The following is a 57,671-nucleotide window of genomic DNA, read 5'->3' as shown; positions in this document are numbered from 1 at the left end:
CCTGCGTGGGCAGAACCTTGACGCTGTGATTTCTTTAGCGGCATCCAAGGAATCACTAGGCGTGCCTTCTGAAGTTCCTCTGATTCAGGTGACAGATTCATCCTTCCGCGCAATGCTAGAGGGCTACTTTAAGGGCAAGAAAATCTCATTCTTAACCCGTATTCAGGGCCAGATTCTCGATAGGCTGGTAGGCAAGCGGTCAGATCACTACTGCCTTGCTAGTAACTGGTCTGCTGAGCAGCTGATAAAAGATATAGGCCTTCCAGTTTCTGCCGTAACAGTTGCCCCTTTTGGACCGGGCATTGCCCCCCTAGGCCAGCTTGCACCGAGCGAAGAGAAGCAGGAGGTCAAGGTACTCTTTATCGCCTCAAACTGGAAACGGAAGGGAGGTGCACGGGCCCTGGAGAGCTTCACCCTTGCTCAAGCAACCCGGCCCTCCCTTAGCTTGACTGTTGTAGGTGCTCCGCAAGAAATTCCTACCCCCGGTGTCGCTTACCTCCCCCGTCAATCTCAAGAAGAGCTATCGGCCCTCTACTTGTCCCATGATGTTCTGCTAGAGCCCACAGAGGCCAGTGCCGGGGGAGTGGTGGTGACTGATGCCCTGAATCACGGCCTACCCGTTATCTCGACCAGGGTAGGTGGGATTCCTACCCTGGTTCGAGAGAGGGAAACAGGTTGGCTGGTCTCACCTGATCGAGCAGTGGAGGAAATCGTATCCCTCCTTATAGGTCTCACTCGTGATGAGCTGGAGCGGGCATCGATAGCTGCCTGTCAGGACGCCCGCACCCGGCTTAGCTGGGACAGCTGGGGTCAGGCGGTCTTTGAAGTCTGCCAGCAAGTAGTGGCGAAGAATAAAAACCTCAAGTAGTTCTGAGCTCACTTTGGGGTTCTGGTATAGGGATATACTCTTGTCTGTAGAGTAAACAGAAAGAGCTTACATGCCGCACCTGTCAGTTTTGATCCCCTTCTACGGGGACCCCGCTGATACCCTAAATCTTATTGAGCAGTTAAGAGCGCAGGCTACAGGTTTGTCTGTAGAGATTGTGGTTTCTGATGATGCTTCACCGGTTCCCTTCCCTCCTGTAGAAGGGGTGAATCTAGTAAGGCGCGAGACCAACGGAGGTTTTGGGGCTAACGTCAACACCGGGGTGGCTGCTACTCAGGGACAATGGGTGCTGATCCTCAACAGCGACCTCACCCTTCCCGCTCATTTCCTGGCCGATATGCTGGAAGCGGCAGAGGAAGAGAGCCTCAAGGCTGGGCAGGGTGTTATGCTTAGCCCACACATCACTGGCCACAAGGGCGAGTCACAGTGGGTGGGTAGGAGCTTCCCTCAGACCCGTCACCATGCTTGGGAATGGTTCACGCCTGCCGCCCGTTTTCGCTCCACCCCTTTCTGGCACTCAATGGTTGGCCATGATTTGGCCTGCACTACAGGTAGTCGGGCGGAACCTGATTGGCTCATGGGCGCCTGTATGATGCTTCGTAAGGAGGACTTCGAGGCAGTTGGGGGCATGGATGAGCGTTTCTTTATGAACAGTGAAGAAACTGATCTGCAACGTCGTCTAGCTGCCTACGGCATTAAGCGAATCTTTCGCGGTGACATAGTGGTAGAGCATGTGGGGGGCGGCTCATCAGGGGCTTCAGCCCAGCGCCGTCAGTGGGTGCTAGACTCCCGTTTTATCTATAACGCAAAATGGGGCGAGGGTAGGCATCTAGCTAGGGCCTTGAGGGGCGTAACCTTAGCTAATTTCCTTTTCAATGCCATCAGAGCGGTTCGTAACCGGGCTGTCACTCCTTACGCTACCCTCCGCGAGGAGCTGGCCTACATTAAGAAAGCAGAGAGCAAACGATAAATGGCAGAAAAACTTCTCATCATTAGCCCCGCTTTCCACGGCTACTGTTACTCCATTGCAGATGGCTTTGCCCAGCTGGGCTATGAGGTGACAGTCCATCGCTACGATGCTTTTGACACCGTCAAAGATAAGGTCCGTAATAAGGCCCTCTATGAGCTACCGTCAAAGATTGGCTTTGATGGGCAGAGGGCAGCAGAGAGAGCAGCTACCACCAAGGCCCTTCAGGTTCTTGGTGAGGTAAACCCTGATAAGCTCATTGTTATTAAGGCAGATACCTTGGGTGATGACTTCTGGCAGGCTGTCACCGCTTGCAAGATTCCCTATATTCTTTGGCTCTACGATGATCTCAAACGCCACCGCTACACCAGGGACTTCCTCCGTAGCCTGCCTACAGTAGTTAGCTATGCCCGCTCTGAGGCTGAGGAGTTTGCTGCAGAAGGCATCAATGCCCACTTCGTAGCCAATGGCTATGACCCTAAGCTGGCAGACTTCCCCACTACCCGCGTCCCCGAAATTGTTTTTGTGGGCTCCCGCTACGAGAATCGGGAGCAGATGATGCTGGCCCTTAAGGGTGCTGGTGTGCCGGTACGTGTTTATGGGCGGGCCTGGTCCCACCACCCCTTTGACCGGCTACGCACCTGGGAGCTTAAACGCCCAGACCTGCCCGCTGAACGAGATATCCCCCTGGCAGAGGCCTACAGGGTGCAGGCAGCTGCAGCTGCCTGCCTCAACGTACACGGTTTACAGGCGGGTTTGGCCATGCGCACCTTCGAGGTTCCCGGTATGAACGGGCTCCAGCTCATTGACCGCCCCGATGTAGAAGAGTTTTATGAGGTTGGTTCTGAGGTGCTTCTCTACCAGAGCACTGAGGAACTGATTGAGCTGTGCCAGCGTATTATCGCTGACCCCAGCTGGAGTGACTCAATCCGGGAGGCAGGCCTCAAACGCAGTCAGGCTGAACATACTTTCTTCCACCGCGCACAGAAGATGGATACCCTATGGGCCTAATCTACCCCGAAGATCTGGAAGCCTGGAGCAGGTGGCAGGCTAATACCCACCTACTGCGCCGGGGCAAAAATGCCCTTAAGGACGCGGCAGCGCGAGTTCGCGGTCATAAGGTGGCTAGTGGTGCACCGGCTTCTGTCACCGGCTTCTTGCACCTACCTGCCGGAAGCGATCTGCAAACCCTTATCGCTTTAGATTCGACCTCGCCTACCTCTTTGGGCTCTTTGATCCGACCGGCTAAGTGGCTGGCGTATGGATCCTATGCGGTGTGGGCTCCGGAGGAAGTTACTGAACATCTTCCAGATGGAGAGTGGGAAGTTACATCCCTAGCGGAGACCGACCTTGACTCTTCCTTAGGGAATTTACGCCATGTTCTTGCCCTGGGGCACTACATGGCCTGGGGAGCTGCTGCCTACCGTCTAGCTCAGCGCACCGGCGCTCGCTTTGTGACCGTCCAACACGGGCTGCATACCCCCTATGCCCCGCCCCTAGCTCCTGGAACTCACCTGCTTGCCTTTAGCCAGGCTGATGCAGAGTTTTGGATTTCAGGGCGTAAGGATGTGACCTACCATGTGGTCGGTTCCCAGCTTTTTTGGGAGGCCGCCCAGAAACCTAAGGTAGACCCTGCCCAGGTCTCAGAGACCCCGATTTTTCTGGGGCAGATGCACGGGGCCGAACTTCCCAGGGCTTCTTTTGCTTACGCGAGTCTGCGGTTTGTGCGTCAGCATCGGGCAATCTACCGACCCCACCCTAGTGAGAAAGATAAACTTTCCCGCTTAACCCACTCTCTTATGGGTAGACTAGGCACTACCATTGATTCGTCAAGGCGACCTCTCAATCAGGTTGATAGCCCGGTTGTGTCAATATTTTCAACAGGTGTCTTAGAAGCAGCCCTCCGTGGGGTACCTGCCTGGGTCTATCACCCCCACCCGCCAGTCTGGTTGAAGGAATTTTGGGATCGCTACGGCATGAACCAGTGGGGGAGCGAACCCACACCTGCGCCGCAGCTTCCTGACAGGGAGCCAGCCCAGCAAATAGCTGAATATCTCACTCAATCATTGGAGAGCTAATAGAACCATGCGTATTCTCTGCGTGATACCCGTTCGCGGCGGGTCCAAGGGAATCCCCCGTAAGAACCTGAAGCCCATTGCGGGTAAGCCCCTGGTTGCCTGGACCATCGAGCAGGCCCTTGCGGCAAAGGCCGAGCTGGAAGGCGAGCACCTGGTTGACGTGCTGGTCTCAACCGATGACGCTGAGCTAGCTGATATTGCCCGCCAGTACGGGGCAGAGGTGCCCTTCACGCGCCCGGCTCATCTGGCAGAAGACACCACTGCCACAGAGCCGGTGATTGAGCACGCTATTGAGTTCTACACAGCTGCGGGCAAGCGTCCGGACGCCGTCATGCTCCTGCAGGCGACCTCACCCGTCCGCTTGCCCGGCACCCTGGCTCGCGCTATTCGCCAGTTTGCTGCCTCTGCATCAGATTCTATGGTGGGTGTTATCCCCATCGGCCCCTTTATCTGGGCTGCCACCGAGCCGCCAACCGCCCAGTACGAGGTCATGGCCCGACCCCGCCGTCAGGAACTCACCCGTGAGACTTTCCGTTACCGCGAAAACGGCTCCATGTACATTACCAAGACCGAGCTCTACGAAACCCTGCACAATCGTCTTGGCGGCGATATCGAACTCTTCATGCTCGATGAGGTCGAAGGTGTAGACATTGACGCCCCCATCGACTTCTCCGTCGCAGAACATCAACTGCTCACCACACTCGCATCAGAAGAAAATGAAGGCTAAAAACCATGATTATCGAACGCAATATCACTCCCTACATCGTTTTCTCTGAGGACCCGGTACTTACCGCTCTGCAGAAAATTTCTGCTAACGGGCAGCGCATTATCTTCCTGGTCAACGAATCAGGTGTGCTTAAGGGGGCCCTATCAGACGGCGACTTCCGCCGCTGGCTCATCGCTAACCCCACCGCGTCCCTCGAAACTAGTGCCCTCGAGGTAGCTAATCGGGGTGTCAAGACCGCCCCTATCGGTTCAGAACCGGCAGATCTCCAGGGCGAGTTCGCCAAGGGCATTAGCCACCTTCCCCTGGTCGACGAACGCGGCCACCTGGTTGCTATCGCCATGGACGAGCAGAACGTGCTGCGTATCGGTCGCACTGAAATCACCGAAGACTCACCCTCCTTCATCATCGCCGAAATCGGCAACAACCACCAGGGCGACGTTGACCTGGCTAAGCGCCTGGTTGACCTGGCAGTTGATACCGGTGCAGACGCCGTTAAGTTCCAGCTCCGTGACATGGACGCCCTCTACCGCCAGAAGGGCTCAAAGTCAGCCGGCGAAGACCTGGGCGTTCAGTATACCCTCGATCTGCTCTCCCGTTTCTCCCTGACCGTAGACCAGATGTACGAGGTCTTTGACCACGTCAAACAGCACGATATGGACATCATGTGCACCCCCTGGGACGGCCCCTCGGTGCAGGCCCTGGTCGACTACGGTATTCAGGGTCTCAAGGTCGCCTCAGCTGACCTGACCAACCATGAACTGCTCCGCGACATGGCATCCCGCGGTCTGCCCATGCTGGTCTCCACCGGTATGAGCCGCGAAGAAGAGATCCGCGAGTCGGTTAACCTGCTGCGCTCCCTGGGCGCCTCCTACGCCCTGCTGCAGTGCCAGTCCACCTACCCCGCGCCCTTCAAGGACGTCAACCTGGCCTACATGGATCGCCTGGCTGACATCGGCCAGTGCCTGGTGGGCTACTCGGGCCACGAACGTGGCTACCACGTGCCCATCGCGGCCGTTGCCCGCGGTGCCAAGATTATTGAAAAGCACTTCACCATCGATAAGACCCTCGAAGGTAACGACCACACCGTCTCCCTGCTGCCTGACGAGTTCAAGGCTATGGTGCAGCAGATTCGTGAGGTAGAGGAATCTATCGGTACCTCAGCCCCCCGCGAGGTCTCAACCGGCGAGCTCATGAACCGCGTGAACCTGGCTAAGTCTCTGGTTGCTACCCGCACCATCGCAAAGGGTGAGGTGGTGACCGAGGCGGACGTCGAGGTCAAGTCACCCGGCCGTGGCCTGCAGCCCAACTACCTGCCCCAGCTGCTGGGCCGCACCATGCAGCGTGAAGTCGAAGCAGGCTCCTTCTTCTTCGAGGGTGATCTGAAGGACGACCTGGTGACCCGCCGCGACTTCAAGTTTGACCGCCCCTGGGGCCTGCCCGTCCGCTACCACGACTACAAGCCCCTGATTGAGGACGCCGAACCTGACTTCCTGGAGTTCCACTTCTCCTACAAGGACCTAGAAGTCAACATCGACGAGGTCTTCGACCGCAAGCTCGACATGTCCTTTACCACCCATTTGCCCGACCTCTTCGCCGGTGACTTCCTGGTAGACCTGGCTTCCCGGGACCAGGAAACCTGGGAACGCTCTATTGCAGAGGTCCAGCGCACCATCGACATCACCCGCGATTTGACCCGATACTTCACCGTGGACGACGACCCGGTCATGGTCGTCACCATGGGCGGCTTCACCAAGGACGGCCACATCGCACCGTCCGCCCGCGCCGATAAGTATGAGCGCATCGGCGAGGCCCTGACCAAGCTCGATACCTCGGGCGTGCGTATCGCGGCCCAGACCCTGCCTCCCTACCCCTGGCTCATGGGTGGTCAGCAGTACCACAACCTCTTCCTTGACCCCAAGGACACCGCTGAATTCTCCGACACCTACAACACCGCCCTCTGCCTGGATATCTCCCATACCATGCTGGCGGCTAACTTCCTCAAGATTCCGCTTTCCGAGGCCGTCGAGCTGCTGGCTCCTCGCTCCATCCACCTGCACCTGGTAGACGGCATCGGCGTGGACGGCGAAGGCGTTCAGGTCGGTGAAGGCGACGTGGACTGGGCAGCCCTCGGCAAGCAGCTGCGGGAACTGACCCCTAACTCATCCTTCATTCCCGAAATCTGGCAGGGGCACGTCAACAACGGCGAAGGCTTCTTCACCGCTCTGGATAGGCTCGAAAAGTGGCTGTAAATTCCAGCCTGCCGATAGCGCTGCACTGCGTACCGGTACCCGAATTTGGCGGGGTAGCCCGGCATATCAGCGACATCGCTGAGGCCGGGCTACCCGGCTACCATCTCGTAATTCTCTGCCCCGCCGGCACCCTTTCCGCGCGTCTCAAAGAGCTGGGGGCGGACGTCCGCGAAGCCAATTTTGGTACAGGCGCTGGATTTGGGGCCTCCTTACGCACCCTCAATACCCTGATCGACGAACTAAAACCTGCCATCGTCCACTCGCACCTGGCCTATGCCGACGTAGTGGCAGCAGCAACTGTCAACCTGCGGAAAGCCCGAAAACTAGTACGCCGCGGAACCTACGTGCCAACGCTGTTCACCACAGAGCACGGTATAGCAGGGGACGATACGGTCTACCATGGTGCCTCCTGGCGGTCACGTCTGATGGAAACCGTTCACCGGGTACGGCTCTGGGGCACTGACGGCAAAATCGCTGTATCGCGCTCAACTGCTGACCAGATGAAGCGGAAGTGGGGCGCTCGGGGTGTCGACGTGGTCTATAACGGGATTAATGCAGCCGAAACCCAGCAAGCTGTTGCTGGCCACCGGGTAGAAGCCTGGGAGGGGGCTCTTCGTGTGCTTTCCCTATCGCGTCTAGCACCTGAAAAAGGCCTGGATATTCTGGTCGAGGCCTTTGCACAGGTGCGTCAAGAAGTGCCAGGAGCAAGCCTAGAAATCGCTGGAACCGGTGAGCTACAAGAGTCCCTGACACAGCAGGCAGCCGAGCTAGGGCTTGAAGAATCGGTAACCTTCCCCGGTTTTGTTAACCCCATCGAGGCTATGGGCCGGGCTGATGTGCTGGTTCAACTCTCGGTCTGGGAGAATTGCTCCTACACCCTGCTGGACGCTAAGGCAGCCAGGCTAGCTGTTGTTGCGACTGCTGTGGGCGGTAACCCAGAAATTCTTGACGGGTCTGAGCTGGTACCAGCCCTGAACCAGATGAAACGAGAAGTTGCTGCAGCTACTGTAGCCCAGAAGATTCTAACCTCCCGGCAAGATAGATCTGAGCCCATGAACTGGATCAGTAAGGCTGGCATGGGGCAGGCAATAGCTAATCTCTACCGGAAGGTAGGCTGAATATGTCGCTGATTGGTGTATCAGACCAGGGCAAGCTCACTATGGGCGACCGCACCCTAGGGGAGCTAGCCCGTGAAGCCGGTGATAGGGCCAAGATCCAGGCATCACAAATCCGTCTGCCGGAGTTCCTGCTCTTTGCTTCACTGATTTATGGGCAGCATGTACCGGGACTCGGTTTACCTTTTAACCAGCTCATGATTTTTATCATCCTTGGCTACGCTCTGACCCGCAAAGCGGTCTTTGAGCTGGGTAAGTGGTCCAAGGTTTTTGCCTTCCTTGCCCTTTTACTTGCTTACGTTGCGGTGGTATCAGCCTTTGCTGACCCCAGTGAGTATGCAGCTGACTGGACAAGACGCCTGCTACGTCTTCTTGCCACTACTGTACTTATCTACGTGATAGCTGTAGGGCAGATTCACTTAAGATCAGCTATCTTGGGTTACTCGGCTGCCCTTCTCGTTAATGCTGGATTATTTTTTGCAGGCCTTGCACCTGACAGCTATGGGGGGTATCTGACCGGCTATCTGCTGGATAAAAACTATGCGGGCCTGGTTCATGCACTTTTTGCCCTCCTGGTCATGGCTGCTCTAGTTAAGCGGTGGCAGCAGGTAGTGGTGCTGGTTATAGCCTGCTTCTTGCTTTGGGAGACTGGATCTCGGACCTCGCTGGCTGCCTTGCTTTTTGCCTATCTCTGGATTCTGCTTGCCCCGCGCCTAGTCCCCCTGGGTAAAGTTGCCCTGCTGGGAATCTTTTGGTGGGCCATCGGCTTTATCACGGAGGACTTCGCTGATGCTTCAGTATTTGGTGATCGAACCGGCACAGATGCTCTACGAGCCCGTATTGACGAAATGTCTTGGGCTAAGGTGCAGCAAACAGGTTTCTTTGGTCAAGGGCTGGGTGAGGCCTACGTCTACGATGGTATTCAGGAACGTATCTGGTTCTTTCATAACTCCTACTGGGCGGCCTTCGTCGAGGGGGGCTGGATTTGGGCCTTGGGCCTGGTTGCTGTAACCCTGTTTGTCGCTGTTCAGCCCCTGACCAAGGGAAAGAACCAGACCATCTACCAGGTGATTGGCCAGGGATTGGGGATTGCCCTCCTGATATGCTCCCTACGTCTCGGGGAGGTCTTTTACACTACCCCCTGGGCTATCTGTATGGGGTATGTCATAAGAAGCTGGGTTGTGACGCGTTACGAGAACCAATCCATCAGGCTCTTTGGGTACGACAAAGAATTAGCTGAGCGGAAAATATAAGACAGATGGAACTTTACATCGCCTCCAACAATGGGGAAATCGGTGGGGGAGAGGTTATGCTTCTCCACCTAGCCCGCGCTGCCAGGTCACTGGGTCATCAGATCACCGTTATTGGCCCTGCCCAGCCAGCAGAGCTGATAGAAGCTGCCCGGGATGAGGGTTTTTCAACCATCACTATTCCTGCCCAGAACCGTAAGGCCTACATGGCAGGACTAGGCCTTTGGCGTACCCGGAACAGGGAGAAACTGCTCTGGTGTAATGGCCTCCTGCCGTCCCTAGCTACCGCAGGAGATAAAAATAGGATAGTGCATCTCCACCAGCTCCCTAGCGGCTTACAAAGTTATGCACTGAGGCTTGCACGGCGGGGGGCCGCCAAGGTTCTCGTGCCAAGCCACTATGTGGCTGCCCGGGTTAAAGACAGCCTTGCCTTTGAGAATTGGGTTGCTGAGCTTCCTCGGGCTGCTCGGCTTCAAACCGATCAGAAGCAGATTAGGCTAGGTTTTCTAGGCCGCCCCTCCCTCATTAAGGGAACCCACACGCTTGCCCGCGCCGTAGAGACACTCAACAACAGAGGCGGATATCGGGTTCAGCTGGTCATTGGCGGGGAGGCAAAATTTATTGACCAGAAGAGTTCTCACCAGCTTGAGGAATCCCTGAGCAAACTGGGCAAGGACGTTACCCTCCTAGGCTGGGTTGAACCTGAAGAACTCTTTGCACAAACCGATATTCTGGTGGTTCCATCAGAGGCCGAGGAATCCTTTGGATTGGTTGCTGCTGAAGCTATGAGTGCCCAGCAGCCCCTCATTATTTCACATGCCGGTGCCCTACCTGAAGTACTAGGGGAAGATTACCCCTGGGTATTCTCCCCAGGCAATGTTGAAGAACTTGTTCAGAAGATAACAGAGCTTCTTGACCACCGGAGAAATAATGTAGAAGCCTTCGAAGCTCAACTCTCATCTGCCTATTGGCGTTGGTATGAGAACTACTCCCCAGAAGCCGGTCGGGAACGTCTCCGTCTGCTATTAGAACCGTTTGAAAGAAGTCAGGCATAATATGAGCACCTATTCGGCAGCCGTTATTATCCCCACCAGGGGCGGGGCCGCTAAACTGCACTACCCCCTCGATGCCCTAGAGCAGCAAACTGAAAAGGACTTTCAGGTCATCGTCGTGATTGACGGCGATATTGATAACTCTCGGGCTCTAGTTCAGTCCTACATTGACCGTGGCATGCTAAACCTCTCAATGATTGTCTTTGAAGAAAATCAGGGTCGGGTGGCTGCCCTCAACGCCGGGCACAGGGCTGCTGATGCTCGTGTGCTCATAAGATGCGACGATGATTTAGAGCCAGCCCCCAATTATGTTCAGCAACACCTGAGCCACCACGGGGAGGGGAAGAAAACCGGCGTTATCGGTATTTATAAGAACGTTTTTCCTGATACTACCTATGCTCGGGTCTACGGCCGTTTTCGCGATAATAAGTTTAGGGGGGACGCCTACAAAACCCCTCGTGATAAACAGTGGATCTACTGGGCAGGTAACGTTTCTCTAAGCAAAGACCTTTACCAAGAGCTAGGTGGCTACGATGACAGCTACAGGCTCTATGGATGGGAAGATGTAGATATGGGGTACATGGTACATAAGGCTGGCGCCGAAATTATCGTGGACCCTGAATTGGCAACCTTCCACTATGTTGCGGCAACTACCACCGCTATGCGAGCTAAAAGGGCTCTTTACTCGGGGGCTGCCCGAAATATCTTCACTCAAAAGCACGGTGCCCACAGCCTTCCCTCTCCCCGGCCTTCGGGAGTCTGGGGCCTCGCCGTCCGATCTCTAGCTCAGGTGAGCACAGAAACTAACCTAAAATTTATGGGTAATGCTGTTGATTTAGTAGCGGAAAGAATTCCTGCTTCTGGAGCAGAAAAACTGATTTCTTTAATCGTAGAGGCAGCAAGCTACGCGGGTATCACCCACCCCGAACGCGCACAGAAAACCTTCTAGCCGAAAGAGCTGACGTCATGACTTCCACCGCTACCAGCTCAGAGCGAACAGAATCAACTACCGTCCCTCTCGCTATTGCCCACGACTACCTCACCCAGCGAGGGGGCGCCGAACGTGTGGTCCTTGCCCTGCACAAGGCCTTCCCCAACGCACCTATCTATACCACCCTCTACGATCCAGAGGGAACCTACCCAGAATTTAAAAACTGCAGGGTCATTACTTCACCCCTCAACAGGGTTCCCCTCTTCCGTAAAGACCACCGCCTGGCCCTGCCCTTCCTGCCCTATTTTTCGGGCAAGCTTAAGGTAAAAGCTGAAAAGGCTCTTGTATCCACCACCGGCTGGGCACACGGCTTTGACCTGCCCCAAGAGAGCCTAATCTACTGTCACTCACCGGCTCGCTGGGTTTACCTCACCGACCAGTACATCGGGAACCGCATTAACAGAAATATTGCCAGGGTCTTCAAAATGATGCGGCCCTTCCTCCGCCGCTGGGACCGCGCCGCTGCTAGCCGTCACCCCCACTATGTAGCTAATTCCTCTACTATTCAGCAGCGCATCTTCGATGTCTACGGTAAACGGGTCAATATCATCTTCCCTCCCTACTCAATCAGCGAGCAGGGAACACAGGAGAATATCCCCGGCCTGGAAACCTTTATAGAAGAGGGCTACTTCCTGATCGTATCCCGCCTACTGCCTTACAAGAATGTGCAGTATGCGGTTGAGGCCTTTGCCGGTCTTAGCCAGAAACTATTGGTGATCGGGGCAGGTCCCATGAAAGAAGAGCTAGAAGCTCTAGCTAGCGACAATGTAGCTTTTGCTTCAAACCTCTCAGATGAGCAAATGCAGTATGCCTACGCCCATGCCAAAGCCCTGCTCGCTGTTTCCCACGAAGATTTCGGTATCACTCCGCTTGAGGGCGGTGCCTTCGGTAAACCTACTATTGCCCTCCAAGCCGGGGGGTTTCTGGACACTATTGTCGATGGCGTCACCGGAATCTTTATCAAGACTCCCAGTGCCAGTGATATCAGAACAGCTGTAGAGAACTTTGACGCAGAGCTGTTCTCAGCACAAAGGATCAGGGAACACGTTCAGCAGTTCAACGAAGAGCGCTTTATCCAAGAGATCAAAGATCAGATTCAGAAGCTCTAAAACACCTGAATCAGAGCGGCGGGGCAGGGGAGCTAACTACTAGCTTTCTTGCCCCGCCGATTCCTTTACCTCTACAAGTCCCTGAGCTTCAAGTGAGCTGAGAAAGCCGATGACGCTTGCTGCCACAGTATCGTGGGAGACCTGGTAGATATCGGTAATCTCAGCAATCAGGTCTTCTGAGTTAATAGGGGTCTCAAGAATCTCCCAAATGACGGCGCTAGGGCCCTGCAGAACCGCAATCTCTGAGGTTTTAAGGTTAGCCACATACGAAGCATCATCGGGTGATACCGTGCTATCGACTCCCATGATAAAGGCTGTGTGGGGGGCTCGTCTGTATTCAATACTCATGACTTTTTCTCCCAATCTTGGTGAGGAGCTGGCTGAAACGGCTGAAGAATTTCTCCCGAACTTCAGCCTTGCTGGGGGCATGCCCTAGCTCCATAGCAAGGTGGTCTTTATTAACCAGGAGGATGCTCAAAGCGACCTTGACCTTTGCCCCCAGGCCCTGTGCATGTTTAAAGCGGGCTCGCCAGCGTAGATGGTTTGGAGTATCTTCTGAGACCGATTTCCATAAGAGATAGTCGGGGTGGTGGGAAAATTCTTCGAGTTTTCCTAGGGCAGCTGCATAGGCCAGGTCTGCCTGTAGTTCAGGAACCCTTGCCTGCATGACTTCCCAGTCTTGGGGGGAGAGGGTTTCTTTCAGGTAGGCAATATCTGAATTGCGCTCTGCAATAGATCGGGCTCCGTGCACGACAACGGTGATACGGGAATCGGTGAGGGAGGGGAGATTGCAGGGGTAGTTGGCGATGAGCTTTGTTCTGCGCTCTTTCCAGAGAGTGTCGAAGGCTGAGCCATCTGCTGGCCCTAGGCCGGGGAAGTAGCGGTGTATATCAACTAGCCCCCAGGCCCCGTGGTAGAGGGTCATGGCGTGTTCAAAGATTGAGCCGGTTTCAAAGTGGGCTAGGATTTCCCAGCCGTCGGCGAGGGCAAGTTCAACCAGCTGATCGACCTGGCTTGGGCGAACAAGCAGGTCTACGTCGGTGCTGGTACGGCCTGGCCGGTAGATTTCTTGGGCAAAGGCGTAGCCCTTAACGTGGAGAATATCTAGATGGTGGGTTAGCGCCAGATGCTGGAAGTAGGCATGAGACAGCTGGATTCTAAGAGCAAGAGGAATATCTTGGGGTTGTGAAACTGAAGCGGTCATAGTGCCTATCGAGGGGTGTAGGGGTAAAAGATAAGGTATGCCAGCCCTGCCTCAAAGGCTGAGCCGGCATACATTATATAGAGGTCCTTGTGCTTTACTCTGTGACAGCCTTGGGCTTTTTCTTCTTTTTCTTGGAGCCCTTGCTCTTTTCTTCGCCCTGGCCGTAGTAGCTGGTGTAGGCGCCGGTGGAGCTGTAGGCGAAACCGTAGTAGGAGTTGCCTAGGCCGGTACGGGGGGCCCGGTTGATGACGACACCTAGCAGGTTAGCCTTGACCTTACGCAGGTTTGAGGCGGCTTCTGCCAGGTTTTCCTTGCGGGTCTTACCTACAGTGCCTACCAGTACTACACCGTCAACGGCGGTAGAGAGTAGGGGAGCATCGGTCACGGGCAGGACCGGGGGGACGTCCACGATAACGGTGAACTCGCTGGCAAGTTCAGCAATGAGCTGGCGCATCTTGTCTGAGCCCAGAAGCTCTGAGGGGTTAGGGGGGATTCGCCCTGCTGGCAGGATAAAGAGCTGGGTATCTTCAAACTGACGGACAGCATCGGCTAGTTCCACCTGACCGGCAAGTACCTGGGTTAGGCCTACCTTGGAGTCAATCTTGAACTTCTTAGCGATAGTAGGACGGCGCAGGTCAGCATCGATAATAATGACAGGTTCACCGGCATCGGCCAGGGCACGAGCGATGGAGGTAGAAACCGTTGATTTACCTTCGCCGGGCTCTGCTGAGGTGACGATGAGGGACTTGGGCGGGTGATCGACGTTGACAAAGCGCAGGTTGGTGCGCATCTGGCGGATAGATTCCTGGGCTACGTGGTCGCTGTTGGAGCGAAGAATGTTCTCTTCAGTCAGTTCTTCAGAGACAGGCAGTACACCCAAGATACCGGCCTCGGTAGCCTTAGTGGCGTCATCGCGGGTACGGAGCTTGGTATCGACTGTCTTGCGGAGCAAGATAGCGGCCAGTACCAGGCCCAGGCCCGCTGCGGCACCAAGGCCTACCAGTTTGGTGATATTGGGGCTAATGGGAGAAGGGCTAAGGGTGGCATCTTCCAGAGGGATAACTCGTACAGTACTGGTTCCCTCAAGATCGTTAGCTACCTTGGCTACAGCCTGCAGGGAGCTGTTGGCCAGGGCCTGGGCAGTCTGGGGGCTGTTACCGGTTGCTGATACGCGGATAAGAGCTGAGTTAGCATCGACCGTTGCACTGAGGCTGCCCTGCACCTGGCCACGGGTCAGGTTCAGGTCGGGGTTGGTTGCGATGATTTCGTCTGCAACGGGGCCACTGTTGACAAAGGCAAGGTAGGCTGCTGCCTTTTCCTTGGCAGCTGCTGAGCCTGAGATGACGTCGCCAATACCGGTGCCTTCGCCAACTGTCACATAGCCGGTTGCTGTGGAGGCATAGACTTTGGGCTGGAGCAGGGAATAGGCGAAGCCCAAGAGCGCTCCGATAAGGAGCCCTGCCAGAAGAAGTTTGAGGTTTACGCGCAACATGCGCACTACATCGAGTATGGTCATGGATTACCTAAGGATGGGAGTGAAAGTAGCCAGGCAAATCGTTGTGTCAGCCCAGCACCGGATATGCCCGGGCTGCTGTGTCTAGAGTGGACTTAGGGGAAGGGGATTAGGAAATAAGGCCCAGCAGGTAGGCACCGTAGCCACTCTTGACAAGGGGCTGGGCTAGCTCCTCTAAGCGGGCGTCATCAATCCAGCCCATGCGCCAGCCAATTTCTTCGGGGGAGCCGATGGAGAGCCCCTGGCGAGCTTGCACGGTACGAATAAAGCTGGTTGCATCTGCCAGTGAGTCGAAGGTTCCGGTATCTAGCCAGGCTGTACCTCGGGGCAGAATTTCAACCTGGAGCTTACCTTCCTCTAGGTAGATGCGGTTGAGGTCGGTAATTTCAAGCTCACCGCGGGGTGAGGGCGTGATGCTCTTGGCGTATTCCACGACCTTATTGTCGTAGAAGTAGAGGCCGGGAATAGCGTAATCGCTCTTGGGCTGGGTTGGCTTCTCTTCGATGGAAAGAGCCTTGAAGTTTTCGTCAAACTCGACAACACCGTAGGCGGTGGGGTCTGCTACCCGGTAGCCAAAGACGGCCGCCCCATCGAGGTCGTTGTACTTGCGTAGCTGGGTACCCAGGCCGGGGCCGTAGAAGATGTTGTCACCCAGCACCAAGGCTGCTGAGTCCTCGCCGATGTGCTCTTCCCCCAGAATAAAGGCCTGGGCTAGACCATCGGGGGAGGGCTGAACCTTGTAGGTGAAGTTAACGCCGAACTGTGAACCGTCACCCAGAAGACGCTGGAACTGCTCTTGGTCCTGGGGGGTGGTGATAATTAGGATGTCCTGGATCCCGGCCAGCATGAGGGTAGAGATGGGGTAGTAGATCATCGGTTTGTCATAAACCGGGGTGAGCTGCTTGCTGATGCCGAGTGTAATGGGGTGGAGGCGTGAGCCAGTGCCACCTGCGAGTAGAATTCCCTTCATACCCCTATTCTGGCACGAACACCACATTTTTAGGCATTATCAGAAACCCAAAAAAGGGTGATTTGCCACTAATGTTAAGGCCATGGGAAAAATTCTTGTTACCGGCGGTGCCGGCTTCATCGGTTCTAACTTCGTTCACTACCTGGTAGATAAGACCGACCACCAGGTTACGGTGCTCGATAAGATGACCTATGCCGCTAATGAAATGTCACTGGCAGGCCTGCCCTCTGACCGGTTTGAGTTGGTCAAGGGCGATATTGCTGACATGGACCTTGTTGACCCCCTCGTTGCCCAGGCGGACGCTGTCGTCCACTATGCGGCTGAGTCACATAACGATAACTCACTGAACGACCCCAGCCCCTTTATCCATACCAACCTCATCGGTACTTTCACCCTGCTTGAGGCTGTGCGCAAGCACAAGACCCGCTACCACCATATCTCAACAGACGAGGTGTTTGGCGATCTCGAGCTAGACGACCCCGCTAAGTTCACCGAAACCACCCCCTACAACCCGTCCTCCCCCTACTCTTCAACGAAAGCAGGCTCTGACCTGCTAGTCCGCGCCTGGGTACGCTCTTTCGGTATTGAAGCAACTATTTCGAACTGCTCCAACAACTACGGGCCCTACCAGCACATCGAGAAGTTCATTCCCCGCCAGATCACCAATATTCTGGCCGGTATTAAGCCCAAGCTCTACGGTGAGGGCCTAAACGTACGTGACTGGATCCACGCTTCTGACCACTCTTCCGCAGTCCACACCATTCTGGAAAAGGGTAAGATCGGCGAAACTTACCTGATCGGTGCTGACGGCGAAGAAAACAACATCACTGTTCTGCGCACCATCCTGCGCCTCATGGGCCAGCCCGAGGACGGCTTTGAGCACGTCGTAGACCGTCCCGGTCACGACCTACGCTACGCCATCGACGGCACCCGTCTGCGTGAAGAGCTTGGCTGGGAACCCCAGTTCACCAACTTCGAGGCAGGTCTGGCAGACACCATTGCCTGGTACACAGACAACCGCGCCTGGTGGGAGCCCCTCAAGGCAGAGGTCGAAGCTAAGTACGCAAAGGCAGGTCAGTAATGCCTAAAGAGTTAGCCGTCCGTACAACGGAGATTCCGGGTCTGCTCGTTATTGATATTCCCCAGCACGGCGATAACCGCGGCTGGTTTAAGGAAAACTGGCAGCGCGAGAAAATGGTTGCTGCGGGGCTGCCGGATTTTGGCCCCGTGCAGAACAACATTTCCTTTAACGCAACAGCAGGTACTACCCGCGGCATCCATGCGGAACCCTGGGACAAGTATGTCTCGGTAGCTACCGGTCGCATTTTTGGTGCCTGGGTTGATTTGCGAGCCGGAGAATCATTCGGTAAGACCGTCACTGTAGAGCTCGGCCCCGATACCGCTGTTTTTGTTCCCCGAGGGGTAGGCAACTCTTTCCAGACCCTGGAAGACAACACTGCCTACACCTACCTGGTGAATGACCACTGGTCAGCAGATGCCCAGGGGGAGTACTCCTTCCTTAACCTTGCAGACGAGACCGTGGCAATTGACTGGCCGATTTCTCTGGACCAGGCAGAGCTTTCTGAGAAGGATAAGAACCACCCCCGGCTTGCTGAGGTAGAGCCCCTTGCTCCTGCTCCTTTGCTGGTGGTTGGCGCTAATGGGCAGCTGGGCCGCGAGCTGGTCAAACAGCTTGAAGCATCCGGTACCCCCTATATTGCTGCGACTCGTGCGGAACTTGACCTGGCGCGTCCTGAGAGCTGGGCTTCCGCCTACCGATGGCGTTCGCTACGTGGCATCATCAACGCGGCAGCCTACACCGCAGTTGATCAGGCTGAGACGCCCGAAGGGCGCGCGGACGCCTGGGCAGCCAACGCGAGTGGCGTTGCGGCTTTGGCCAGAGTTGCGGACGAAGCCGGTATTCCGCTGGCCCACGTGTCGACTGATTACGTTTTTGATGGTTCCCTACCGTTGGGGGAGGAATACACTGAGGGCGCCCCGCTGGCGCCCCTGGGCGTGTACGGCCAGTCAAAGGCTGCCGGTGAGATGGCTGTTCGATCGGTACGCCGTCATTACATTGTGCGAACCTCCTGGGTCATGGGAGACGGCAAGAACTTTATTGAAATTATGAAGTCTCTTGCTGAACGTGGGGTAGACCCCTCGGTCGTCAATGACCAGCATGGCCGCCCCACCTTCACTGAAGACTTGGCTGGTGCTATTTTGCATCTGCTGGCAAGCGGCGCAGAGTACGGCACCTACCATGTTTCTAATGCCGGGGACGTCGTAACTTGGGTTGATATTGCTCGGGAAGTTTTTGTGGCTACCGGCCATGAGGGTGAGCGTGTGAAGCCGACCAGCACCGCAGAGTATTTTGCTCAGGCTGAGGTTTTTGCGTCCCGCCCGACGAACTCTGCTATGGATCTTTCCAAGATCATTGAAGCTGGCTTTACCCCGCGCGACCATCGTGAAGCGTTAGCGGTATACCTAAAAAAATAGGTGCCTCAAGGTAATATATTTTCGGCTTGAGTAGCTATCATGCATATGATTAGCTGCTCAAGCTGAACTAAAATTTTAATATATTGGTGTTTTATTTATGAATTCTTCTCTCTCTCTTGATGAGAAAAATAATAAACTAGTTTTTGTGGATCCAGGTTGCTTATATAAGTGGAATGGTAGGCTCTATCTCGCTGAACGGTCTATCTTGGGGTATAAAGCCTACTTTGATTATATTTCTCATAAATCTTCTAATACCGATGTTCAAATGGTTTCCTATCAAGGGATTATACCTGCTGAAGAGCATGTTGTAAAAAACTTAATGGAAATTCCTGATGAAATTCTTGGAAAAATTAGTGAAAAAAACCTGAAGGAATTTTACGCTGAAAACCAGGGGGCTTTATTTTATGCTTTGTGCAATCGGGGGATTTCATCCGTACTAGGTTTCAATGATAAGGTCTTTTATCTCATTGAGAACCCAAGAAGTGTTAAAACTGATTTAGTACTTACGGATTTTCAAGGTTCTCTGATATCGAAGATGAAAATTATTATTGGTTCTTACAAGGAAGATTTGGCTCTCAAGGCTAATCTTCGTAGGGTTGCTGGTTTTCAGGCAAATGGTGATGCTGCTTACGAGAGCTATAGAAAGTTCAACTCTAATTCTATGGTTTTCTATGATCATAGGGTCTCTGAGGTTCCTGAAAAATATCAGGATGAAAACAAGAACCTAGACTCTTCTCTTCGGGTGGCATTTTCTGGGCGCATTATTAAAATTAAGGGCTCTGAATATTTAGCAGAAGTTTCACAGTTGCTTTATGAATCTAACCCTGCCATCCGGATTTATTTGCTTGGCGATGGTGAAGACCGGGAAAAAATTCTTCGGGGTGCTGCACCCAATCTTGAGTACAAGGGTTTTATGTCCTATAAAGAAGAGTGGGAACCATTTGTACGACAGAATGTGGATTTGATGTTACTGCCTCATGTTCAGGGGGATCCTTCGATGACATACTTTGAGGCTCTAGGTGCTGGGGTTCCTATTATTGGTTTCAAGAACCAGACTCTAAATCACCTGGTGGATAAAGGATTAGGATGGGCCTATCCTCAGGGGGATTCTGAGGCCATAGTCAAAAAGATTCTTGAGCTTGGTCAGCATCCTAAAGAGCTGAGCGAAAAATCTCAAAATGCTCTAGAGTTTATGCGCGAAAATCTTTATCCTACTGTAGTTAAAAGGCGCATGGATCATCTGCTGGCTAGCCTTAAGCAGTAGGCCATGAAAAAATTTTCTCCAATAAAAATCTGGAACAGCCTCCTAGGGCGGATTATCTGGATCGATAGCGTACATGGTCTTTATTGGAATTCCTGGGGTATCCAATGGAATAAAAGGATTACAAAGGGAAAATGCTCAGCTCTCTTATGGGCTACCCAAATACCTGTAGCCGATAGTTGAGTGTGAGAGAGCATGCATTGTTCTTACGTTCCTTGCTTAAGCCCCCGCGTATCGGGCATACTTAAACAGTTGCCCACTTGGCGGGTAGCAAGCCAAGGCAGTGGAATGCCGGTGGGAAACCCCGGTAGGTCCGGAACTGACGGTGGCTGGTTAGAAAGCGATTTCTGGCGCCAGTTCACTACACCACTTGGCGCATCGACAACTAACCACAGAAAGGATGGCTGACCATGTCAGACACCATCAAGATTTCAGCAACCCTCCGCACCGACTTCGGTAAGGGCTACGCCCGTCGCATCCGCATGGCAGGCGACATCCCCGCCGTCATCTACGGCCACGGCGAAGAGCCCAAGCACGTCGTACTGCCCGGTCACGCAACAACCCTGGCAGCCCGCGTCCCCAACGCAATCCTCGACCTCGACATCGAAGGTGACTCACACCTGGCCATGATCAAGGACATCCAGCGCCACCCCATCCGCCCCGAACTGCAGCACATCGACCTGCTCACCGTTAAGCGCGGCGAACGAGTAGAAATCGAAATCCCCGTACAGGTCGAAGGTGAGCCCGCAGTGGGCGCCGTAGCCAACCAGGAAGAGACCGTCCTGCTCGTAGAGGCAGACGCCCTCAAGTCCCCCGAAGCTCTCGTCGTGAACATCGAAGGCCGCGAAGCAGGCGCACACGTTCACGCTTCTGACGTTGAACTGCCCGCCGGCGTTACCCTCGTAGCAGATGCAGAACTGCTGGTTGTTAACATCTCCGAGCCCGAGGAACTCGACGTACCCGAGGTCGGCGAAGAAGGCGAAAACGCTCCCGAGGGTGCAGAAGCTGACGCTCAGGTAGACGAAGCTAAGTAAGCTCTATAGCTACCTCACCTCTTTGTAAGGCCCGTACCGTAGTCAACGACGGTGCGGGCCTTTTTCACTCGATAGACTCTTTGTATGCTTACTGCATTCTTACGCCGTAGGAAGGGCGAACATATGTCAGATGCATGGCTGATTGTAGGTTTGGGTAACCCCGGCCCCGAGTACGCAGCAACCCGTCACAATATTGGGCAGATGGTGCTCGATGAACTGGCAGTAGTTGTGGGCGGTAACTTTAAAAAGCACAGCAAGGCCCGTGCCCAGGTTCTAGAAGGACGTCTGGGTGTGGGGGGCGCAAAGGTTGTGTTGGTAAAGCCCCTGACCTACATGAACGTATCGGGCGGGCCCGTCGCTGCCCTGGCCCAGTTCTACGGTATCGCCCCTGAAAAAATCATCGTTGTGCACGATGAACTCGATATCCCCTTCGACTCAATCAAACTAAAAATCGGTGGGGGAGAGGGCGGCCATAACGGTTTGCGCGATATTAGCAAGGCTCTGGGGACTAAGAACTACTACCGGGTTCGCACCGGTATCGGCCGCCCTCCCGGGCAGATGCAGACAGCTGATTTTGTGCTCAAGCCTTTCACAACCGTAGAGAAGAAAGAGCTGCCCTTCCTCATCTCTAACGCAGCGGACGCTACAGAAATGTTAATTGAAGAAGGACTGCTGGTAGCCCAGCAACGCTACCACGCAGCACCTGCGACCTAAACAGATGAGCCGAGTAGAAACAATATTTTAATGAACATTCTATTTTCTGTTGATGAGAACTACGTGAAGTATCTTGAGGTTAATGTTTTTCAGATACTCAGGCACAACCCTGATTCCTCCATTAACTTCTATATCTTCCATCGAGACATTCCAGAACAGCGCTGGTCTGGCCTGGAAAGTCTTAAGAAAATCTATACTAGATTTGATTACCACCCCATTCAGGTGCCCAGCGGTATCTTTGAGAATCTCCCAACAGGCACAGGTCTTACTGCCCATATCACCCAGGAGGCATATTTCAGATTTGCCCTCAATCTTCTTCCAAGCAAGGTGAAAAAAATACTCTACATGGACGTTGATATCCATGTACGGGGATCCCTCAAGGAGCTCTGGGATAAAGAAGTAGCTACCATCGCTGGGGTGGCAGATCCCTTCGCCGAAAACCTAGATATTGAGAGGCCCCCGCTGTTCCCAGAATTCTTGTGGCGCAAGCGTCTCAACATTTTTCGAACTAAACATACCCGCCGAATTGGCATGAGCCGAGAAAATCGCTATATCAATAGCGGGATTCTGCTGATAAACCGAGATAATATGCCCGATAACCTGCTCCAGGGCTTGCTGGAGCTTGTCTCTGAACTAGAATCAAAAGGCTCTTTGCGGATGGGGGATCAGGATGCTATCAATGTTTATTTTGAGGGCCGTATAGACTACCTTGATTCAAGGTTCAACCTTCAAACTAATCATGTAATCAGCGGTCATTACCTCAAAGATGAGGTAGCCATCGTTCACTTTACCGGACCAGATAAGCCCTGGCACTTTGATCCCTTGAGCTACCCTGAAGGGCCCGCATTTGAAAGAGAGCGGTACGAATTTAAGCGTGAGTGGAATGAGGACCTTAAAAATTTTTACCAACTGACTGGAAACAAAAGGCAAGATTAAGGTAGGGTTTGACCCTGACCCCAGATTCACATAGCCCTTATTCGCTAGGGTCATCTCATCTAGATACCTCCCAGTCCATTAGTCCTAAAGCATAGGCATCATACCTAGCTCCGGCAGATGGTCTGTAATAGCTAGGAGCTGGCCATCAATGGTGCAGATAACCTGGTGCTTGAAGCTACTCCGTTTGTACTTGTCAGAGTCTTTATTTTAGCTAGTGATCGCCAGTTCCATGTGGGAACAAGGGGGGGGGCATCAACCACCAAGGAGCCAGCTACTTTCAGTGTCTTTATCTTGTGGGTTGACCACTAGCTATATAATCCTGTGCAAGGCTTTTTTAGTGATTGTTGATGGTGGGTTTATGGGAAGGCGGGCTGGGAGGCTTGATAGCGGTTCTTGGGTGAGGTTTTGTCGGCAGAAGAGTAGGATGGCTTTGAGGGCTTGGGTTAGTCTGAGTTTGCAGGGTTGTGAGTACTGTGGCGAATTGCTGGCTGGGCAATACTCTCGTATGTGGGGCTTGAGAATATATGTGATGATTTATCTTCAAGGTTGCCTTTTGGTGGTGTGTTGTCTAGTAGGTTTTTTGCACCTTATGAATAGCCCTCAGGAATAATCATTAAAGGTGGATTACTAGTAGCCTAGTAACATTACCATGCAGCATAAGGAGATAACAATGCATATCCAAGCTACTCATAACCTTAGACAAGCTATCCTTCAATCACGAAATTCTCTCAATTTTATTCGATTCCTTCTTGCCTCCCTCGTTATTTGGGGTCATGCCTACCCGCTTGTCGAAGACAGGAACTCTGGGATGGAGTTCGTCGCAGGTATGGCTGTGAATCTGTTCTTCTGCATTTCGGGGTTTCTCATCCTTGCTAGTGCCCAACGGATTGGTCTGCTTTCCTACTTATGGCGGCGTTTCCTAAGAATTTTTCCAGGATACTGGGTATCTTTGCTGTTCATCGTGTTAGTTGCAGTTCCCCTGTCTTATCTTCTTGGAGCCTCTCAATTTGCCTGGAATACAACTGAAAGCATTAGGTACCTAAGCAATAATTTTGATCTTTACAAAATTCAGTTCTCTATACCTGGAACCTTGGATGGTATGCACTACGATGCCTGGAATGGGTCAACCTGGACCTTGTGGTACGAATTTATAGCCTACTTATGCCTAGTTCCCATTGCCTATATCCCCATTGTTAAAAAGTATCAGAAAGCAGTTGTCACGGGCGCTTTTATTCTCAGTTTGCTCATGTATCCAGTTTTATCTTATGTAGATGCAACTACGAATATGTATTGGGTTTTTGCAAGGCTTGCACCTATGTTTCTTGCTGGTGCTTTATTGTATGTCTGGGGTGAATATATCAAGGTAATTCCGTCTCTAGCTGTTGGGGCAACTATAGCTACAGTTGTTCTTCATATGTTAAATAATGTTTACATGATGAATTCTTTGCAGATTTTATTTGCATATTCGGTTTTGGCTTTAGCGGGTGTTCTCAAGATATACTGGGGATATAAAAATGACTTATCTTATGGTGTCTATATTTATGCTTTCCCAGTGCAGCAGCTTCTTGTGGCAAGTGGCTCCAGCTCCTATGGGATACTTACTAATACGATTATAACTCTTGCCCTATCAATGGTTTTAGCTTATCTTTCTTGGAACTTCGTGGAGAAGCCAGCTATGAACCTTAAGGGTATGATTGGTGGGAGGAAGGAGGATTATAGCTGAGTCATGTCGTCTATCGGGGAGAACTACTCATCAGGATAGGTGAAGTAAAGCTGGTAGAGGGTACGAGCCTGTGGAGAATTCTGTGATTAAGTCTCTTAGGGTCTTGCCAACTACCAAATCCGTCCTCCAAGGAATAGGCTGGAAAAACATGCCGTTATGCCAGGCGTACCCAACGGAAAGGCAAAGACAGTGGCCAGCAGCTACCGCACTCCCGCCGGAGCAGAGCTCACCAACGAACTCGTCACCGAGCTACGCAAGGACTACCCCATCCTCAGCCGTGAGGTCAACGGCCACCCTCTGGCCTACCTCGACACCGGAGCCACCAGCCAAAACCCCCTACAGGTCCTCGACGCCGAACGTAACTACTACCTCGGCGCGAACTCGGCCGTCCACCGCGGTGCCCATACCCTTGCCGTTGATGCTACTGATGCCTTTGAGGAAGCCCGCCGCACCGTCGCCTCCTTCGTTGGCGCCGCCGAGAACGAGCTGGTCTGGACCTCCAACGCCACCGAAGCCCTCAACCTGCTCACCTACTCCTTCGGTAATGCGTCCGCTGGAATCGGTGGGGACGCCGCCGCCTGCTTTGCGCTGGGGGAAGGCGATGAAATCGTCACCACCGAGCAGGAACACCACGCCAACGTTATCCCCTGGCAAATCCTGGCTGCCCGCACCGGCGCAACCCTGCGCTACATCCCCGTCACCGATCAGGGGCTTATTGACTACGAAGCTGCCGAGAAAATCGTCACCGACCGCACCCGCATCCTTGCTTTCACTCATGTCTCAAACGTAGCGGGCTCTATCACCGACGTGGACTTCATGGTTACCCTGGCTAAGAAGGCCGGAGCTCTGACTGTGCTGGACGCCTGCCAGTCAGTGCCCCACATGCCCGTCGACGTGAAAAAACTTGGCGTAGATTTCGCAGCTTTCTCAGCCCACAAGATGCTGGCCCCCACCGGCATCGGCGCCCTCTACGGCCGCAACGAACTCCTCGAGGCCATGCCCCCCTTCCTCACCGGTGGCTCCATGATCACCAAGGTCACCATGACCGAAGCAGAATGGATGCCCGCCCCCATCAAATTCGAGGCGGGCACCCAGCGGGTTTCCCAGGCCGTCGCCTGGGCCGAAGCCGTGCGCTACCTGCAGCACCTGGGTATGGATCAGGTTCATGCCTGGGAATCCAAGCTAGGGCAGCTCCTGGCAGAGGGAGTCAGCTCAATCCCCGGCGTCCGCCTCATCGGCCCGGCAGCAGGCCAGCCCCGCGCCGGCCTGACCGCCGTTCACGTCGATGGTGTGCACCCCCACGACGTTGGCCAGCTGCTCGACGAAAAAGGTATCGCCGTGCGCGTAGGCCACCACTGCGCCCAGCCCCTGCACCGGGCTCTTGGCATCACCGCCTCAACCCGCGCCAGCGCCTACATCTACAACACTACCGACGACGTAGAACGCTTCATCGAAGAACTTGCTAAAGTGCGCCGCTACTTCGGCTACACCGACTAAAGATAAGCGCAACTAGCCACCCACCGTGAAAGAAGGACACCGACTATGAGCGGCCTCGAACAGCTCTACCAGCAAATCATTCTGGAACACTCCAAACAGCGCTCCGGCGAGGGGCTCATCGACCCCGCAGACGGAACCCGCGCCGCAACCAACCACCAGTACAACCCCACTTGCGGCGACGAAATCAACCTGCGCGTCATCCTCAACGACGACGGGAACACCATCGACTCCATCTCCTGGGAAGGCGACGGCTGCTCCATCTCTATGGCCGCAGCCTCTGTACTCTCAGAGATGGCCCCCGGCATGAGCACCCAGGAATTCCAGCAGCTCGTCGATGACTTCCGCGAGATGCTCCGCTCCCGCGGCCAAATCGAGCCCGACGAAGAAGTCCTCGGCGATGCCGCCGCTTTCGCCGGCGTATCCAAGTTTGTAGCTCGCGTGAAATGCGCCATGCTCTCCTGGGTAGCGGCCGAAGAAGCAACCAAAGAAGCAGCCGTCTAACCCGGCATAAAATCCCAGCTCAGCGCACAGAACTCACCTCCGGCGTCCGCCCGATGGGCGTAAGGGGGTGGGTTTCTTGTTACCCCAACCACGCTCTGACCTGGGGTGTCCCCCAAAGTGCCCTCGGCTGCGTCCTTACCCTGCCCCGAACCTTAACGTAGGGTTAAAAGACAAACACACCCGTACTAGCGCGCTCGCACCGCGCCCACACGCACACCTGGGGGACCCATGAATATCGGCTATGCCGCCGGCGCCTTCGACCTTTTCCACGTAGGCCACCTCAACATCCTGCGCCAAGCTAAAAAGAACTGCGACTACCTGATCGCCGGAGTGGTCTCCGACGAAATGCTAGAACTTACCAAGGGCCGTAAGCCCATCGTGCCCCTGGCTGAACGCATGGAAATTGTCTCCCACATCGACTTTGTAGACGAAGTACGTGCTGAGACCGTGGTCGACAAGCTCGAAACTTGGGAGCAGGTGCGCTTCAATACCTTCTTCAAGGGGGATGACTGGAAGGGCACCCAGCGCGGCATCGACCTGGAAAACCGCTTCGCTGAGGTCGGCGTCCAGGTAGTCTACTTCCCCTACACCGCCCACACCTCATCCACCAAGCTGCGCGCTGCTCTGGAGGCTCTGAACGCCCCGGCCGTCCGCGCCGCCTAGACCCCGCCTCGTCCTTACTCATAGACACAAGGACGCCCCGCCCTCCTTCCCCTACGCTAGGGGAGTGGAGAGCGGGGCGTCCTTGGTATCCAGAGACTCTTAGTAGTTAGCCTTGATGTACTCTTCTGCGCTGGAGCCCAGAGCTGAGAAGACCCGGCCGATCTGGGGTTCAGCGGCGGCGGCAATCTTCTTACCAACCAAGGGAATGGAGCACTTAACCTCACCATCGACCTTAACCTCGGTGGTCTCACCGGCTGCGGTGAGGGTCTGTGTGGCGTTGCCGCTGACCGGAATACCCTTGACTGAGACCTCAGAGATGATGGTGCGTGAGCCGTCAGCGGCAGGTGCTGAGACGCGGTCAACCTGGTTGACGGTCACACCGTTGGCTACGCCGGGCAGCTTCTTGGCCATATCGGGGATACGGTCAGCGGGGATTGCGCGCACGGTGGTGGCGGTGAAGGCACCGGCGGTATCGCCCTCAACCTGGAAGGATTCCAGGGCTACGCGCACCTTCTGGCTTGAGAAGCGAGCGAAATCTTCATCAGCAAAAGCGCGGATGACGTGGTCGATAGGGGCATTGATGGTAGTTGAACTCTGAACAGCCATGGGTTCTCCCTTTCAGGGGTAGTAGATGCTTCCTGCTCTATTCTATGGGGCAGAATCAGGGCAGGGAAGCAAGATAGGGCTCTGCTTACTGAGAGCGGAATCCGGCGATAATCTGGGCGGTTCGGCGGATAAAGCCGCTGTTATAGGCGGTTCCGAGGGCTTCTAGCTCGGCCGAGAGGTTATCTGAGGCCTGGTCACTGCCGGGGACCCGGTAGGTGCCGCGGAGTGAACCGGGATCGGCAAAGGCTGCGTCCAGCTTGTTTCTCAGATCTTCGGGGCTGGTAACAACGATAGCCTCACCGTGGGTCTCCATGACCCGGGAGAATTCCACCTGGTGGTTATCAACCACCTCATTGAGATCCGCCTTGCGGGGCACAGCTAGGGGAATGGCTCCGACTTCGCGGGCGTCAAGAATTGATCCCGGACCACCCTGCACCAGCACCACTTTGGCCACCCGGTAGAGATCAAGTAGCTCGCCCCGGGGCATACGCTCAACAGCATCAGCATGCTGGGGCGGGGCTGTGAAGCCGTGCTGCACCAGGGCCTTGATGTGAGGCCGGTCAGCCAGGTAGCTATCAACCCAGCTGATCAGCCGGTCAAACTTGTGGTGGTCAGTGCCCAGCGACACCACCAGATCGTAGGCAGGGGCCTGCTCACCGGCGTCCTGCTGAACCTGCGCTTCTTTCTCTTCGCTCATGCTCACTCCCAACTAGAGAATATGGCCGATGTTGACGGCTTCGGGGAAGGTCTTTTTCTGCTCGTCCCACTGCACCACGAAAAGGTCGCTCATGGGGTAGCACATGCGCCCTGTGAGGGTGGGCATGGTGATACGGTCGTAGGCTTCGATAAAGACGGTTTTGATGCCCAGCATTTTAGCCACGATGAAGAAGGGCACCGCTACTGCCGCACCGGTTGAGATGACAGCGTCGGGCCGCTCCTTGCGCAGTACCCGCCAGGCTACCCCGACGTTGCGAATGGCGTTGGGTAGGTTGCGGGTGGTGGGGAAGCGGACCCAGTAGGTTCGTTCCCCGGCTAGGGCGGCTTTGACCTCGGGCAGCTCGAAGGTGGCCCAGGCCCGGTCATGTTCCTTCCAGAACTTATCCAGGGCAATGAGCTGGGCTAGGTGGCCGCCAGCGCTTGCGGTAAGAAGTACTTTCATGGCTCTTTATTTCTGAGTGGGAGTGTCGAAGTAAACAGGGATGACTTGGGTTGAGCTGGCTGGGGTGAACTCATCAAAGAGGCGCTGGGCACTTTTGACTGTGCTCTTGGAGGTAAAGGGCAGCAGCAGGACGCGGGTGTGGTCGGCAGCCAGAAGCACCTTGGAGGTGGAGGCTGAGGCGGGGGCATCGATGATGACCGGGGAGTTCTGCTTGATGTAGTCCTTGAGGTTTTCTAACCCTAGGGAGTTGAAGGTGGCCGCGTCAGCAATGGTGTAGGTGCTGTCGGTCAGGACGCCGGTGAGCAGGGAAGTAAGGGAGGCAGCTGCCCGGGGGGTGGGGGAGAAGATGGTGATGCCGCGCAGATCTGCGTTCTTGAGGTGGCCGTCTGCTACGCCGATACGGCGCAACAGCTGGGTAGCTGATTCGGTTTCGGCACCGCGGGCAATGATGGAGACGGGAGCCCCTGAGATTTCTGAGAGGCGCTCTGAGTAGCCCAGGGTGCGGCTGGTGCGGTCTACCACGTAGGCGGCAAAAATACCGATCAGCAGACCTGCTGAGGCGCCGATGAAGATGGTCTGGGACAGGGTGAAGTTAGAGGGGCTCTCGGGTGCCTGGGCTTCTGAGATGATGGTGCCGGTATCGGTTGAGGTTGCCTCAATGTTGAGAATGGCCTGGTCGATCAGGGCATCGTCCATGCCGTTGGAAACCTCGTCAATGTTACGGCGGGTCTCTTCGCGTGAGGCACGGATGGTATCTGAGCGGTGGGTCAGGTAGGCCTGGGCTACGGTGTTGGCGATGTCAGCGGCCTTGTTGGGGTCATCGGAATTGACGATGATATCAAGAATGGTGCTGTTGGAGTGCCCAGCGGTGTTGACCTGTCTCTTGAGGTCAGCGACGCTCATGCCCAGCTGATCCGCGGCTGCCTGCAGCACGATGCGGGAGCCTGCGATGGCTTCTTCGGTGTCCATATCAATGGAGTTGCTGAGGGAGGCACGCAGGCCGGTGGCACCTGAGCTGGGCTGGGTGACGTTGATGACGGCCTTAGCTTCGTAGGAATTGGGCTGGGCTAGGGCGGCCAGGGCACCGAGAAGTGCAAAGATGAGGACACTGATCAGCACAACTGCCTTGTGGCGGAGGATGCGGCGGGCGGCAGCCCCCAGTGAGATGGGGGTGGCTTGCTGGTCGTTAGCGCGGGCTCTGGTGGAGCGTTCCATAGATTTTTTCTTTCCTTCCCTAGAAGTGCAGGTGGCCTAGCGGCGAAGTTTGCGAGTGATTGAAGCGACGAGTTTTTCAAGGCCCAGTACCTGCCTGAAGCGGTAGATCAGGGTCAGGTAGAGGGGGACGGTCAGCAGCAGGTAGAGTCCCAGGCCAGCTAGGCTGTACCCGGCAACGGCAAGTGCCCCGGCTGCGCCGACAGCTGGTGTACCTGCGGCTAGAAGGGCAACCGGTAGGATCTCAGCGATCTGCGGGCGGATACCCAGCTTGCCATAGACCTGCCAGGTGGCTAGGCCACAGTCGGTCAAGACGGCCGCCGCCCAGGCCGTTGCAGCCCCAGCAAGTCCCCAGAGGGGAATCAGGGCCAGATTCAGCACCAGGGCTACCGCCAGGGCTGAGAGCTTGTTGTAGAGCTGCCAGCGGGCCCGGCCGCTCATAAGCAGCACCGACTGCACCCCACCGGCTGCCATCTGCAGCAGCATGGCAGCACCGATGATGTAAAAGAGTGGGGCGCCTTGCTCAAAACCCGGCCCAAAGAAGCTCAACAGCACCGGACCAAAGGCGGCCAGGGTTATGAAGAAGGGCCAGCCGATGGTTATCAGGATGCGGGTTGCAGAGACAAAGATATGACGGGCCCGGGCAGTATCACCGGTAGCAATCGCAGCTGAAATTTCAGGGCCGGTGACCACGCGGGCAGTGTGCTCAACCATAGCACCGACCCGCACACAGCGATTGACCGCCCCATAAACCCCGCTGGCTGCCGGGCCCAAAAAGAGACCAATGAGCAGCACATCGATCCACTCAAGCACAGCTTCAACCATGGCTGAAACTCCGCGAGCAGAGCTAAAAGCCCAGAAGGAACGAGCCGACTCAGGGGCAGCCACAGCGCTGGCAGGTAGCTGTTCTACCGCCAGGTGTTTGGCCTGGTAGGCGGGCACATCGGGGTCTGTGGGCATATTCTTCCGCACCCACAGCACCGCCAGACCCAGCACCAAAAGGATCGGAACCGACCAAGCCAGAGCCAAAGACAGCACATTCCCCGCCAGCCAGATAGCCAGCAGCACACCGATAATGCGCAAGGTAGGTAGCAGGGCAGACTGCAAGAAGGTGAACTCCACCGTGTGCCCCAGCCCGCGCAGAGCACCAAAACACAGGGTCATCCAGGCTGCCACCACCACAAAGGGGGCGCACACCAGGACAGCGGCGCGAACGTCCGCGTCCAAATCCGGGGTCAGCGCCGGGAGGGCAAAGACAAGAGCTGCCAGTGCCACCAGCACAGCAATCACCGTAGCCGGCCCAAAAGCATAGCGCACAAGCTGTGGCAGGGCAGAGAAGTGGCCCACCGCCCGTTGAGCACTCATAGTTCGCACCAGGCCAGTATCAGCCCCAAACACACACAGGGCAGTAGCAATAGCGAAGAAAGCCATCACCGAGAAAAAAGCCCCAGCGCCAGTCTGACCCACCCCGTTAGACACAATCAAGGTGGCTACAAAGGCCGCCGCCGAACCGTACATCACATACAGCGACGAAAAAGCACCACTCTTAGCCAGAGAACGAGCCATCTAGAGCCCCTCCCCATACATGCGAGAGCGCATCATCAGTGCCACCGACAGCATCAGCACCGTCAACTGAATCACATCAAAAGAATAGAAAGGCACCACAGCCAAGGCCGCAACAATCACCGAATGAACCCACATACCGGTAATCGAAGCAACATTCCAGGTATTCACCAGAACAGAGACCACATAGAGCAAAAACAGACCCAGGCCCACAAAACCAAAGCAGAACATCAACGCCCAAATCTGCCCCTGGGTACCCATCGAAACACCCACAGAATCAGCCATCTTCGAGGTACCATACCCCACCAAGGGTGAGCGCAAAGTGTACTCAAAGGTCAGCTCATAGAGCGAAGCACGACCACCGGTCGAATCAGAATACTCCTGCCTGCCCAAAATCTCCTCAACAGCACCCGAGACAAAAAGGTAGGTCACAGCACCCACACCCAATACCGCCCCGATACCAAAAGCCCGCATATCACCCTTGAGCAGCAAACGCAGAAGCACATAGGCAAAAGCGGCCCCCAAGCCAATAAACATACCGCGGTTAGAGGTAGCAACAGCAGGAACCAGCGAAAGAACCACAGCAAGACCCAAGCCCAGCTGAATCTTCTTCGAATGCACACCGGTCATCACAGAAAAAACCACCGGAGTCAACAAAGCGTAAGCCAAACCCCACGAATTAGCGTAAGGAAAAGGAGCCGAAGGGCGCACATAAGGAGTCTCAACCCCCCAAGGAGCCTGCACCTCAGCCATCGGCGGCAAGACATAATCCCGCACCAACTCATTGCCCAACAAGGCACCCGGCAAGACAAAACTCATCGGAGTGCGCACCCGAAAATCAGGGAAAGCCAACGCCAAATACCCCAAAATAACCACCGTAAACCAGATGGTTAGCAAACCACCCAGCATCACATGGTTCGGCACGCGCTCGCGGGCGTTAAAGAAGTACAGAGTATAGATACCCACATTGAAAAGGTTCATATAGCGCTGGAACCAGCCCATGAACTCACCGGCCGTCTCAATCGAGACCAGACAGATCATGCCCCAAAACATCAGAGCAAACCAGAGCCACATGGTTGAATGAACCAGCACATGGCGGCGCATGACCATGAGCACAATCATGCAGGCAGCCAGCAGGGTCGGGGCAAACTGCATCAATCCCAGGGCCCAGACCAGGGGGAAACCGTAGAGCAGAATCAGAATAGGCCAGGCCGGTAGTGGGGCCCCGGCTGTAGGGGCAACAACAGTAAGAAACCGGTTATGACGGTGGGTAGGGGTCAGGGCGGTCGTCATCTTTTTACAGGCCCCGGCCGGTCTTATTAACAGCAGCTAGAAGAGCCGAGGGGCTAAGGACACCCAGAGCAACGGGCAGGGCTGCCCAGGCACGAAGCTGGGTAATATCGCGCCGCAAGGTAGCGCGCACGTAGGCCAAAGCCAGCTTCCTCTGACCCAGAGCCGCATAAATAAAAGCAATCTGGCCAGAAATCCGGGCCAGCCCCTTGGGGTCGGTCTCAAACTCGGGGAACTTACGCAGCAGATAGGTCAGGCCTGCAGCCATATTCTCCCACTTACCGGCAAAGAAGGAGGGGCGATCCCAGAGAATCAGAACCAGCGGTTTAGCAACGGAATAGACATCACCGAACTTGGTCGCTCGCAGAAGCAGGTCGTAGTCCTCACCGTAGGCAGCCGGGAGGTCTTCATCAACCAGCCCCAGGCGTCCTACCAAATCTGACCTGCGGTAGAGCATGGCCGAGGGGTGAATCTCGGTGATACGGGAACGCAGAAAATCTGTGAAGCTAGCGCGGGCAGGGGCCAGGCGGTCAATGTCTTTGCCGCCAGAGCGCACCCGAATACCCGAAGAAATAGCAATAGCCTGCGGATTTTGCTGCCAGAGCTCAAGCTGATCAGCTAGCTTGCTGGGCAGCCAGTAATCATCGTCGTCACAGAAACCCAAAATCTCACCCGCAGCAGCCTCAATACCGGTGTTCCGGCCCCCAGCTAGCCCCTGAGACCGGGCGTTATTGAGAGTACGCAGGGAGCGGTTCTCGGGCACAGGCAGATCTGAGAGCGAATCAATCTCAACATGGTCAAAGACCACCAACACCTCAACCGGGCCGGTATAGGTCTGCTCAAAAATTGAGGTGACTGCAGTGCGCAAGAGTTCAGGGCGCTTGCCATTAGTGGCAATAATAACGGAAATCTTCTGCATTAGGCACCTACCGGCTGGGAGAGGGTAACAAACTTACGGCGCATAGACAGGAGCACGGTAGCCGCATTAGCAGCAAAGAGCAGGCCGTAGACCAGCACAAAACCCAGGCCTGTTCCCCAGAAAACGAAAATCCAGCAGAAGGTACCGGCGTCCATATGCAGATTGACGAAAGAACGCAAGGTGCCGCCGGTAGCCGGAGCAGCTGTGCCACGATTATTGCGCAACTGCTCAGCCAAAATCTGACTCATAAAATGGCCGGTCACCAGTACCGTAAAAGCCAAAGGAAGCCACCAGAGCTGCCAACCAGCGAAGGGAAACGCCGCAGGGTACTTAATAAAGCCCACCAGAATAGTCAGGTGCATAGCAGGGGTGCGCATGGCGTCAACCACATGGTCAAGCCACTCACCGGCAGGGGAGGAAGCCCCAGTAACACGGGCCACCTGGCCGTCCGCGGAATCTAGGGCATAGCCCAGGGCAAAAAGCAGGGCCACCCCCAGTCCTAGCAGAAGGGAGGGCGGGCAAACAAGCATCAGAACCATGCCCAGTACAGAAACGCTAGCACTCAGGGCGGTCACCCCGTTGGGGCCAAGACCCACCTTAACGGCAGCCGCTGCCAAAAAGCGGGCCACCCGACGGTTAACCCAGCGGGTATAGGCCGGAACACCAGCCCCAGATTTCTGGGCGGCGTTCAGCTGACCTAGTGTTTCCCTAAAGCCCTTGGGCGGCTGTACCTGTGCGCTCATGATAGACCCCTCAAAGCCCCTTATATATCTGTGTGTGCGTGCGAATAACCTCATCAAAGAGGGGGGGGAAAGGGGCCAGCCCCTACGCTGACGATCAGAAAGACACCCGGTCTTGATAGGCTCAAACGGCTCCCATAGGCCCCAGATACTTAAGTTTAGGGGAAGAGCCGACTTAGCCCTAGGCTTACAGACTCATAAGAATTTATGACCTTGAATATGCTTACCGGCAAAAAGCATACAGGTCAGGCCTGCCTCCCTCACAGAAGACAGGCCTGACCACAAGAGCTAGGGCTTCAGTAACCTCTTAGCGGCTCTTGAGAACTGCCTCAAGATCGAAGGTGGTTCCCTCCGAACGGCGGAAGGAATGTACCTGCACAGCAATCACATTCTTACCATCGCGCAGCTCAGAAGCCGGAACTACAAGGGTGATGGGGTTATCCTTCACAGTGTTGTAAAGAACCCGGGCCAGGGCCGGAGTGTCAGGGTAGGCAGTTGCCGGCAGATTAGTGCGGTGTACTTCCTTACCGTTGACGTAGAGGGCCATGCCATCATCAGCGTAGGTGGTGATGACCAGGTCCTGGCCGGGCTGGGGAGTGAAGTTCACTTCCTTACGGGCCATGAAGGACATGGGGTAGGGGCTGTAGGGGAAGTAGACGCGACGAGCCAGGCCGTTCTCCTGCCAACCTACGGGGGTGGGGGAGTCGTACCACATGGCAGCGGTATCGTACTTGTAGTCGTAATCGCGCCAGGTGGTGTCGTAGGCATTGCGCAGGCGGAAGGCGACAGCCCACTGGTCACCTGAAGAGATGACCTGCTGGTCAGCAGCCTTAGGTTGCTCCTGGGCTACCTCTTCGAGGGGGGCTTCGGGGTTCTCATCTTCCTCAACCGCAGGAGCCTCGGGCTCATCGACAATTTCCTCGATGGGCTTGATAGTGGGCTCTTCAGCGGGCTCAGCGCTGGCCTCAGCAGAAGCAGACTCAGAAGGGGTAGCCTCAGCTGACTCTACCGGTGCCTCGGGGCTGGGCTCCTGGCTAGGAGTCTCAGTGGTGGGCTCGACGGTCGGCTCAAGGGTTGGTTCGGAGGTGACTACAGGGGTCTCTACCTGGGCAAGGGCAGCAGCGGTAGAAGCTGAGACGTTGCCAGCTGCATCAGCAACACGCACAAAGTAGCGGGCGTCCTTGGTGCTGGGCAGTTTGTAGCTGGTGTTCTGGGTCGAGGCAATTACACGGTTATTCCGCAGGATCTGGTAGGTAACACCACGCTCGGCAACCCCGGTCCAGGTCAGCTTATCGAAGGACTCAGCTGTTCTGGTCACAGACAGGTTGCTTGCAGTAGCAGGAGCCTGAGAGTCACGGGCCGCGTAACGGGCAAAGCCAACAGTTTGCTGGACGCCGTTGTAGCCCAGGGAGCGGGTGATGTCGCCACCGACCCAGAGGGTGTTGTTGGAGTCAACAAAGGAGGCCCATACGCCGTGGCCACGGGCGCCCTGGATGCCGGGGGTGAAGTCGGGCAGAATCTCACCGGTCTGGGCGTCAAAAGCCGCTACCAGACGAATGGTGTTAACACCGCGGTAGCCCGCAACACCCCAGGGGATATCGTGGGTTTCGGCGCCCTCGTAGATCCAGTCACCACAGTGGCAGGCGGCAAAGAGCACACCGTTTTGATCCAGGAAGAGGTCCTGGAAGTCGCCACCGCTCTTGGTAATAAAGCTGGTCATACGACGGTTAACATCTGACTTGCTGTACTGGGCTAGCAGGTGCTCAGCGCCACCGGCCCAGATGCTGTCGCCAGCGTCTTGAACATCGAACTGGAAACCATCACGCAGGGTGGGGTTAGCAGCACGGTGGGAAAGCTTCCACTCCCACTTCTGGCCAATAGCACCTTCGCTGGTGGAGAGGTAGGCCAGCTTCCAGGCCCGCTGATTATTGACGGTTGAGAAGTAGCCACCAATGGTAACGCCCTCATCGCTGGCAGATACACCGTTGACGGTGCCGTTGACAATGGGGCGCCAGTTCCAGTCAACAGAGTTGTTGGACAGGCGGAAGCGGGCAACATTGCGGGAGTAGGCGTAGACGTCTGAGGTGGAACCCTTCACGTGGGTGAAGTTACCTGCAATGTAAACGTAGTCGCCGTGAACGTCGATGGACTTGACGAAGGAGACACCGGCAGCGGTGCGGTTAACAATGTCCCAGCCCAGGGAAGTGTCGGTAGCGCCGGTGACGGGGTCAAGAATGACAAAGCCGTTAGAGGGCTGGCCGTTGACCTCGGTAAATTCGCCACCTACAGCCAGTTTGCCATTAGGCAGAGGGGAAATGGCCTTGACCTGGCCGTTGAGCTGAGGGGTGAAGGAACGCACCAGCTCACCGCTGTTCACATCGTAGCCAGCAATAAACTTCTGGTTGACCTTCTCACCGGTTACTGCGTTCTCTACAAAGGCAAAGTCGCCACCGGTGTAAACGGTATCACCCAGCTGATTAATGGCCTGGACGCGGGTGTTAAGCTCACCGGTAGCACCGGTACCGCTGTCGAGGCTAGTACGCCAGGTAACGCGAGAGGAGAAGCTAGCAGGCAGGACCCGCTGGCTTGAAGCCTCGGTGCCGCTAGCTGCAATCTCGGTGAGATTGAGGTCCTTCTGGGTCAGCTTGGGGCGCAGGTAGACCTGGGTAAAGGGAATAGCGTAACCGGCAGCAGGACGTGACCAGAGGTAAGAGGTTGCGGTGTCGGTGCCCTGAACCAGGCGGCCGTAGGCAAAGCCGATTCTCCAGGACTGGTTGCTACGTCCGTAGAAGTTGTTGGAGTAGTAGTAGTCGTTGTGGTTGGAGATACGGTTAACCGAGTTGGGGTAGGAACGGCTAGCACCCAGGGCCGGGTCATTCACGTAACGGATGTTCTCCCAGGGGTGGTAGGCCGAGAGGGTCCAAGACCACTCTTCGGTCTTGGTGCGCTGGGCGTACATGTTCTGCCAGACGGTGCCCTCTGCGTTACCGGCACGGTAGAAGCGCACGCCGTCCTCAAGGTCCTGAACCTTGGTCTCACCTAGTAGGGCGTCAATGGTGCTTGAGGGGAGCTGAACAGGGGAGAAGGCATCGGTGCCATCGGGGTTGTTGGCTAGCTCATTGGGGTCCCCCTTACCGGCGTAGTCCTCGCTCCAGCCATCGCGGCCTCGGCCAATCATGACCCAGCCACCACCATCGGTTTCCTGGTCACAGTAGAACTGGGCGGGGGCACTCATCTGGTCTGTCCAGAGCCAGTAGGAACCTGATTCAGCCTTGGGATCGTTCTGCTTGATTTCCCAGCAGGAGGCTGCTGCGGTTTCGCTGGTCAGGCCGTTAGCCACGTAGTCATCGGTGGCGATAGCGCCGGGAATGACAGAGACGCCCAGACCCAGGGCGACCGCGCCAACTGCGATTTTAGTAATAAGTGAGGGTTTCTTCATAAGTCTTTAGCAATCTGCTTCGTTGGGGAAGTCATGGGAAGCGATCTTCCATGACCCCTTGTCTTCTACCAGGGTGAAAATGTTGAGTGAGCGGGTGAACTGCGGGGCGTTCATGGTGTTGCCCTGTGTATCGAGCACCTTGACTTGTGATGAGTCCAGGCAGACTTCAAGAATCTTGGCTGCCTGCCCCTGGTAGTCGCCATCGGCGATCCGGGGGGTGCCAACTACCTGGGAGGTGCCTTCTACATGCCAGCCTGCCAGGGCGTATTCGGTTGCTGTTGCCAGGTACTGGTCAAGGGCTGTGCCGGTTGCTGCTGCTTCAAGCTGAGAGGTGGTTTCAGCTGAAACGTATTCCTGAACGGCATCTGCACTGGGCTGGGCATCTTCGGTGTCGCTGGTGATCTCGTCGGAGCTGGTATCTGCTCCTGTGGAGTTGCTGACCATCTCAATACCTGCCAGGGCTTTTTGCACATCGCTGTAGAGCTGCTCTGCGGTCTGAACTTCTTCGGTATCTACCGCAGCTTGGCCGGCCTGGGCCAGGGCCTCAGCCCCGGCGTGGTTTTCGCTCAGGGTCTCACCGGCGCTGTTGGTGGCCTGGGCTGAGCTGCTTGAGGTGCCGCTGGCTGCTGACTCCTGGCCGTCGGTAGCTGTCTGACTCTCTGTTGAGGTGCAGGCTGCCAAGGCCAGGGTGGCACTGGCGCAGAGGGCAAGGATGCCTGCGCGCAACCTGGATGTGGGCAGGGCAAAAGAGAGGGGTGTCCCTAATCGTTTCATTAAGTCCCTAAAAGTTGTGGTGCATGGGTTGGGGCTAAGCCTCTTGGTTCTCCGTGCGAAAGGAGTGGGGTTCTACCAGAGGGCTTTGCCGGTCATTTCATACTACCGGTTGGGCCTCGACTGGGTTAATAGCTTTAGAGCGAAATCACCGGGTTACTCGGTAGTAACTTATGGGGACAAGAAAAGTTTTATACGAAAATAGTATTGGTGTTTATCACACCTGTGTTAGTTGTTATTTTTATACGTATTATTTCGGCCCCTCATGTTTCTGCCAGCTATGAAGCTACGGGTGCGTAAGGCCTATGGGATAATGGAGCCTGCACCAGTCGGCCTTACCCCAGGGGAGCGAAGATGTCACTGAGCGGCCTTGCCCAAGCCCTCACCCATGAGCCCAGCTATACCGCAATCATCACCCAGGCAGGTGCAGACCCCAAAGCCCGCCTCGATGAATTTCTGATTGGCTCTCCTGACGGGGCTAGGCCCTTTCTTCTTGCCGGCATAGCCCAGCAGCTTGCCGCCCAGAACGAGCCGACCCCGCCCGTCCTGCTGGCTGTCACCGCCACCGACCGCGAAGCCGAAGACACCGTCACCGCCCTAGAAGCGGTACTAGAGCCCGGGCAGGCCCAGCTCTTCCCGGCCTGGGAAACTCTGCCTCATGAGCGTCTCTCCCCGCGAAGCGATACCGTAGGCCAGCGCCTAGCGGTCTTGCGTGCCCTTGCTGAGGGGGGTGCGTCCGCCCCTCGCATTGTGGTGGCCCCCATCCGCTCGGTGCTGCAGCCCCTGGTCGCAGGTCTCGAAAAAATGCAGCCGGTCACCCTGCGGGTGGGCGAAGAACAGGACTTTGATGCCCTGATTAAATCTCTCGCATCGGCCGCCTATTCCCGCGTTGACCTGGTGTCTAAGCGCGGAGAATTTGCCGTGCGCGGCGGCATTATCGATATTTTCTCACCGACCGCAGCCCACCCCGCCCGGATTGAATTCTTTGGGGACGAGGTCGAGAATATCCGCTGGTTCTCGGTCGCTGACCAGCGAACCCTGCCCGGTAAAGACCATCCCACCGAACTGCTCGCCCCTCCCTGCCGTGAACTGCTGATTACTCCCAGCGTGATGAGCCGGGCAGCCAGGCTCAAGGGCTCCTTCCCAGGGGCTGCCGCCATGCTCGAAAAAATTGCCGGCGGTATCTATCTCGAAGGCATGGAGTCCCTCATTCCCCTGCTGGTTAACGATATGGTGACCCTGCTGGATCACCTGCCCCCAGGGTCCCTGCCCCTCATTATCGAGCCAGAAAAGGTACGCTCCCGCGCAACCGACCTGGTTGCCACCAACGAGGAGTTCCTGTTGGCTGCCTGGGATTCTGTCACCGACACTACGGACGCCCCTATCGACCTGGGCGCCAACGGCCCCGACGGGCTGAGCGCCGGTAGCTTCCGCACCATCGCCGCCCTGCGAGAGACCGCCCTCGCGAAGGGCTTTGGCTGGTGGGCTATGACGGCCCTGGGCGTCGATGATGCTATCGATGACGGGATTGACTCGGTCCAGCTTGCTGCCCGCGCCCCCCATACCTACTCGGGCAACGTGACCGAGCTGCTAGCCGAAGTTGGGAAAAAGGTGAAGGACGGGTGGCGGATTACCGTGGTGACCGACGGGCCGGGCCCGCTCACCCGCCTGCTTGACCTTTTCCAGGAAGCTGAGATACCGGCGTCCCGTGTGGATAGCCTGACGAACCTGCCGGAGCCCGGCATTATCGAGATGACCACCGCCTCTATGGGGCGCGGCTTCATGATGGACGGCGAAAAGCTGGGCCTGCTGACCGAGGCAGATATTCTGGGCCGCACCAGCCCCTACGCCACCCGTGACCTGCGCAGCGGCAAGCTCCCGGTACGCCGCCGTAAGAATGCGGTTGACCCCATGAGCCTGTCAGCCGGCGACTATGTGGTGCACGAACAGCACGGTATCGGCCAGTTCGTCGAGCTCATCCAGCGCCCCATCGCCGGAGCCACCGTCATGCCCGGGCAGCCTAAGCCCATGAAGGAGTATCTGGTACTGGAATACGCCCCCTCCAAGCGAGGCGGGCCCAAGGACCGCCTTTTCGTTCCCTCTGACCAGCTAGACCAGATCTCTAACTACGTGGGCGGCGACGCCCCGGTGCTATCAAAGATGGGTGGCTCCGACTGGGCTAAGACCAAGTCAAAGGCCCGCAAGGCTGTTAAGGAAATTGCAGCTGACCTGATTAAACTCTACTCAGCCCGCCAGGCCTCCCGAGGCCACGCCTTCGGCCCCGATACTCCCTGGCAGCGGGAACTGGAAGAAGCCTTCCCCTATAACGAAACACCCGACCAGCTCTCGGCTATCAACGAGGTCAAGGCCGATATGGAGCGCGAAATCCCCATGGACCGCCTCATTTCGGGTGATGTGGGCTACGGCAAGACCGAAATCGCTGTGCGTGCTGCCTTCAAGGCTGTGCAGGACGGCAAACAGGTGGCCGTCCTCGTCCCCACCACCCTACTGGCTCAACAGCACTACGAGACCTTCACCGAGCGTTTCTCGGGCTTCCCGGTCTCCATCAAGGTGCTCTCTCGCTTCCAGAAGGCCAAGGAATCGGCTGAAATCGCTGAGGGTATTAAGAACGGGTCGGTCGACGTGGTCGTCGGTACCCACCGCATACTCTCAGAGTCTGTGGACTGGAAGGACCTGGGCCTGGTCATTATCGACGAGGAACAGCGCTTCGGTGTTGAGCACAAGGAAAAGCTCAAAACCATGCGCACCAACGTGGACGTGCTGGCCATGAGTGCTACCCCCATTCCACGAACCCTGGAGATGTCCCTAACCGGCATCCGCGAGACGTCCACCCTTGCCACCCCGCCCGAGGAACGCCACCCCGTCCTCACCTTCGTCGGGCCTCGCACCGACAAGCAGATCACCGCTGCCATCCGCCGCGAACTCATGCGCGAGGGGCAGGTCTTTGTAGTGCACAACCGGGTCTCGACCATTGAAGAGACCGCTAACGAGATTCAAAAACTCGTTCCCGAGGCCCGCATCGCGGTGGCCCACGGGCGCATGAGCGAATCCCGCCTGGAAAAAATCATCGTGGACTTCTGGGAACGCAAGTTCGACGTGTTGGTCTCAACCACTATCGTCGAAACCGGCCTGGATATCTCAAACGCCAACACCCTGATTGTGGATCAGGCCCAGAATTACGGCCTGTCCCAGCTCCACCAGTTGCGCGGACGCGTGGGGCGCGGCCGCGAGCGCGCCTACGCCTACTTCCTCTACCCGGCTGAGAAGGTGCTGACCGAGGTTGCCCACGAGCGTCTGAAAGCGGTGGCGACCCACAATGAGCTGGGTGCGGGTATGCGCCTGGCCATGAAAGACCTGGAAATTCGCGGTGCCGGTAACCTACTGGGCGGTGAGCAGTCAGGCCACATCGCCGGGGTTGGCTTTGACCTCTACCTACGCTTAGTGGGGGAGGCCGTGGCTAACTTCCAGCACGGTGAGAAAGAAGAAGCCCCCGCTGAGATTAAGGTTGATCTGCCGGTCAACGCCCATATGCCACACGACTACGTGAGTTCAGAGCGCCTGCGCCTGTCAGCCTACCGGCAGATAGCCCAGGCCCAGACGGCAGAGGAGCTAGCGGAGGCTCGTGAAGAACTGGTAGACCGTTACGGCACCCCGCCCGCTCCGGTGGAGAATCTCTTTAAGATTGCGGCTCTTCGTCAGCGCGCTCGCACCGTGGGCCTGAGTGAAATTGTGGCTATGGGCCCCAAGGTGCGCTTTTTCCCGGTCAATGATTTGCCGGAGTCCCGGCAGATGCGACTAGATCGCATGTACCCGGGTGCCCAGTACCGCCAGATCCCTGGTACCGAGAACTGGCAGATCCTGGTTCCCCGCCCCAAGACGTCCGCTGTTGGGGGTAAAGACCTGGTCGATGACGCCATCGTGGAGTGGACCGAGCAGTTCATCCGTGCCATCTTCGAAGCTGGCGTCGCCGGTTTATAGCGCGGTAGGCAGAAACAAGGGGCGGCTCACCTGAACAGGTGGGCCGCCCCTTGCTATCAACAGCGTGTGTCTCTTTACTTGAGGTAAAGGTCTGCGCCGCCGACGTGCTGCTTCTCGTTAGTCTTCGAAGGCAGGAACCACAGGGGGATGATGAAGGTGACGCCGTAGAGCAGAACAGCTACGGTCCACCAGCCCCAGCCACCCTCGGGGTACATTCCCAGGGTGTAGAGGCAACCCAGCAGGAGCACGAAGCAGAGAACGAAGAGGGCGATGTTTGAGCCCAGCTCCTTGGTGCCTGAGTATTGGGGGGTGCCGTTGCGCTCGGGGGCACCAGATTCCATCCCGAAGGATTCAACGTTGGAGCGCTTCTTAGCCTCTGACTTGTCAGTGGTCTTAGACATGGGGAAGTCCTTTTCGTGTGTGTACTTTATTACTCAGTATAGGTGCTGTATCAGCGGTTCGCACCATATGACAGAGAAGAACCTGGCTTAGTAGCCGCCCTCTGCTGCGTCACCGGCGCCGATGATGGCGATGCCCTTTGAAGCTCCGATACGGGTGGCACCTGCTTCAATCATGGCGAGGGCTTCTTCGCGGGTGCGGACGCCGCCCGAGGCCTTCACACCCAGGTCAGGGCCGACGGTGGCGCGCATCAGGGCGATGTCTTCGACGGTTGCACCTGAGGACGAGTAGCCGGTGGAGGTCTTGACGAAGTCAGCCCCGGCTTCAACAGAGGCCTGGCAGGCCAGAACCTTCTGGTCGTCGGTCAGCTCGGAGGTCTCAATAATGACCTTGAGCAGGGCACCACCGGCGTGGGTAGCCTCGGCGACGGCCTTGATATCTGCCACCAGGGCGTCCTTCTTGCCTGCGCGGGCGTCGGCGATGTTGATGACCATATCGACCTCGCGGGCGCCGGCTTCAACGGCGGTCTTGGCTTCGAAGGCCTTGACCTCGGTGGCAGAAGCACCGAAGGGGAAGCCTACGACTACGCAGGGGACGGACGCAGACCCGGCCAGTTCCTCAGCCAGCACGGGGGCCCAGACGGGGTTTGCGCAGACGGAGGCGAAGCCGTACTGCTTGGCCTCGGCGCAGAGACGGCGGACGTCAGTCTCTGAGGCTGAAGGCGCCAGGATGGTGTGGTCAATCATGGCAGCCAGTTCAACTGCTGAAAGTTCGATAGTCATAGTGTTCTTCCTTGAAATCTAGGTGTGTTTAGAGGCCCAGCGCCGCTTTCATATCTGCCTTGAGCAGGGCCAGTTTGGTGCTAGCAACCTGGCGGGCGTCGGCTACTGAACCGCTGACCGGTACTACAACTTCGAGGTAGCACTTGAGCTTAGGCTCGGTGCCGGAGGGGCGCACAATCACGCGGGTCGAATCCTCGGTGTAGTAGCGCATACCGTCGGTGGGGGGTAAGGTTTCGGTGCCTTCGGTGAGGTCCTCCACCGATACCACGGGGGATTCGGCGAGCTCTGCGGGCGGGTTAGCGCGCAGGCGCTTCATCATCGCCGGAATCTGAGCGAGGTCGTCGACACGGACGGAGAGCTGGTCGGTGGCGTAGAGGCCGTGCTCGGTGGCAATTTCGTCGAGGAGGGCAGGGAAGGAGGAACCGGCGTCCTTAAGCTCCTGGGCGTAATCGGCCATGACCAGGGCGGCTGAGATGCCGTCCTTGTCCCGCACCTGGGCGTGGTCTACGCAGTAGCCCAGCGCTTCTTCGTAGCCGAAGGTCAGGTTATCGACGCGGGCAATCCACTTGAAACCGGTCAGAGTTTCGTAGTGGGCTACTCCTGCGGCCTTGGCGATGGCCCCTGCCAGGCGGGAGGAGACAATCGAGTTGGCGAAGGTGGCGCTTTCGGTGTCGGTGACGGACGCCAGCACCCGGGTAGCTAGAATCGCACCGGTTTCGTCGCCGCGCAGCATCGCCCAGGCACCGTCTCGCTTGACGGCGAAAGCCGCGCGGTCAGCGTCCGGATCGTTGGCGATAATCAGGTCGGCATCAACGTTCTCGGCCAGGGCCATGGCAAGGTCGAGGGCGCCGGGCTCTTCGGGGTTGGGGAAGGCCACGGTGGAGAAGTTGGGGTCGGGCTCTGCCTGCTCGGGCACCAGGGTCACGTTGGTGAAGCCGGCCTGACGCAGCACAGACTCAGCGGTCTTACCGCCCACCCCGTGCATGGGGGTCAGAACGATCTTGAGGTCGCGCTCCTTCTGCTCGACCAGGGGAGTGACGCGGGCGATGTAGTCGGTAGCCACGCTCTCGGGCAGGACCGTCCAGCCGTCAGCGGCCAGCACCGGGGTTTCAACAGCGGCGATAGCGGCTGCAATGTCGCCGTCGTAGGGAGGAATGATCTGGGCGCCGCGGGCACCTGGCTCAACGGCTGCTCCGCCCAGGTAGACCTTGTAGCCGTTGTCGTTGGGCGGGTTGTGGGAGGCGGTGACCATGACGCCAATTTCAGCCCCGTATTCGCGGGTTGCCCAGGCGGTCACAGGAGTGGGCAGGGCTGAGGGCATGAGGTGAACTTCAATGCCGGCAGCGGTGAAGATGGCGGCGGTGTCGAGGGCGAAGGCGTCCGAATTCTTGCGGGCGTCAAAACCCACCACGGCAGAAATCTTCTCCCAGCCCTCGGCGGACGCGCGCGCGGTGGCGTAGTCTGCCAGGCCCTGGGCGGCACGCTGAACGACAACGCGGTTCATGCGCATGGGGCCAGCACCCAGTTCGGCGCGCAGACCCGCGGTGCCGAATTGCAGGGTGCCAGAGAAACGGTCGGCCAAATCGGCGGTTGCGGCCTCATCGCCGGCCTCAACCTGGGCAATGATGCCCTCAAGCTGGGCTTTGGTTTCAGCGTCGGGGTCGATAGCGGCCCAGGCGCGAGCCTGTTCAAGAAGCTGTTGAGTATCTAGTGACATGGGGTTTCCTTGTGTGCTTAGAGGGCCGCAATAATATCTGCGAGCAGACGGGAAATGCGGGGGCCAGCAGCTTCGCCAGCTTCGATGACCTCGGCGTGGGACAGCGGGGTCTCCTGAATACCGGCAGCCAGGTTGGTGACCAGCGAGATGCCGAAGACCTCAAGACCCGCAGCGCGGGCAGCGATGGCTTCAAGAGCGGTGGACATGCCCACCAGGTCAGCACCCAGTACACCTGCCATCTTGACCTCGGCCGGGGTTTCGTAGTGGGGACCGGGGAACTGCATGTAGACACCCTCCTGCAGGGAGGGGTCAATGCCGCGGGCAATCTCGCGGATGCGCGGGGAGTACAGGTCGGTCAGGTCAACGAAGTGAGCACCGGTCAGCGGGGACGCCGAGGTGAAGTTCAGGTGGTCAGAAATCAGGACGGGTTTCCCGGCTGAGTAGGCGGGGTTCAGACCGCCGCAGCCGTTGGTGAGAATCATGGTGTCAGCGCCGGCTGCGGCTGCGGTGCGCACACCGTGGACGACGGCTTCAATGCCACGCCCCTCGTAGTAGTGGGTGCGGGAGCCAATAACCAGGGCTCGTTTACCGTTCTCGGTCAGAATAGAGGTAAGGGTACCGGGGTGGCCCACGACGGCAGCCTTGTGGAAACCGGGGACCTCGTCGGCAGAGAGCACGTGGGTGGCTTCGCCAATGAGGGAGGCAGCTTCGCCCCAGCCAGAACCCAGCGTCAGCGCCAGGTCGTGCTTCTCGACGCCGGTTTTCTCGGCAATGAACTCCGCGGCCTCACGGGCACGAACCAGTGCCGGGTGGTGAGGGTCAGCGGTGGAAACAGCGGAAATATTTGAATCATTCAACACCCTTCTACGGTACCAAACCTGCCCAGAGTTGAGCGTGCGTGCGATGTGCGACACAATAAAGGGGTGACTCTCAAAACAGACTACGCATCGCACAAAATTGTCATTCTCGGCGGTGGCCCCGGCGGTTATGAAGCCGCCCTGGTCGCTGCAAGCCACGGCGCCGACGTCACTATCATCGAAGATAAGGGCATGGGCGGCTCAGCCGTCCTCACCGACGTTGTACCCTCCAAAACCCTGATTGCCAGTGCGGACGCCCGCAACCGCTTCGGCAAGGCCCAGGAGCTCGCCATTTCGGTGGGTGATAATGACGCGCCGCCGCCCATTTCGGTTGACCTGGCCAAGGTGAACAAGCGCCTGATTGACCTGGCGCATCAGCAGTCCCACGATATTAAACGCACCCTGGAACGCAGCGGCGTCAAGGTGATTGACGGCCGCGGTAAACTAATTGACCGCCACACCGTGCAGGTGACCGATTCGAGCGGGCTGACCTATGACCTGACCACCGAGTTCATCATTCTTGCGGTGGGGACCCACCCCCGCGAGCTGCCCACCGCTCAGCCGGACGGTAAGCGCATTCTCAACTGGACCCAGCTCTACTCACTTGAAGAACTCCCCGAAGACCTGATTGTGGTTGGGTCCGGTGTGACCGGTGCAGAGTTCGCCTCAGCCTACAACGGTTTGGGCTCGCGGGTTACCCTGATTTCCTCCCGCGACCGGGTGCTGCCCGGTGAGGACGAGGATGCCGCGACCGTCCTTGAAAATGTTTTCGAACGTAAGGGCGTACGCGTTATGCCCCGCTCCCGCGCAGAAGCCGCCTGCTACAACGAGACGGGCGACGGCGTCATTGTCACCCTGGGGGACGGGCGCAAGGTAGCTGGCTCCCACGTGCTGATTGCTGTTGGTTCGATTCCCAACACCGAAAACCTGGGTCTTGAGGACGCCGGAGTTGAGGTCAGCGAATCAGGGCACATTAACGTGGATCGCGTCTCCCGCACCAACATCCCCAACATCTATGCGGCCGGTGACTGTACCGGGGTTTACCCGCTGGCCTCCGTGGCCGCCATGCAGGGGCGCGTTGCCGTTTCGCATATGCTGGGCGACATCGTCAAGCCCCTGCGCACCCACCAGGTTGCCGCCAATATCTTTACGGCCCCTGAAATTGCAACCGTCGGCGTGAGCCAGAGCGAAATTGAGTCGGGGAAGTACCAGGCAGATATGGTCATATTGCCGCTGGCAACCAACCCGCGCGCCAAGATGATGGCGGTAGAGGACGGCTTCATCAAAATCTTTGCCCGCAAGCACTCGGGAACCGTTATCGGCGGTGTAGTGGTAGGCCCCCGCGCCTCAGAGCTCATCTTCCCGCTCTCGCTGGCCGTTGATAAGAAGCTGCACGTCGATGATATTGCTGAGACCTTCACGGTCTACCCCTCGCTGACCGGCTCTATTTCAGAAGCTGCGCGGCAGTTGCACACTATGCAGTAAGTGCGCCGTCCATAATAAAACCGCCCGTTCCTCTTGAAGGAGCGGGCGGTTTTAGTGGTGCCTTGGCTCTATATGCGTATGGAGGCTGCAGGCACGGGTGGGCGGGCTCGCAGCGAAGCTGCTGGCTCGGGGCTGGCGTGAATCGTATGTGAGCGCTAGCGAACCGGCGAGAGGGTCGGCAGCGAGCGCGAGCCCGGCCTACCTTTGGTCTAAATCCTTAAACCTACTTAGTGCGGGCCATAGTGGTCAGATCCACGTCGCGGGTTTCATGGGTGATGGCCATGAAGATTAGGGTGAGCAGACCTGCGCCGGCCAGGTAGAGGCCGACTGCGCCCACGCCACCGTTGGCGTTCAGCCACACTGCGGCGTAGGGGGTCAGGGCTGCACCCAGGATGGATGCAACGTTGTAGCTGATACCTGAGGCGGTGTAGCGGACGTTGGTGGGGAAGAGCTCGGGCAGGTAGGCGCTCATGGAGCCGAAGGTCAGGCCCATGAGGGTCATACCGATAGCCATGAAAAGGACGATACGGCCGGTGTTGGCGTCCTCGCCGGTGCCGACGATGGAGGGGTTCATGAGGAAGCCGAAGGAGAGGCCGAAGATGATGATGGCTCCGGTGATGACCAGCTGGGAGGAGCGGCGGCCGTACTTGTCGGCTAGCCAGCCGGAGACCGGGACCATGGCTGCGAAGAAGAGAATGGTGATGAGCTGAATGACCAAGAATTCGCGGTAGGCGATGCCCAGGCCGCCCTTATCAACAGCGCCGATACCGAAAGAAAGAATCCAGGCGGTCATGAGATAGAAGAGCACGTAGGTGGCGAGCATGATGAAGGTGCCCTGAATCATGGGCCACCAGGCGACCTTGAAGGCCTCGGCGAGCGGGGTCTTGACCTTTTCGTTCTTTTCGAGGGCCTGCTTGAAGACGGGGGTTTCTTCGAGCTTGAAGCGCACGTAGAGGCCGACAGCTACCATGACGATGGAGGCGATGAAGGGGATACGCCAGCCCCAGACAAGGAAGTTGTGATCGATGGTGTCGCCGGCGGCGAGGGAGGTGAAGCCCATTGCTACGGTGAGCAGGAGCATGAAGCCGTTGGCGAGGATGAAGCCGAAGGGGGCGCCGAGCTGGGGCCACATAGCGGCGCGGGCGCGCTTACCTTCTTCGGCGTATTCGGTAGCCAGCAGAGCTGCGCCTGACCATTCGCCGCCCAGACCCAGGCCCTGGCAGAAGCGCAGGATGGTCAGCATGGCCGGTGCCCACAGACCGATCTGGTAGTAGGTGGGCAGCAGGCCGATGAGGAAGGTGGCGATACCCATGGTCAGGAGTGCGCCGACCAGGGTTGCCTTGCGTCCTACCTTGTCACCGAAGTGGCCAAAGACAATGGAACCGATGGGGCGGGCGATGAAGGCTGCGCCGAAGGTTGCCATGGAGGCCAATAGCTTGGCGGTGTCGTCCTCGCCGGTGAAGAAGAGGGCGGGGAAGACCGCCACGGCTGCGGTGGCGTAGATGTAAAAGTCGTAGAACTCGATGGTGGTGCCGATGAGCGAGGCCATGATGACGCGGCTGCGGGGCACGGTCTGCTCGGTGGCAGAGGATGCTGGGGTGGCGGTTGTGGTGCTCACAGGATCTCTCTGAGGGTGTGTGGAATGTGTTGAACAGTTTTACTCTAAAACTGGCGTTCTCTATGTGAAACTTCAATTCCACTATGTGAGCTCATGGGGTATTGGGTAAAGGTTAGGGCCCCTTACCTAGTGGCAAGGGGGCCCGGCCTAGTCCGTGCGCGGTGCTTTTATTTGATGGTGGCGATAATTGCCCCGGCTGAGACGGTATCGCCCGCCTTGAGCTTGAGCCCGGTGACCTTGCCTGCCTTGTGGGCGGTGATGGGCTGCTCCATCTTCATGGCTTCCAGTACAACGATCAAATCGCCTTCGGCGACCTTGGCGCCGTCCTTGCTGGCAACCTTGACGATGGTGCCCTGCATGGGGCTGGTGAGCTCATTGCTGTTGGCAGAGCCGGACGCGCCCCCGCGGCTTGAGCGGGACTTGCGAGCCTTGGACGCGGCAGCGGACTTGGCAGAGGTGCCGCCCAGGGTGGGCAGAACGACTTCCATGCGCTTGCCGTTGACCTCAACTGTAATCTTCTGGCGCTCTTCATCGGCCTCAGCCAGGGTGAGGGCACCGTCGTAGGCGGGCAGGGTGTTCTTGAACTCGGTCTCAATCCAGCGGGTGTGAACAGCAAAGTTACCGCCGGGGGCAGGAGCGAAGGCGGGCTCATCGAGCACAGCGCGGTGGAAGTTGGCAACGGTGGGCATACCCTCGATGACCAGCTCACCCAGGGCACGACGGGCCCGCTGCAGAGCCTGTTCACGGGTGGCACCGGTGACAATGAGCTTAGCAATCATGGAGTCAAAGTTGCCGCTGACGGTATCGCCTGCAATCACCCCGGAATCCCAGCGGACGCCCGGACCAGTAGGTACAACCAGCTTCTCGATGGTGCCGGGGGAGGGCATGAAGCTGCGGCCGGCGTCCTCACCGTTAATGCGGAATTCGAAGGAGTGGCCGCGCACCTCGGGGTCGGTGGCCTCAATGGCCTCACCGCGGGCGATACGGAACTGCTCCCGTACCAGGTCAATGCCGGTGACCTCTTCGGAGACCGGGTGCTCAACCTGTAGGCGGGTGTTGACTTCGAGGAAGGAAATGGTGCCGTCGGTCCCCACCAGGAATTCGCAGGTACCGGCGCCCTGGTAGCCTGCCTCGCGCAGGATAGCCTTGGATGCCTCGTACAGGCGTTCGTTCTGCTCCTTGGTCAGGTAGGGGGCCGGGGCCTCTTCTACCAGCTTCTGGTTGCGGCGCTGCAGGGAGCAGTCACGGGTCGAAACAACTACAACATTGCCGTGGGCGTCGGCCAGGCACTGGGTTTCAACGTGGCGGGGGGAGTCAAGGAAGTGCTCAATGAAGCACTCGCCGCGGCCAAAGGCGGCGATAGCCTCGCGGACAGCTGACTCATAGAGCTCACCGATACCTTCGCGCTCGCGGGCGACCTTGATGCCGCGCCCACCGCCACCGAAAGCTGCCTTGATAGCAACAGGTAGGCCGTACTCGTCCGCAAATTTTTCAACCTCAGCGGCGCTCTTGACCGGGTCCTTGGTGCCGGGAACCAGCGGGGCACCGACCTTCTCGGCGATATGGCGGGCGGCTACCTTATCGCCCAGACGGTTGATGGACTCGGGGGAGGGGCCAATCCAGGTCAGGCCGGCGTCGATGACCTGCTGGGCGAACTGGGCGTTCTCAGAAAGGAAACCGTAGCCGGGGTGCACGGCGTCGGCACCAGAGCGTTTGGCCACCTCAAGTAGCTTGTCCATGACCAAGTAGGACTCCGCTGCGGTGGTGCCGCCCAGGGCATAGGACTCGTCAGCTAGCAGCACGTGCTGGGCCTCGCGATCGGGGTCTGCGTAGACGGCAACGGTTGAGATGCCCTCGTCTTGGGCAGCTCGGATGACGCGCACGGCAATCTCACCGCGGTTGGCAATCAGTACCTTGCTGACGGGACCGGTGTGGCGACCCTTCACCGGGGTAAAGGTCTGGGCCAGGTCGTTATGTGCAGTCACTGTAAGAGCTCCTCGGGTTGATGCGCCGTGCTGGCGTGCCGGTGCTGGCAGGTACGCATTGCTATGAGGCGCCGAACCTCGGCGCCTCACAATAGTCGTATCTTGAAATTTATCGCGAATTTTTCCAAATGTCGCTGATTGAAACACCGAAGTCGGCCAGCATTGTGCGCAGTGCATGAACGGAGAGCCCCACCACCGTGTGGTATTCGCCCTCGATACCCCGAATAAAAGCGGCACCGAAACCGTCAATTGTGAAAGAACCAGCCACCCATAGGGGCTCCCCGGTAGCCACATAGCGCTGGGCTTCTTCTTCACTGAAGGTGTCGAAATGGACGGTGGCCGTGCGCAGCTCGCTAGCCTCGGGGTATTTGTCGCTGCTCTGGTGAGGGGAAGCGGCGCGGGTATCAACCAGCCAGTGGCCCGTGTGGAGCTGCCCGCTGCGTCCGCTCATTGCGGTAATACGGTCCAGGGCTTTTTCGGCACTGCCGGGCTTGCCGTAGGCAAGGCCATCGAGCTCAAAGACAGAGTCACAGCCCAGCACCAGGGCACCCGCTGCCTCGGGCAGGGCGGCAACCGCCTGCGCTTTTGCCTTGGCCAGCAGCTGGGCAGTCTGTGCCGGGGTAATGTCGCCCAGCCCAGCTTCATAGGCGGCCTGCTGGGCCTCGCGCAGGGCTGCGTCCTCATCAACATCGCTGACAATAACGGTGAAGCGGACGCCGGCGTCCTCCAGGAGCTTTTTGCGGGCAGGGGATGATGAGGCAAGGACGAGCCGCACCGGCTGCTCGCCCGCCGTGGCTGTGGTTTCAGTGGGGTTCTGCATGGGTAACAGTCTAGTGGCTGGAGCAGTCGCAGTTGGTGGGCGGCAGGTGTAGGCTCAACTAGATACTGTTTAGATAGGCTTTTGCTGGTCGAGGTTGCTGTCTTAGGCCAGAGAAAAAGACATGAAAGATTTATCGTGACTTATTCTGATATCCGGCTCTGTTCTCTTAAAGAGGTTAGTGACATGGTGGGTCGTCCGCTGGCCCAGGTGCAGATACTGGACAGGGCTCATGCGCTGGGGCAGGCATACACCACCGGTGCTAAGTCACGTTATTACCCCTATGAGCGAACGGCGGAGCTCGCTTCTGCTCCACGGTGGGATAAACCGGGCTTCGTGCAGCGGCTTGCTGAGCTGGGTGTTCAGGCTCAAAAAGCTGTTATTTTGCGGCAGATAGATGCCCAGCCCACAACTGGCCCAGCCGGGCGCACCTGGTATGGGTTTGATATGGCAGCTGAAAGCTCTGAAGATGCTGCTGTTCGGGCGGAGCAAACGGACGCCTCGCGGATGGTTTGGAAGGTAAGTGCCGCTAACCTGGCCCTGGTGCGCTCTTTAGCTCCTGATCAGGTGCTCCCCCTGGTTATTACGGTGGGCGGACTAGTGGTTGCCGGGCGAGAAATTACTGGTGTGGATGAGGCTGTCACCGCTGAGGTGGGTGACCTTGTGGCTTTTGAGGTTCAGGACGCTGGCCCCTGGCTGGAAGCGGTGAAGTTTAGTTGGCTTAACTCCGGGCCTGGCCAGCCGATTCTCTGGTGGGACCTGCCTCAAGAATGAGGTCGAGTGCATCTAGGTCGCTGTAGGAATTTCATCTGATGGGGCGAGCGTAACGGTTTGCGCGGTGAGCGCCAGAACGACGTAGAAGCCGGTTTGGGCGAAAGGGTCGAGCTGCCCTTTGGGAATGGGGCGGAGAGCTGGCCTCTTGGGGTGTGAGGGGAAGCGGTAAAAAATCTGGCCAACAGTGATGCCAAGGTCTGCAGGCCCGGGGTGGTTTGAGGGAGGGAACACGACACGCAACTTTCTAACTGGTTATCTCAACTAGATAAGTGTACTATGGAGCTGAAAGGGAGTCGCCTGTAGGTTCCTGGGAGTAGATTCAATTGCTGGTATTCCAGTCCTTTTGTGGGAGATACGCTCGCATCAAAGTAATCCTCTTGTAGAAGGCGGGGGTGTCTCTATGGTTTTTGACAAGTGATAGCTGATGAGGAATAAATGATGTCTCAAAAAACCTGGTTATACATATATGAAAATGCTCAACTGAACAGCATTTATATTGGAATTGCCGGAAGCATAGAGCGTGTTTTCCAGGCGCATAACAGCGCAGCAGAGGAACTGCGAGATTCAAAAGATACCGCTATTTTACAGACCATCGAACCTTTTTCTACTCGTGCTGACGCACGAAAGGCAGAGGCTATAGCAATTCGTGTAGCAGCTATGGCTGGCAGAAAAGTTACTTGTGAAAATGAGGAAGGGGAATTTATGAAATACACCAATATTTCTGGTGTTGACTCCACCAAGGAAATTGGACCTGCTGTATTTACCAAGCCTGGAGAGTTTGATATTTCTAATACCAGGGGTGCTGTATTGGTTGCTATTACAGCAAGTGAAATGGATGATCGGGTTGCACCCAGTGGCTGGCAGTCGGGCGCTGTGTTTTCTGAACGGGCACGCAAGTGGTGGTCTATGGCTAAGGAAAAGCGAGAAGGGACGACCCATCTAATCGCTGTTCTTAAAGATAGTGGAAACCGAATCTTGGGAAGCTGGGAAATAGACCCTGAGGGGAATGGGAAACCTTGGAGAATGGTAGGGTTGCCATGCCTCTTAAAGACGCTGCAGCAGATGATTATTTGGGTATTAAGGGTCAGGTGCTAACAGGTATCAGGGCTAATAATGGGGTTGTTTACGGCCCCCGCTAAAATATTTTTCTAGAGATAGAGGCTTATTCGTAAGGGTAGGTGGAGCAGGCTCACAGCGAACCAGCGAGAGGGGCGGCGGATGAAGCGAAGCGGGTGCGTCAGCACTCAAGAGCGAGCGGAATCACCTGAGCTTGCGAAGGTGCGAGCCTGCGGAACCCCTTATGAATAAGCCTCAACCTATCAGAGATAGGCTTTAGAAAAGCCCCATCGGCCTATCTGAGTAGCTGACCAGCATATTCTTGGTCTGCTGGTAGTGGGCCAGCATCATCAGGTGGGTCTCCCGGCCAATACCTGACTTCTTATAGCCACCGAAAGCGGCATGGGCCGGGTAGTTGTGGTAGTTGTTGATCCACACGCGGCCAGCCTGAATAGTGCGGCCTGCCCTGTAGGCGGTGTTCTGGTCACGAGTCCAGACGCCCGCACCCAGGCCGTAGTCGGTGTCATTGGCAATACGCATGGCCTCATCAAAATCAGTGAAAGAGGTAGTAGCCAGAACAGGGCCAAAAATCTCTTCCTGGAAGATGCGCATGTCGTTGCTGCCGGCAAAAACAGTCGGCTGAATATACCAGCCGTCGGCCAAATCGCCGCCCAGCTCACAAGCCTCACCGCCGACGAGAACGTCCGCGCCCTCGTCCTTACCAATCTTCAGGTAGCCGGTGATCTTATCCCACTGCTCCTTGGATGCCTGGGCACCCACCATAGTCTCGGTATCGAGCGGGTTGCCCTGCTTCATGGCCTTCACGCGCTCAATGCCGGCCTCGAGGAAGGAGTCGTGAATCGGTTTCTGAATCAGCGCACGCGAGGGGCAGGTGCAGACCTCGCCCTGGTTCAAGCCGAAGGAGGCAAAGCCCTCTAGTGCCTTGTTGTAGAAGGAATCCTTCTCGGCAGCAACATCGGCAAAGAAGACGTTGGGGGACTTGCCGCCCAGCTCCAGGGTGACCGGGATGATGTTGTCGGCAGCTGCCTTCATGATGATAGAACCGGTGGTGGTCTCGCCGGTAAAAGCAATCTTGCGGATGCGCTTGCTGCCAGAAAGGGCGGCGCCTGCCTCGGGGCCAAAACCGTTCACAATGTTTAGCACGCCGGCGGGGAGCGCATCCTTCCATAGGTCAACCAGGTAGAGGACCGAAACCGGGGTCTGCTCCGCGGGCTTGAGCACGATAGTGTTGCCTGCTGCCAGGGCCGGAGCAATCTTCCAGATGGCCATAAGGATGGGGAAGTTCCAGGGGATAATCTGACCGACCACACCCAGGGGCTCGTGGAAGTGGTAGGCCACGGTGTTCTCGTCAATTTCTGATAGGCGGCCTTCCTGGGTGCGAATGGCGGACGCGAAGTAGCGCAGGTGGTCAACGCCCAGCGGGATATCAGCGGCCAGGGTTTCACGCACGGGCTTACCGTTCTCCCAGGTCTCAGCCACGGCAATGGATTCCAGATTATCTTCCATAATCTGGGCCAGCTTGAGCAGCAGGGTGGCACGCTCGGTGGGGGAGGTCTTGCCCCAGGTGTCAAAGGCCTTCCAGGCTGCGTCAATAGCCTTATCAATGTCGGCCGCGGTGCCGCGGGCGACCTCGGCAAAGGGCTTGCCGTTGACGGGGGAGATGTCTTCAAAATACTGGCCTTCGGCCGGGGCCACCCACTCACCCCCGATGAAGTGGTCGTAGCGGGACTTGAATGTGGTGATGGAATCTGCTGAGCCGGGTGTGGCGTAAACAGTCATTGCCTCTCCTTTGAGTTGTGTCTGAATATGAGGCAGGCAGCCAAAGCCTACCTGTTCACAAAAAGCACATAAAAGTAACTTGAATCACAGTTTAGTGGTGGATTGTACAAAAGTGAAGACTGTTGTGCGAAAAACCCTGCCGGTCTGTGACCCACAGCAAAATATGTCTTAGCTTTACATCCCGGTTCACAAGCCCTGGAGCCAGGCGTACAGTGTTGAGATATGTCAAACCACACCACAGCACCCGCTACCCGTAAGAGACTTCCCGCCTGGGCTACGTCCTTCGGCAATCAAATTATTGCTGCCCTGATTCTGGGCGTGATCTTGGGCCTTGTAGCCGCCAACCTCGGCGGCGATGTCACCGAGAACCCCAACTGGCTCATGACCACCCTCTCCACTATTGGATCTTCCTACGTCACCCTGCTCAAAGCGGCGGTCGTACCCCTCATCTTCACTGCCGTGGTGTCGTCCATCGCCAACCTGGCTGAGGTAACGAACGCGGCCCGTTTGGCTACCAAAACCCTGCTCTGGTTCGCCTACACCGCCCTCCTCGCTGTGGTAATTGGCCTGGTGCTCGGGCTCGTCACCCAGCCCGGTGCAAATACCGGCCTGGCGGCCCCCGAAACCTACGAAGGGCGCACCGGCTCCTGGCTGGGCTTCCTCACCGGCCTGATTCCCGCCAACTTCCTGGGCCTGGGCGTGAGCATCTCGACCTCGGGCGATACCGTCACTGGTTCAGCTAGCTTCAACGTGCTCCAAATTCTGGTGATCTCGGTGGCCGTGGGTATCGCAGCTCTCAAGACCGGCCCCGCTGCCAAGCCCTTCCTTGATTTCAATAAGAGCGCCCTGGCCATTATGCAGACCGTGCTCTGGTGGATTATCCGTCTGGCCCCGCTCGGCACTATCGGCCTGATTGGCCGAGCCGTCTACGCCTACGGCTGGACCTCCATGGGCTCTCTGGCCCGCTTCGTGGTTGTGCTCTACATCGGCTTAGCCCTGGTACTTTTCGTGGTCTACCCCGCTATCGCCCGCGCCAATGGCCTGTCGATCAAGCAGTTCTTCTCGGGCGTCTGGCCCGCTGTGCAGATGGGCTTCGTTTCCCGCTCGTCCATGGGCACCATGCCTCTGACCCAGTCCGTAGCTGAACGTAACTTCGGTGTGCCCCGCGCCTACGCCTCCTTCGCGGTTCCCCTGGGCTCCACCACCAAGATGGACGGCTGCGCCGCGGTCTACCCCGCCCTAGCAGCCCTCTTCGTGGCCCAGTTCTACGGCATCGATCTCAACATCACCCACTACCTGCTCATCATTATGGTGTCGGTGCTCGGCTCCACCGCTACCGCCGGAACCACCGGTGCAACGGTCATGCTCACCCTCACCCTCTCCACCCTGGGCCTTCCCCTCGACGGCGTTGGCCTGCTTCTGGCTATCGACCCCATCATTGATATGGGCCGTACCGCCGTCAACGTCGCAGGCCAGGCCCTGGTTGCGCTCATCGTCGCCAAACGCGAGGGCATTCTGAACGAGGACCTCTACAACGCCCCGCGCACCGAGGGCGGATTTGTAGCTGAGGACGTCTACGCCCGCCTCGGCGAGGCACCGCAGGTACCTGCCGCGGCAGCGTCCTAACCCTTACCCCTACCTCGTAGAGAAGCGGGGGGGGGGGGGGGCGGGGGGGGGGGGGGGGGGGGGGGCGGGGGGGGGGGGGGGGGGGGTGGGGGGGGGGGGGGGGGGTGTGGGGGGGGGGGGG

The 57,671-nt window shown here is 57.1% G+C and carries 47 protein-coding genes (1 of these 47 running past the window's edge); 25 read left to right on the top strand and 22 right to left on the bottom strand.

Annotated features, from left to right (window positions below; genetic code table 11):
• The 10 genes from VSX42_RS06605 to VSX42_RS06560 all read left to right on the top strand — a co-directional run.
• Nucleotides 1-868 carry the 3' portion of a glycosyltransferase family 4 protein gene (locus VSX42_RS06605; RefSeq protein ID WP_326503532.1) on the top strand. The gene continues 170 nt to the left of window position 1, outside the view, so only the last 868 of its 1,038 coding nucleotides appear in the window; its start codon lies beyond the left edge, outside the window; the stop codon is at nucleotides 866-868.
• A 70-nt stretch (nucleotides 869-938) separates the two neighbouring features.
• Nucleotides 939-1,856: a glycosyltransferase family 2 protein gene (locus VSX42_RS06600; RefSeq protein ID WP_326503531.1), complete on the top strand. Its 918-nt coding sequence runs from the start codon at nucleotides 939-941 to the stop codon at nucleotides 1,854-1,856.
• Nucleotides 1,857-2,864, top strand: a complete 1,008-nt coding sequence (locus tag VSX42_RS06595; protein WP_326503530.1) for a CgeB family protein — start codon at nucleotides 1,857-1,859, stop codon at nucleotides 2,862-2,864.
• A 1,074-nt stretch (nucleotides 2,865-3,938) separates the two neighbouring features.
• Nucleotides 3,939-4,658 carry an acylneuraminate cytidylyltransferase family protein gene (locus VSX42_RS06590; RefSeq protein ID WP_326503529.1) on the top strand — a complete coding sequence of 240 codons (720 nt, stop codon included), beginning with the start codon at nucleotides 3,939-3,941 and terminating at the stop codon, nucleotides 4,656-4,658.
• Between the two features lie 5 nt (nucleotides 4,659-4,663).
• Nucleotides 4,664-6,907, top strand: coding sequence for an N-acetylneuraminate synthase family protein (locus tag VSX42_RS06585; RefSeq protein ID WP_326503528.1), 2,244 nt, complete (start codon nucleotides 4,664-4,666; stop codon nucleotides 6,905-6,907).
• Nucleotides 6,898-8,025 carry a glycosyltransferase gene (locus VSX42_RS06580; protein WP_326503527.1) on the top strand — a complete coding sequence of 376 codons (1,128 nt, stop codon included), beginning with the start codon at nucleotides 6,898-6,900 and terminating at the stop codon, nucleotides 8,023-8,025. Before VSX42_RS06585 ends, VSX42_RS06580 begins: the two co-directional genes overlap by 10 nt.
• A 2-nt stretch (nucleotides 8,026-8,027) precedes the next feature.
• Nucleotides 8,028-9,275: a hypothetical protein gene (locus VSX42_RS06575; RefSeq protein ID WP_326503526.1), complete on the top strand. Its 1,248-nt coding sequence runs from the start codon at nucleotides 8,028-8,030 to the stop codon at nucleotides 9,273-9,275.
• Nucleotides 9,276-9,280: 5 nt separating this feature from the next.
• Nucleotides 9,281-10,327: a glycosyltransferase family 4 protein gene (locus VSX42_RS06570; RefSeq protein ID WP_326503525.1), complete on the top strand. Its 1,047-nt coding sequence runs from the start codon at nucleotides 9,281-9,283 to the stop codon at nucleotides 10,325-10,327.
• A gap of 1 nt (nucleotide 10,328) precedes the next feature.
• Nucleotides 10,329-11,273: a glycosyltransferase family 2 protein gene (locus VSX42_RS06565; protein WP_326503524.1), complete on the top strand. Its 945-nt coding sequence runs from the start codon at nucleotides 10,329-10,331 to the stop codon at nucleotides 11,271-11,273.
• A gap of 17 nt (nucleotides 11,274-11,290) precedes the next feature.
• Nucleotides 11,291-12,424: a glycosyltransferase gene (locus VSX42_RS06560; protein WP_326503523.1), complete on the top strand. Its 1,134-nt coding sequence runs from the start codon at nucleotides 11,291-11,293 to the stop codon at nucleotides 12,422-12,424.
• Between the two features lie 39 nt (nucleotides 12,425-12,463).
• Here the strand turns inward: VSX42_RS06560 and VSX42_RS06555 are convergent, their stop codons facing one another.
• From VSX42_RS06555 to rfbA, 4 genes are all read right to left on the bottom strand, one after another.
• Complete coding sequence (locus VSX42_RS06555) at nucleotides 12,464-12,772, bottom strand: PqqD family peptide modification chaperone (protein ID WP_326503522.1); 309 nt, start codon at nucleotides 12,770-12,772, stop codon at nucleotides 12,464-12,466.
• Entirely contained in the window at nucleotides 12,762-13,628 is an 867-nt protein-coding gene (locus VSX42_RS06550) for a nucleotidyltransferase family protein (RefSeq protein WP_326503521.1), read from the bottom strand. The genes VSX42_RS06555 and VSX42_RS06550 overlap by 11 nt, the downstream gene beginning before the upstream one ends.
• Before the next feature lie 94 nt (nucleotides 13,629-13,722).
• Entirely contained in the window at nucleotides 13,723-15,120 is a 1,398-nt protein-coding gene (locus tag VSX42_RS06545) for a polysaccharide biosynthesis tyrosine autokinase (RefSeq protein WP_326503520.1), read from the bottom strand.
• Between the two features lie 130 nt (nucleotides 15,121-15,250).
• Nucleotides 15,251-16,111: a glucose-1-phosphate thymidylyltransferase RfbA gene (rfbA, locus tag VSX42_RS06540; RefSeq protein WP_326503519.1), complete on the bottom strand. Its 861-nt coding sequence runs from the start codon at nucleotides 16,109-16,111 to the stop codon at nucleotides 15,251-15,253.
• Between the two features lie 82 nt (nucleotides 16,112-16,193).
• Between rfbA and rfbB the strand changes: the two genes are divergently transcribed.
• The 10 genes from rfbB to VSX42_RS06490 all read left to right on the top strand — a co-directional run bounded on the left by rfbB (nucleotide 16,194) and on the right by VSX42_RS06490 (nucleotide 26,936).
• Nucleotides 16,194-17,192 (top strand): dTDP-glucose 4,6-dehydratase, encoded by a 999-nt coding sequence (gene rfbB / locus VSX42_RS06535; protein WP_326503518.1) that lies wholly within the window; start codon nucleotides 16,194-16,196, stop codon nucleotides 17,190-17,192.
• Entirely contained in the window at nucleotides 17,192-18,607 is a 1,416-nt protein-coding gene (gene rfbD, locus VSX42_RS06530) for a dTDP-4-dehydrorhamnose reductase (protein WP_326503517.1), read from the top strand. Before rfbB ends, rfbD begins: the two co-directional genes overlap by 1 nt.
• 97 nt (nucleotides 18,608-18,704) lie before the next feature.
• Nucleotides 18,705-19,871, top strand: coding sequence for a glycosyltransferase (locus VSX42_RS06525; protein WP_326503516.1), 1,167 nt, complete (start codon nucleotides 18,705-18,707; stop codon nucleotides 19,869-19,871).
• 407 nt (nucleotides 19,872-20,278) lie between these two features.
• Entirely contained in the window at nucleotides 20,279-20,902 is a 624-nt protein-coding gene (locus VSX42_RS06520; protein WP_326503515.1) for a 50S ribosomal protein L25/general stress protein Ctc, read from the top strand.
• 123 nt (nucleotides 20,903-21,025) lie between these two features.
• Nucleotides 21,026-21,616, top strand: a complete 591-nt coding sequence (pth, locus tag VSX42_RS06515) for an aminoacyl-tRNA hydrolase (protein WP_326503514.1) — start codon at nucleotides 21,026-21,028, stop codon at nucleotides 21,614-21,616.
• 30 nt (nucleotides 21,617-21,646) lie between these two features.
• Entirely contained in the window at nucleotides 21,647-22,552 is a 906-nt protein-coding gene (locus tag VSX42_RS06510; RefSeq protein WP_326503513.1) for a glycosyltransferase family 8 protein, read from the top strand.
• Nucleotides 22,553-23,222: 670 nt separating this feature from the next.
• A complete protein-coding gene (locus VSX42_RS06505; protein ID WP_326503512.1) occupies nucleotides 23,223-24,275 on the top strand; it encodes an acyltransferase in 1,053 nt (350 codons plus the stop codon).
• A gap of 156 nt (nucleotides 24,276-24,431) precedes the next feature.
• On the top strand, nucleotides 24,432-25,772 hold the full coding sequence (locus VSX42_RS06500; RefSeq protein WP_326503511.1) for a SufS family cysteine desulfurase: 1,341 nt from the start codon (nucleotides 24,432-24,434) through the stop codon (nucleotides 25,770-25,772).
• A gap of 45 nt (nucleotides 25,773-25,817) precedes the next feature.
• Nucleotides 25,818-26,273, top strand: a complete 456-nt coding sequence (gene sufU / locus VSX42_RS06495) for a Fe-S cluster assembly sulfur transfer protein SufU (protein WP_326503510.1) — start codon at nucleotides 25,818-25,820, stop codon at nucleotides 26,271-26,273.
• A 228-nt stretch (nucleotides 26,274-26,501) separates the two neighbouring features.
• A complete protein-coding gene (locus VSX42_RS06490) occupies nucleotides 26,502-26,936 on the top strand; it encodes an adenylyltransferase/cytidyltransferase family protein (protein ID WP_326503509.1) in 435 nt (144 codons plus the stop codon).
• A gap of 99 nt (nucleotides 26,937-27,035) precedes the next feature.
• Here VSX42_RS06490 and VSX42_RS06485 read toward each other — a convergent pair whose 3' ends face one another.
• The 10 genes from VSX42_RS06485 to VSX42_RS06440 all read right to left on the bottom strand — a co-directional run bounded on the left by VSX42_RS06485 (nucleotide 27,036) and on the right by VSX42_RS06440 (nucleotide 38,638).
• Nucleotides 27,036-27,542: a DUF2505 domain-containing protein gene (locus VSX42_RS06485; protein WP_326503508.1), complete on the bottom strand. Its 507-nt coding sequence runs from the start codon at nucleotides 27,540-27,542 to the stop codon at nucleotides 27,036-27,038.
• An 85-nt stretch (nucleotides 27,543-27,627) separates the two neighbouring features.
• Nucleotides 27,628-28,239, bottom strand: coding sequence for a glycosyltransferase (locus tag VSX42_RS06480; protein WP_326503507.1), 612 nt, complete (start codon nucleotides 28,237-28,239; stop codon nucleotides 27,628-27,630).
• 12 nt (nucleotides 28,240-28,251) lie between these two features.
• Nucleotides 28,252-28,701: a PssD/Cps14F family polysaccharide biosynthesis glycosyltransferase gene (gene pssD / locus VSX42_RS06475; protein ID WP_326503506.1), complete on the bottom strand. Its 450-nt coding sequence runs from the start codon at nucleotides 28,699-28,701 to the stop codon at nucleotides 28,252-28,254.
• A gap of 6 nt (nucleotides 28,702-28,707) precedes the next feature.
• Complete coding sequence (locus VSX42_RS06470) at nucleotides 28,708-29,916, bottom strand: YveK family protein (RefSeq protein WP_326503505.1); 1,209 nt, start codon at nucleotides 29,914-29,916, stop codon at nucleotides 28,708-28,710.
• A 36-nt stretch (nucleotides 29,917-29,952) separates the two neighbouring features.
• Nucleotides 29,953-31,479 (bottom strand): lipopolysaccharide biosynthesis protein, encoded by a 1,527-nt coding sequence (locus VSX42_RS06465; RefSeq protein WP_326503504.1) that lies wholly within the window; start codon nucleotides 31,477-31,479, stop codon nucleotides 29,953-29,955.
• A complete protein-coding gene (locus VSX42_RS06460) occupies nucleotides 31,480-32,598 on the bottom strand; it encodes an O-antigen ligase family protein (RefSeq protein WP_326503503.1) in 1,119 nt (372 codons plus the stop codon). It abuts the gene before it with no gap.
• A 175-nt stretch (nucleotides 32,599-32,773) separates the two neighbouring features.
• The gene (locus VSX42_RS06455; RefSeq protein ID WP_326503502.1) at nucleotides 32,774-33,685 is read right to left on the bottom strand and encodes a glycosyltransferase family 2 protein; all 912 of its coding nucleotides are present in this window, start codon (nucleotides 33,683-33,685) and stop codon (nucleotides 32,774-32,776) included.
• Nucleotides 33,685-34,428, bottom strand: a complete 744-nt coding sequence (locus VSX42_RS06450; RefSeq protein WP_326503501.1) for a CDP-alcohol phosphatidyltransferase family protein — start codon at nucleotides 34,426-34,428, stop codon at nucleotides 33,685-33,687. Before VSX42_RS06450 ends, VSX42_RS06455 begins: the two co-directional genes overlap by 1 nt.
• 304 nt (nucleotides 34,429-34,732) lie before the next feature.
• Nucleotides 34,733-37,864, bottom strand: a complete 3,132-nt coding sequence (locus VSX42_RS06445; protein WP_326503500.1) for a fibrinogen-like YCDxxxxGGGW domain-containing protein — start codon at nucleotides 37,862-37,864, stop codon at nucleotides 34,733-34,735.
• 6 nt (nucleotides 37,865-37,870) lie between these two features.
• Nucleotides 37,871-38,638: a hypothetical protein gene (locus VSX42_RS06440; protein ID WP_326503499.1), complete on the bottom strand. Its 768-nt coding sequence runs from the start codon at nucleotides 38,636-38,638 to the stop codon at nucleotides 37,871-37,873.
• A gap of 351 nt (nucleotides 38,639-38,989) precedes the next feature.
• Between VSX42_RS06440 and mfd the strand changes: the two genes are divergently transcribed.
• Nucleotides 38,990-42,634, top strand: a complete 3,645-nt coding sequence (mfd, locus tag VSX42_RS06435; protein WP_326503498.1) for a transcription-repair coupling factor — start codon at nucleotides 38,990-38,992, stop codon at nucleotides 42,632-42,634.
• Nucleotides 42,635-42,708: 74 nt separating this feature from the next.
• Here the strand turns inward: mfd and VSX42_RS06430 are convergent, their stop codons facing one another.
• The 4 genes from VSX42_RS06430 to VSX42_RS06415 form a co-directional block, all read right to left on the bottom strand.
• On the bottom strand, nucleotides 42,709-43,035 hold the full coding sequence (locus tag VSX42_RS06430) for a hypothetical protein (RefSeq protein ID WP_326503497.1): 327 nt from the start codon (nucleotides 43,033-43,035) through the stop codon (nucleotides 42,709-42,711).
• 87 nt (nucleotides 43,036-43,122) lie between these two features.
• Nucleotides 43,123-43,815, bottom strand: a complete 693-nt coding sequence (gene deoC / locus VSX42_RS06425) for a deoxyribose-phosphate aldolase (protein WP_326503496.1) — start codon at nucleotides 43,813-43,815, stop codon at nucleotides 43,123-43,125.
• A 28-nt stretch (nucleotides 43,816-43,843) separates the two neighbouring features.
• Nucleotides 43,844-45,532 carry a phospho-sugar mutase gene (locus VSX42_RS06420; RefSeq protein WP_326503495.1) on the bottom strand — a complete coding sequence of 563 codons (1,689 nt, stop codon included), beginning with the start codon at nucleotides 45,530-45,532 and terminating at the stop codon, nucleotides 43,844-43,846.
• A 17-nt stretch (nucleotides 45,533-45,549) separates the two neighbouring features.
• A complete protein-coding gene (locus tag VSX42_RS06415) occupies nucleotides 45,550-46,335 on the bottom strand; it encodes a purine-nucleoside phosphorylase (protein ID WP_326503666.1) in 786 nt (261 codons plus the stop codon).
• Nucleotides 46,336-46,455: 120 nt separating this feature from the next.
• Between VSX42_RS06415 and VSX42_RS06410 the strand changes: the two genes are divergently transcribed.
• Nucleotides 46,456-47,874: an NAD(P)H-quinone dehydrogenase gene (locus VSX42_RS06410; RefSeq protein WP_326503494.1), complete on the top strand. Its 1,419-nt coding sequence runs from the start codon at nucleotides 46,456-46,458 to the stop codon at nucleotides 47,872-47,874.
• Nucleotides 47,875-48,097: 223 nt separating this feature from the next.
• On the opposite strand, the gene VSX42_RS06405 is transcribed toward VSX42_RS06410, so the two are convergent.
• The 3 genes from VSX42_RS06405 to VSX42_RS06395 form a co-directional block, all read right to left on the bottom strand.
• Entirely contained in the window at nucleotides 48,098-49,492 is a 1,395-nt protein-coding gene (locus VSX42_RS06405; RefSeq protein WP_326503493.1) for an MFS transporter, read from the bottom strand.
• Nucleotides 49,493-49,659: 167 nt separating this feature from the next.
• On the bottom strand, nucleotides 49,660-51,477 hold the full coding sequence (locus VSX42_RS06400) for an acetyl/propionyl/methylcrotonyl-CoA carboxylase subunit alpha (protein WP_326503492.1): 1,818 nt from the start codon (nucleotides 51,475-51,477) through the stop codon (nucleotides 49,660-49,662).
• Between the two features lie 109 nt (nucleotides 51,478-51,586).
• A complete protein-coding gene (locus tag VSX42_RS06395; protein ID WP_326503491.1) occupies nucleotides 51,587-52,297 on the bottom strand; it encodes a nucleoside triphosphate pyrophosphatase in 711 nt (236 codons plus the stop codon).
• 183 nt (nucleotides 52,298-52,480) lie between these two features.
• Here VSX42_RS06395 and VSX42_RS06390 point away from each other — a divergent pair, with 183 nt between their 5' ends.
• Nucleotides 52,481-53,068: a hypothetical protein gene (locus VSX42_RS06390; RefSeq protein WP_326503490.1), complete on the top strand. Its 588-nt coding sequence runs from the start codon at nucleotides 52,481-52,483 to the stop codon at nucleotides 53,066-53,068.
• 435 nt (nucleotides 53,069-53,503) lie between these two features.
• The gene (locus VSX42_RS06385; protein WP_326503489.1) at nucleotides 53,504-54,163 is read left to right on the top strand and encodes a hypothetical protein; all 660 of its coding nucleotides are present in this window, start codon (nucleotides 53,504-53,506) and stop codon (nucleotides 54,161-54,163) included.
• 237 nt (nucleotides 54,164-54,400) lie between these two features.
• Here the strand turns inward: VSX42_RS06385 and VSX42_RS06380 are convergent, their stop codons facing one another.
• Entirely contained in the window at nucleotides 54,401-55,924 is a 1,524-nt protein-coding gene (locus VSX42_RS06380; protein WP_326503488.1) for an aldehyde dehydrogenase family protein, read from the bottom strand.
• A gap of 222 nt (nucleotides 55,925-56,146) precedes the next feature.
• Between VSX42_RS06380 and VSX42_RS06375 the strand changes: the two genes are divergently transcribed.
• Complete coding sequence (locus VSX42_RS06375) at nucleotides 56,147-57,550, top strand: dicarboxylate/amino acid:cation symporter (protein ID WP_326503487.1); 1,404 nt, start codon at nucleotides 56,147-56,149, stop codon at nucleotides 57,548-57,550.
• Nucleotides 57,551-57,671 lie beyond the last annotated feature (121 nt).

Origin of the sequence: Rothia nasimurium (assembly GCF_035916755.1) — a bacterium.
GTDB lineage: Bacteria > Actinomycetota > Actinomycetes > Actinomycetales > Micrococcaceae > Rothia.
The sequence above is the reverse complement of the archived record's forward strand: the minus strand, read 5'-3'. Positions and strand labels throughout refer to the sequence as shown.

Excerpts from the sequence above, each read along its gene's own strand:
- VSX42_RS06600 (WP_326503531.1), top strand. The coding sequence starts at position 939 with ATGCCGCACCTGTCAGTTTTGATCCCCTTCTACGGGGACCCCGCTGAT.
- VSX42_RS06595 (WP_326503530.1), top strand. The coding sequence starts at position 1,857 with ATGGCAGAAAAACTTCTCATCATTAGCCCCGCTTTCCACGGCTACTGT.
- VSX42_RS06590 (WP_326503529.1), top strand. The coding sequence starts at position 3,939 with ATGCGTATTCTCTGCGTGATACCCGTTCGCGGCGGGTCCAAGGGAATC.
- VSX42_RS06585 (WP_326503528.1), top strand. The coding sequence starts at position 4,664 with ATGATTATCGAACGCAATATCACTCCCTACATCGTTTTCTCTGAGGAC.
- VSX42_RS06575 (WP_326503526.1), top strand. The coding sequence starts at position 8,028 with ATGTCGCTGATTGGTGTATCAGACCAGGGCAAGCTCACTATGGGCGAC.
- VSX42_RS06570 (WP_326503525.1), top strand. The coding sequence starts at position 9,281 with ATGGAACTTTACATCGCCTCCAACAATGGGGAAATCGGTGGGGGAGAG.
- VSX42_RS06565 (WP_326503524.1), top strand. The coding sequence starts at position 10,329 with ATGAGCACCTATTCGGCAGCCGTTATTATCCCCACCAGGGGCGGGGCC.
- VSX42_RS06560 (WP_326503523.1), top strand. The coding sequence starts at position 11,291 with ATGACTTCCACCGCTACCAGCTCAGAGCGAACAGAATCAACTACCGTC.
- VSX42_RS06555 (WP_326503522.1), bottom strand. The coding sequence starts at position 12,772 with ATGAGTATTGAATACAGACGAGCCCCCCACACAGCCTTTATCATGGGA.
- VSX42_RS06550 (WP_326503521.1), bottom strand. The coding sequence starts at position 13,628 with ATGACCGCTTCAGTTTCACAACCCCAAGATATTCCTCTTGCTCTTAGA.
- VSX42_RS06545 (WP_326503520.1), bottom strand. The coding sequence starts at position 15,120 with ATGTTGCGCGTAAACCTCAAACTTCTTCTGGCAGGGCTCCTTATCGGA.
- rfbA (WP_326503519.1), bottom strand. The coding sequence starts at position 16,111 with ATGAAGGGAATTCTACTCGCAGGTGGCACTGGCTCACGCCTCCACCCC.
- rfbB (WP_326503518.1), top strand. The coding sequence starts at position 16,194 with ATGGGAAAAATTCTTGTTACCGGCGGTGCCGGCTTCATCGGTTCTAAC.
- rfbD (WP_326503517.1), top strand. The coding sequence starts at position 17,192 with ATGCCTAAAGAGTTAGCCGTCCGTACAACGGAGATTCCGGGTCTGCTC.
- VSX42_RS06525 (WP_326503516.1), top strand. The coding sequence starts at position 18,705 with ATGAATTCTTCTCTCTCTCTTGATGAGAAAAATAATAAACTAGTTTTT.
- VSX42_RS06520 (WP_326503515.1), top strand. The coding sequence starts at position 20,279 with ATGTCAGACACCATCAAGATTTCAGCAACCCTCCGCACCGACTTCGGT.
- pth (WP_326503514.1), top strand. The coding sequence starts at position 21,026 with ATGTCAGATGCATGGCTGATTGTAGGTTTGGGTAACCCCGGCCCCGAG.
- VSX42_RS06510 (WP_326503513.1), top strand. The coding sequence starts at position 21,647 with ATGAACATTCTATTTTCTGTTGATGAGAACTACGTGAAGTATCTTGAG.
- VSX42_RS06505 (WP_326503512.1), top strand. The coding sequence starts at position 23,223 with ATGCATATCCAAGCTACTCATAACCTTAGACAAGCTATCCTTCAATCA.
- VSX42_RS06500 (WP_326503511.1), top strand. The coding sequence starts at position 24,432 with ATGCCAGGCGTACCCAACGGAAAGGCAAAGACAGTGGCCAGCAGCTAC.
- sufU (WP_326503510.1), top strand. The coding sequence starts at position 25,818 with ATGAGCGGCCTCGAACAGCTCTACCAGCAAATCATTCTGGAACACTCC.
- VSX42_RS06490 (WP_326503509.1), top strand. The coding sequence starts at position 26,502 with ATGAATATCGGCTATGCCGCCGGCGCCTTCGACCTTTTCCACGTAGGC.
- VSX42_RS06485 (WP_326503508.1), bottom strand. The coding sequence starts at position 27,542 with ATGGCTGTTCAGAGTTCAACTACCATCAATGCCCCTATCGACCACGTC.
- VSX42_RS06480 (WP_326503507.1), bottom strand. The coding sequence starts at position 28,239 with ATGAGCGAAGAGAAAGAAGCGCAGGTTCAGCAGGACGCCGGTGAGCAG.
- pssD (WP_326503506.1), bottom strand. The coding sequence starts at position 28,701 with ATGAAAGTACTTCTTACCGCAAGCGCTGGCGGCCACCTAGCCCAGCTC.
- VSX42_RS06470 (WP_326503505.1), bottom strand. The coding sequence starts at position 29,916 with ATGGAACGCTCCACCAGAGCCCGCGCTAACGACCAGCAAGCCACCCCC.
- VSX42_RS06465 (WP_326503504.1), bottom strand. The coding sequence starts at position 31,479 with ATGGCTCGTTCTCTGGCTAAGAGTGGTGCTTTTTCGTCGCTGTATGTG.
- VSX42_RS06460 (WP_326503503.1), bottom strand. The coding sequence starts at position 32,598 with ATGATTGTGCTCATGGTCATGCGCCGCCATGTGCTGGTTCATTCAACC.
- VSX42_RS06455 (WP_326503502.1), bottom strand. The coding sequence starts at position 33,685 with ATGCAGAAGATTTCCGTTATTATTGCCACTAATGGCAAGCGCCCTGAA.
- VSX42_RS06450 (WP_326503501.1), bottom strand. The coding sequence starts at position 34,428 with ATGAGCGCACAGGTACAGCCGCCCAAGGGCTTTAGGGAAACACTAGGT.
- VSX42_RS06445 (WP_326503500.1), bottom strand. The coding sequence starts at position 37,864 with ATGAAGAAACCCTCACTTATTACTAAAATCGCAGTTGGCGCGGTCGCC.
- VSX42_RS06440 (WP_326503499.1), bottom strand. The coding sequence starts at position 38,638 with ATGAAACGATTAGGGACACCCCTCTCTTTTGCCCTGCCCACATCCAGG.
- mfd (WP_326503498.1), top strand. The coding sequence starts at position 38,990 with ATGTCACTGAGCGGCCTTGCCCAAGCCCTCACCCATGAGCCCAGCTAT.
- VSX42_RS06430 (WP_326503497.1), bottom strand. The coding sequence starts at position 43,035 with ATGTCTAAGACCACTGACAAGTCAGAGGCTAAGAAGCGCTCCAACGTT.
- deoC (WP_326503496.1), bottom strand. The coding sequence starts at position 43,815 with ATGACTATCGAACTTTCAGCAGTTGAACTGGCTGCCATGATTGACCAC.
- VSX42_RS06420 (WP_326503495.1), bottom strand. The coding sequence starts at position 45,532 with ATGTCACTAGATACTCAACAGCTTCTTGAACAGGCTCGCGCCTGGGCC.
- VSX42_RS06395 (WP_326503491.1), bottom strand. The coding sequence starts at position 52,297 with ATGCAGAACCCCACTGAAACCACAGCCACGGCGGGCGAGCAGCCGGTG.
- VSX42_RS06390 (WP_326503490.1), top strand. The coding sequence starts at position 52,481 with ATGGTGGGTCGTCCGCTGGCCCAGGTGCAGATACTGGACAGGGCTCAT.
- VSX42_RS06385 (WP_326503489.1), top strand. The coding sequence starts at position 53,504 with ATGATGTCTCAAAAAACCTGGTTATACATATATGAAAATGCTCAACTG.
- VSX42_RS06380 (WP_326503488.1), bottom strand. The coding sequence starts at position 55,924 with ATGACTGTTTACGCCACACCCGGCTCAGCAGATTCCATCACCACATTC.
- VSX42_RS06375 (WP_326503487.1), top strand. The coding sequence starts at position 56,147 with ATGTCAAACCACACCACAGCACCCGCTACCCGTAAGAGACTTCCCGCC.